The organism is Pseudarthrobacter polychromogenes (genome assembly GCF_014644495.1).
GTDB lineage: Bacteria > Actinomycetota > Actinomycetes > Actinomycetales > Micrococcaceae > Arthrobacter > Arthrobacter polychromogenes.
The window spans coordinates 113,023-170,693 of sequence record NZ_BMKU01000002.1; the positions used below are offsets into that span (position 1 = coordinate 113,023).

Consider the following 57,671-nt stretch of genomic DNA (forward strand, 5'->3'; position numbering starts at 1 on the left):
CAGGCGCCAGCCCAGCTGTTCCACCTCTGCCAGAAGGGTTTCATCCACTTTGAGCCGGGTCACGGCCGCGAAACCGTAGTCCGTCAGCTCCACCATCTTGGTGTCGAAGAGCCTGCGCCATTGGAGCAGCTCCCGGACCGGGCCATCGGCCATGGCGGTGGATGGTTCCGCGCGCACGCCCTGCACCACGCGGACCGGTCCTGGCCTGGTTCCGGAAACGCTCTGGGCCAGCAGGTCCTGGAGGCTGTTCAGCTCGCGGCTGTTGCTCCCGGACAGGCTCTCCGGGTGCAGCAGCAGGGCCGTGGCCAGCTGGCTGGGGGCCAGGGAGCCGCTGGTCCGCTGCCGGACCAGCAGCTCCAGCAGTCCCACCACCGAAGAAACCACGTTGTTCTGGGCCGGGGTGAGGGGCTTCTCCGTCCCAAGCACCAGGCTTCCAAGGGTGGCGTCCCGGGTGCTTCGCAGCGGGTGGCCGAACACCAGCACCGGCCCTCCGGCTGCTTCCAGGGTTTCCGTTTCCACGCGCGGGCCGCTGCCGCCGAGGAGCTTCTTCAGCAGCGGCTGGAGCTGGGAAAGTCCGACGGCGGCGCCCGCCCGGGCGCGTACCCTTCCGTCCGTGCCTACCAGCACAGCCCACACGGGAACGCGCTGGATCAGCGCCGCCAGCAGTTCATGTTCCGGGCGGGCCGAGAGGACCGCCCGCATCAGGTGGCGGTTGGTCTCCGCCAGTTGCCTGAAAACCCGTGCGTTGCCGGATTCGAGAAGCTTGGAAAACTCGAGCCCCAGCGCAGCGAAGGGAACGCTGGCCGGAACCTCCACCAGCGTGAGCCCGTGCCGCCTGCAGGCCTCCGCCAGGTGGTCCGGTACGGCGTTGTAATACGGTTCCAGGCCGAAGCCCAGGGCCGCGACCCCGGCCGCCACGAGCCGCCGGACGTACTCGTCCGCCTTCGCCGCGCTGCTGCCGCCGCCGCGGAAGGGCAGGCCGGCCGTCAGGACGAATTCGCCGTCCATCAGGTAGGGGGTGGGGTCCTCCAGCTCGCTGGGCTCCACCCAGCGCAGGGGGACCTCGGCGGCGCCGGCGTCGTTCACCACCGAAACTTCCGGAGGAAGCGCTCCGAGGAACTGCCCCAGCGTGACGGCGTCGAGCTGATCCTGGGTGCCATCCTTGACTGGTGCATTGCGTCTCATGGATGAACACTATAGGTCATTCTGCACACTGTGAGATGCCGCTCACACACCTACGCTGGGTGAGGGGAAAACCAGACCAACCAGCCAACGACATGAACGGACGTCAACGATGACTGTGCCTACACTTACCGGCCCGGCAACGGGCGGCCCAGGCGGAATCCCGGCCCGTCCCGCCCTGGGCACGCAACTTTTGCGCCGCAAGCCGATCGCCCAGATGGTCAGCGAGGCCGAAGACAACGGCGGCGGCCCCCGCCTGGTCCGGAGTTTCGGTGTCCTTCAGCTGACCATGATCTCCGTGGGCGCCACACTGGGCACTGGAATCCTGGTGATCCTGGGGGAGTCCGTTCCACTTGCCGGCCCGGCCATCTGGATCTCCTTCGCCATCGCCGGCCTTGCTGCCCTGCTGTCCGCCGTTTCCTATGCGGAGATGGCTGGCATGGTCCCTGCGGCCGGCTCAAGCTACTCCTACACCTACGCCACCATGGGCGAAGGCATGGCCTGGGTCTGCGGCTGGTGCCTGGTGCTGGAGTACGCCGTCTCTGTGGCCGCCGTCGCGGTGGGCGCGGGACAGTATGTCAATGAGACCCTGGCGGTGTTCGGTTCCGTTCTCCCGGACGCGGTGTCACAGCCCCCCGGCGCCGGCGGCGTGGTCAACATACCGGCTATGGTGATCGTGGTGCTGGCCACCATCCTCCTGGTCCGCGGAGCGAAAGAGAGCGCCTGGATCAACACCACGATCGTCGTCATCAAGGTGGGCATCCTCCTCTTCTTCTGCGCCGTGGCGTTCACCGCCTTCAACGCGGGCAACTTCGAGCCCTTGCTGCCGATGGGTGCCGCCGGCGTCTCGGCAGCCGCCTCCACCGTCTTCTTTTCGTACATCGGCTTCGACGCCGCCTCCACCGCCGGCGAGGAAGCCCGCAATCCCAAGCGGGACCTGCCGCGTGCCATCATGCTGTCCATGCTGATCGTCACCACCATTTACGTCCTGGTGGCAGTAGCGGCGATCGGCGCCCGCCCCTGGGGCTGGTTCGATGGAACCGATGCCGCGCTGGTCCGGATTCTCGAAGAAATCACCGGCCAGCCGTGGATTGTGCTGGTTTTCGCTGCCGCAGCAGTGCTGGCGATTGCGAGCATCGTGCTGATTGTCCTCTACGGGCAGACGCGTATCCTGATGTCGATGTCCCGCGACGGCCTCATCCCCAAGATCTTCGGCCGCGTTTCCCGCCGCACCGGCACTCCGGTGGCAGGCACGCTCCTGGTGGGAACCGCCGTCGCGCTCACCGCCGGGCTGGTGCCCCTCGGTGCCCTCGCCGACGCCACCAGCATTGGCACCCTGTTCGCGTTCGCCCTGGTCAACGTGGCCGTTATCTACCTGCGCCGCACCCGGCCGGAGCTGGAGCGGACCTTCCGGGTGCCGCTCTTCCCGCTCACGCCCATTCTGGGGGCCGCGATGTGCGCCTACCTGATGGCCAACCTCGGCGCTGACACCTGGGTGGTGTTCGCCGTCTGGATGCTGGTGGGCATGGCCGCCTACTTCGGCTACGGACGCCGGAACTCCAGGGTGGCTGCCATGAGCAATGAGGAATACCGTGAGCTGTCCGGTCCCCAACTTCCAACCACACAAGCCCCCGAAACGACGAAGGCAGAAATCTCATGACCATCGCCACCGAACTGCCGGCATCCGACCCGTCCAGCACCTCCGCAGGCCCGGCTGCTCCTTCCACCGCAGGCGGCGCCGCAGCCGGTCCCATCACCATGCTGAACCCGGATTTTCCGTTCAGCTACGACCATTACCTGGCCCACCCGGACGGACGGGGATCCGTGCCGGCCGAACTGCTGGGAACGGAAGTGGCGGTCATCGGAGCAGGGCTCTCCGGCCTGGTCACGGCGTACGAACTCATGAAGCTGGGCCTGCGGCCGGTGGTCTATGAGGCGGACCAGATCGGCGGACGCCTCCGCACGGCGGCGTTCCCCGCGGCGCCCGGAGTGGTGGCCGACCTTGGCGGCATGAGGTTCCCCGTGTCCGGCAAGGCGTTCTACCACTACATCGACCTGCTGGGACTGGACACCCAGGAGTTTCCCAACCCGCTGTCCCCGGCCACGTCCAGCACCGTGATCGAACTGGCGGGCAAGAAGCACTATGCGGAAAAGCCGGGGGATCTCCCGCCGTTCTTCCGGGAAGTGGCGGACGCTTGGAAAGCCGCTGTGAATGACGGCGCAAAATTTGTCGAGATGCAGGACGCCATCCGGTCCAGGGATACCGCCCGGATCAAGGAACTGTGGAACGAACTGCTGCCCCTGATGGACGAGCAGACCTTCTACGGCTTCATCGCGGCCAGCGACTCCTTTAAGAAGGCCGGGTTTGCGCACCGCGAGGCCTTCGGCCAGGTGGGCTTCGGCACGGGCGGCTGGGATACGGACTTCCCGAACTCGATCCTGGAGATCCTCCGCGTGGTGTACACGGACGCCGATGACCAGCACCGGCTCATCAGTGGGGGAGCGCAGCGGCTGCCCGAGGCACTCTGGCGGCACGCGCCGTCGGGCATGGTGCACTGGCCCGACGGAACGTCCCTGGCGTCACTGCACTCCGGTTCGCCCCGCGGTGCGGTGGGAAAGATCAGCCGCGACCCGGACGGCAACCTGCGCATCCGCGAACGCTGGGGGCGCGAGGCCAGCTATCCGGCAGTGGTCACAACGTGCCAGTCCTGGCTGCTCTCCACCCGGATCCACACGGAGGAGGCGCTGTTCCCCGCGGAGCTGTGGACCGCCATCGAGCGCTCGCACTACATGCAGTCGTCCAAGACCTTCGTGATGGTGGACCGGCCGTTCTGGAAGGACATCGATCCTGACACCGGGAACGAGGTGCTCTCCATGACGCTCACGGACCGGCTCAACCGTGCCACCTACCTGCTGGACAACGGGCCGGACCAGCCCGCCGTCATCCTGCTCTCCTACACCTGGAACGACGACGCGCTCAAGTGGCTGGCCCTGGACGCCGACGAACGGGTGGAACTGATGCTGCATTCCCTGGAACAGATCTACCCGGGAGTGGACATTGCCAGCCACATCGTGGGCCAGCCCATCACGGTGTCCTGGGAGGCCGATCCCAACTTTATGGGCGCCTTCAAGGCGAACCTGCCGGGGCACTACCGCTACCAGCAGCGGCTGTTCACGCACTTCAAGCAGGATGCCCTGCCCGAATCGCAGCGGGGCATCTTCCTGGCAGGCGACGACGTCTCCTTCACCGCCGGCTGGGCGGAGGGCGCCGTGACCACCGGGCTGAACGCGGTGTGGGGCGTGGTGAACCACCTGGGCGGTTCCTCCGCTCCGGGCAACCCCGGTCCGGGCGAACTGCTGGACGCCATCGGGCCGATAAGCCTGGACTAGGAGCGGGCCTGTCCTGGCCTGTCCCTAAGGGGCGTGCAGCTCCCGGTGGGCGGCGGCCAGCTCGCGGTAGCGGGCGGCGTTGGCCCGGACGCCGTCGTACTCCTCCTCGGTAAGTTCCCGGCGGACCTTGCCCGGAACTCCGGCCACCAGCGAGCGGGGCGGCACCACCGTGCCTTCCAGGACCACGGCGCCGGCCGCAACCAGCGAGCCGGCGCCGATCACCGCCCCGTTGAGGACGGTGGCGCCCATCCCGATCAGGCAGTCGTCCTCCACAGTGCAGCCATGCACGACGGCGGCATGCCCCACGCTGACGCGTTCGCCCACCGCGCAGGGGAAGCCGGGATCCGCGTGCAGCACCACGTTGTCCTGCAGGTTGCTGCCTTCACCCACAGTGATGGCAGCGGTATCGGCCCGGACGGAGACGCCGTAGAAGGCGCTCGAGTCCCTGGCGAGGGTTGCGTTGCCGATGATCGAGGCCGTCGGGGCAACAAAAACGGATTCGTGGACGGCCGGGGTGGTCCCGGCGAATGGGTACAGAGGAGCCATGGGCCAAGCCTAGGACATCGCCCCTTCCCATCTAAGTAGCGCTAAGTGTCGTTTTGGGGCCGCAAAACGACACTTAGCGCTACTCAGTTGGGTGTGAGTTAAATTGGGCGTCAGTTAAAGACCACGGTCCGGTTGCCGTCCAGCAGCACCCGGTGCTCCGCGTGCCACTGGACGGCCTGGACCAGGGTGCGGCCTTCCACGTCCCGGCCCATCTGGACGAACTGCTCCGGGGTGCGGGCGTGGTCCACGCGGATGACTTCCTGCTCGATGATGGGGCCTTCGTCCAGTGCCGCCGTCACGTAGTGCGCTGTGGCACCGATCAGCTTCACGCCGCGCGCGTGGGCCTGGTGGTACGGCTTGGCACCCTTGAAGGACGGCAGGAACGAGTGGTGGATGTTGATGGCCTTGCCGGTGAGTTCGGTGCAGAGCTCGTCGGAAAGGATCTGCATGTAGCGGGCCAGGACGGTCAGCTCGATGTCGTGCTCTGCGATGATGGCGCGGAGCTTGTCCTCAGCCTGGACCTTCGTGTCCTTGGTGACCGGGATGTGATGGAACGGAATGCCGTAAAACTCGGCCAGCCCGGCCAGGTCCTGGTGGTTGGAGACGATGGCCGGTATCTCGATGGGGAGCGTCCCGGACCGCTGCTGGAAGAGCAGGTCGTTCAGGCAGTGGGCGGAGGTGCTGGCCATCACCAGGGTGCGGACTTTCTGTCCCACCGCGTTCAGGCTCCACTGCATGCCAAAGGCTTCGGTGACCGGCTCCAAAGCTGCCCGGAGCCCTGACGCGGGGGCCGCCGTCGTCACCTCCACCCGCATAAAGAAGTTGCCGGTGGCGGGGCTGCCGTACTGCTGCGAATCCGTAATATTGCATCCCGCCACCAGCAGGGCGCCGGCCACCGCATGGACGATTCCCGGGCGGTCCGGGCAGGACAGGGTTACTACGTACGCTTGCTTCAGCTGCTCTTCACTCACGCCTCATAGCCTACCCGCGCAGCAGCCCTCGGTTTTGGTACGCTGGGAGGGTCGCAACTGGCGTTGGGTGGCATAACCACCAGGGAGCGGCAATCACGAAGACCACGGATCGTACGCCTGGGCCGAGGGTCATGTCTTGCCGGATTTGGGGCTGCACCTGCGTCAGTACTGCAGCGCCATGCCCGCAGCCTCCACGCGCTGTCATCAGTGCGGCGTGAAGGTGCGCCAGCCGGTAGCCTGACCTTAGCAGTGCCCGTACGCCTAGCCAGGAGTTCTTTCGTGACTACAGCCACCTCCACCACCGCCGTCAGCAACCAGCCGCTGGCCGAGCTTGACCCCGAAATCGCAGCAGTCCTTGACCAGGAGCTCGGCCGCCAGCGCGGCACCCTGGAAATGATTGCCTCCGAGAACTTCGCCCCCCGCGCCGTTATGGAAGCACAGGGCTCCGTCCTCACCAACAAGTACGCCGAGGGCTACCCGGGCCGCCGCTACTACGGCGGCTGCGAATACGTTGACGTGGCAGAGCAGCTGGCCATCGACAGGGTCAAGGCCCTCTTCGGCGCCGAGTACGCCAACGTCCAGCCGCACTCCGGTGCCCAGGCCAACGCCGCTGCACTCTCCGCCATGATCACCCCCGGCGACAAGATCCTGGGCCTGTCCCTGGCCCACGGCGGCCACCTGACCCACGGCATGAAGCTGAACTTCTCCGGCAAGCTCTACAACGTGGCTGCCTACCAGGTGGAGGAAGACAACTTCCGCGTGGACATGGACAAGCTCCGTGAGCAGGCCATCGCCGAAAAGCCGCAGGTCATCATCGCCGGCTGGTCCGCCTACCCGCGCCACCTGGACTTCGCCGCCTTCCGCTCCATCGCGGACGAGGTTGGCGCGCTGCTCTGGACCGACATGGCGCACTTCGCCGGACTGGTTGCCGCCGGCCTGCACCCCAGCCCGGTGCCGCACTCCGACGTCGTCACCTCCACCGTGCACAAGACCCTCGCCGGCCCGCGCTCCGGTGTGATCCTGGCCAAGCAGGAGTGGGCCAAGAAGCTGAACTCCAACGTCTTCCCGGGCCAGCAGGGCGGCCCGCTCATGCACGTCATCGCCGCCAAGGCCGTGGCCTTCAAGATCGCCGGCACCGAGGAGTTCAAGGAGCGCCAGGAGCGCGTCCTGGAGGGTGCGAAGATCATCGCCGACCGCCTCAACCAGGCCGATGTTGCCGAAGCCGGCGTCTCCGTCCTCACCGGCGGCACGGACGTCCACCTGGTCCTCGTTGACCTCCGCAACTCGCAGCTGGACGGCCAGCAGGCCGAGGACCTCCTGCACTCGGTGGGTATCACCGTGAACCGCAACGCCGTTCCGTTCGACCCCCGCCCGCCGATGGTCACCTCCGGCCTGCGCATCGGCACCCCGGCGCTGGCCACCCGCGGCTTCGGCGCCGCCGAGTTCACCGAGGTGGCGGAGATCATCGCCACCGCACTGAAGGCCGGCACCAGCGCCGACGTGGAGTCCCTACAGGCCCGCGTGGACAAGCTCGCCGCCGACTTCCCGCTGTACCCGCAGCACGAGCAGTGGTGATCACATGACTGAAATGACCAAGACCGCACGGATCCTGGACGGCAAGGCAGCCGCTGCCGCCATCAAGTCCGAGCTGGCTGAACGCGTGGCCGCGCTCAAGGCCAAGGGTGTCACTCCCGGCATTGCAACCGTGCTCGTGGGTGCAGATCCGGCCTCGCAGCTGTATGTGTCCATGAAGCACAAGCAGTCCGAGCAGATCGGGATGAAGTCGATCCAGCGGGAGCTGCCGGCGGACGCCACCCAGGCACAGGTTGAGGACCTCATTGACGCGCTCAATGTGGACCCCGCCTGCCACGGGTACATCGTGCAGCTGCCGCTGCCGAAGCACCTGGACACCGACGCCATCCTTGAGCGCATCGACCCCGCCAAGGATGCGGACGGTCTGCACCCCACCAACCTTGGCCGGCTGGTGCTGAACGTCAACGGTGAGATCACCTCGCCGCTGCCGTGCACGCCCCGCGGCGTCATCGAGCTCCTGGAGCGCAACGGCTTCAGCCTTGCCGGCAAGCACGTGGTGGTGGTGGGCCGCGGTGTCACGATCGGCCGTTCGATCGGACTGCTGCTGACGCGGCGGGCCGTGAACGCCACGGTGACCCTCACGCACACAGGCACCGAGAACCTTTCCGAACTGCTGCGGCAGGCTGACGTGATTGTGGGCGCCGCCGGCGTCAAGCACATCGTCAAGGCCGCGGACGTGAAGCCGGGTGCAGCCCTGCTGGACGTCGGTGTCACCCGCGAAACCGACCCCGAGACCGGCAAGAGCAAGGTCTATGGCGACATCGACCCCGCCGCTGCCGAGGTTGCCGGGTGGATTTCGCCGAACCCCGGAGGCGTCGGTCCCATGACCGTGGCGCTGCTGATGACCAACGTGGTGGAAGCCGCCGAACGCCAAGCGGCGCAGGCAAGCGGCCCGGCCACCGCCAGGTAGCCCCTTTTCATCGCCCGACGGCGGTACCGCACCTTGTTGAACAAAGGTGCGGTACCGCCGTCGTGCTTTAAGCGCAGAGCCAGAGCGCAGAAGTGGAAGTCCCCTTCCACCTGACTGCCGGCTCTACTAGTCTGCGGAGGGTGCACAACAAAGCCACCATGTCCTCCGGCGGCGCAACCGGCGCCGTCCAGCCAGCCAATGAGCCTTCCACCGATGCCCACCCGACCGTCATCACGGCAGAAAACCTGACCAAGACCTACGGTGACGTTGCCGCCGTGGACGGCATTTCGTTCAGCGTCCCCGCGGGGGAGTCCTTCGGCCTGTTGGGGCCCAACGGTGCCGGCAAGTCCACCACCATGAAGATGATCGGCGGCGTCACCCGGCGCACCTCCGGCGCCCTCCACATCATGGGCCTGGACCCCGACTCGCACGGGCCCGAGGTGCGGGCGCACCTGGGCGTGGTGCCGCAGCAGGACAACCTGGACGAGGAACTCCGGGTCCGCGACAACCTCCTGGTCTACGGCCGGTACTTCGGCCTCCCCATGAGCTACCTGAAGCCGAAAGCCGATGAGCTGCTGGAGTTCGCCCAGCTGACGGACAAGGCAAAGTCCAAGGTGGACGCGCTGTCCGGCGGCATGAAGCGGCGGCTGACCATTGCCCGTTCGCTCATCAACGAACCCCGGATCCTCTTGCTGGACGAACCCACTACCGGGCTCGACCCCCAGGCCCGGCACATCCTCTGGGACCGACTGTTCCGGCTCAAGGAACAGGGCGTCACCCTCATCCTGACAACCCACTACATGGACGAGGCCGAGCAGCTCTGCGACCGGCTGATCGTGGTGGACAAGGGCAGGATCATGGCTGAGGGATCGCCTGCGCAGCTGATCCGCGAGCACTCCACCCGCGAGGTGGTTGAGCTCCGGTTCGGATCCGAGCGGAACACCACCATCGCCTCGGAGCTGCAGGGCATCGGGGAGCGGCTGGAAGTCCTGCCGGACCGGGTGCTGATTTACGCGCACGACGGCGAGTCCGCCCTTGAGCAGGTGGCGTCCCGCGGCCTGCGGCCGCTGACATCCTTGGTGCGGAGGTCCTCGCTGGAGGACGTGTTCCTGCGGCTGACAGGCAGAAGCCTTGTTGACTGAAGGCACGGCAAGGGAGGCGTTGCGGGCCCACAGTCCGCAAATTGCGGCTGCCAGGGCACGGCGGTGGGGCGCGTTCTATTACGCCGAGCAGGTGCTGCGGGTGATGAAGGGCTACGGCTGGTCCATCATCATGTACAGCGTGGGCCACCCTGTGGCGTACCTGTTTGCCATGGGCGTGGGCCTGGCCACGCTTGTAGACGCGCAGGGGACGGAGGCCTTCGGGGGAGTGGGCTATGTGACCTTCGTGGCCCCGGCGCTGCTGGTTTCCGCGTCCGTCATGACGGCCACCAACGAGTTCACGTTCCCCGTGATGGACGGGTTCAAATGGCGCCGTACCTATTACGGGCCGCACGCCTCGCCTCTGACTCCCCAGCAGATTGCTGCGGGCCACATCATGGCGGTGACCCTGCGGCTCCTGTTGCAGTCCGCCGTCTATTTCGCGGCTATTCTCCTGTTCGGTGCCGCGCCGGGCGGCTGGGGCTGGGCCAGCATCCTGGTGGCAACGCTAGCTGGCCTTTCCTTTGGCCTTCCGCTGATGGCGTACTCGGCCTCTATCACCGAGGACAAGGGCCAGTTCGCCCTGGTGATGCGTTTTATCGTGATGCCGCTCTTCCTGTTCTCCGGGACCTTCTTTCCGCTGGACAGCCTCCCGCTGGCGGTGCGCTGGGTGGGCTGGATCTCTCCCATCTGGCATGGCACCGAACTGGGACGCGTCTTCAGCTACGGGTACCAGCAGCCGCCGTTGCTGACCGTCCTCCACGCGGTGGTGCTCGTGGCTCTTGCGGTGCTGGGCTGGTTCCTGACCCGGCGGCAGTTCGCGGCAAGGATGGGCCGATGAGCGCCGGCCTGCCAGTGAAAAGCGCACCGGACCAGGCCCGCAGCAGGACGTTCGGGCCGCTGTATTCGCGCAACGCCAGGGCCGTCATTTCGCGCGGCCTGCTGGCCACCCGGAGCACAAACTGGCTGGTGATGCTCTCCGGGTTCTTCGAGCCGGTCCTGTTCCTCATCTCCATGGGGGTGGGGCTCGGCGCAATCGTGGGCTCCGTCCAGGGCCCCGGCGGCGGGGAGATCAGCTACGCCGCATACATTGCCCCGGCCCTGCTGGCAGTCTCGGCAATGAACGGCGCGGTCTACGACTCCACCTGGAACGTGTTCTTCAAAATGAATTTCGCGAAGCTGTACCAGGGCATGCTGTATACCTCGCTGGGGCCGCTGGACGTTGCCCTCGGGGAGATCTTCCTGGCGCTCCTTCGCGGCCTGCTCTACGCCACGGGTTTCACGGCGGTGATGGGGCTCATGGGCTTGATCACCACACCCTGGGCGCTCCTGATGGTGCCTGCCTCCGTGCTGATCGCGTTCGGGTTCGCGAGTATCGGGATGGGGATCACCAGTTTCCTGAAGACCTTCCAGCAAATGGACTGGGTCAACTTCGTAATGCTGCCGATGTTCCTGTTCAGCGCCACCTTCTACCCGCTGAGCGTCTACCCGCAGGCCATTCAGTGGCTGATCCAGGCCATGCCGCTCTGGCACGGTGTCGAGCTGCTGCGCCAGATCAGCGTGGGCACCTTTACCGCTGCCACCCCCATCCACATCGGCTACTACCTGGTGATGACCGCCGTCGGCATGCTGCTCACGACTGTCCGGTTGCGGCAGCTCTTCCTGAAGTAGCCCCCCCAACTGGGTAGCGCAAAGTGTCGTTTTGAGGCTCCAGAACGACACTTAGCGCTACCTAGTTGGGATGGATGGGTTTTGTTCGCCGCGGGTGGAAGGCGGCGGGAGCATACTCCGGCATTTGAGAGAATGGGTGCATGCAATCTCTGGGCAGTTCCAAGTCATCCTCCAAACACGCCAGGGGCGGATTCTCCATGTTCCGCATCAGCGGGCCGGGACTGATGGTCCTCGTCACCGCCTTCGTTGTGGCCGTCATCTTCGCGGCCAACCAAAACGACGTCGTGGGCTGGGTTGTTGCCATCATCGCCGCCTTCTGGCTGGCCCTCGCCTGCTTTGTTGTCTTCAGCATCCAGAAGGCTGCCAAGAAGGCAGGAGCCAAGCTGACGGAAGCCCAGAACGCCTTCAGCACCGCTGCAGGGCGGGGCCCGTACGCCTCTGCCGACCAGGGCGGAACCCGGGTGGTCGCCGAGCGCAGCCAGGCGGACGAGGTCCGTGACCTTAAGCTGGACCACTCGTTCAAGATCGTCCAGGTGCAGATCCGCGTGGTGGAAGAGGAGCGCGCCAAGGGCGCCGCTGCCAACCAGGACACCATCAACCGGGCCCTGGAAACAATTGAGATCACAGCCACCAATGCACGGGACATGATCAAGTCCTCCGGCGGCAATGGAGAACCGGTCACCGGAACCATCATCGACTAGAGTGGAGCGGGTGATCTCGGCATTGAAGAAGGACCACCTTCGCATCGCGTCCGTTAATGTCAACGGCCTCCGGGCTGCCTACAAAAACGGAATGGCGGCGTGGCTGGAGCCGCGCGGAGTGGACATCCTCTGCCTGCAGGAAGTCCGCGCCCCTGACGCGATCGTCCGGCAGCTGCTGGGCGAAGGATGGCACATCCTGCACGCCGAGGCAGAAGCCAAAGGCCGCGCCGGCGTCGCAATCGCTTCCCGGGAGGAACCCCTGGCAACCCGTAACGGCATTGGCGACGATTACTTTGCCACGGCCGGACGCTGGGTGGAAGCCGATTTCCGTTTCGCCGATGCCGCTGGACACCCGGTCCAGCTCACTGTGGCGAGTGCCTATGTCCACTCCGGTGAGGTGGGCACGCCCAAGCAGGATGACAAGTTCCGGTTCCTGGATGTCATGACCAGACGGCTGCCGGAACTGACCAAACACAGCGACCACGCCCTGGTGGTTGGTGACCTCAACGTTGCCCACACACCGCTGGACATCCGCAACTCGAAGGCCAACCTCAAGAAAGCGGGCCACCTGCCGGAGGAACGCGCCTACTTTGACCGGTTCTTCGGCGAGGAAATCGGCTGGCAGGACGTCCACCGCAACCTGGCCGGCCCGGTGGACGGTCCCTACACGTGGTGGTCCCAGCGCGGGAAGGCGTTCGACAACGACACCGGCTGGCGCATCGATTACCACCTGGCCACCCCGGCCCTGGCGGCGGCCGCCATCTCGGCCGTGGTTGACCGGGCACCCTCGTGGGACACCCGCTTCTCCGACCATGCCCCGCTGGTAGTGGACTACCAGCTCTGAGCCCCGAAGGTTTCCTCCCCCATGACTAGCCAGATCTCCCCGGCAACCAAGAAGCGCATCCTCTCCGGCGCCAAGCCCACAGCCGACTCCCTGCACCTGGGCAACTACATCGGCGCCGTCCGCAACTGGGTTGACATGCAGGCGGAGTACGACGCCGTCTTCTTCATTCCGGACCTGCACGCCATCACGGTGGACTTCGATCCCGCTGAACTGGCCAAGCGCACCCGGATTGTGGCCGCCCAGTACATCGCCGCGGGCATCGACCCGGACAAGAGCATCTTCTTTGTCCAGTCCCATGTGCCGGAGCACGCGCAGCTCGCCTGGGCACTGAACTGCATCACCGGATTCGGCGAAGCCTCGCGGATGACCCAGTTCAAGGACAAGACCCAGAAGTTCGGCGCCGACGCCGCCACCCTGGGCCTGTTCGCCTACCCCACCCTGATGGCCGCGGACATCCTGCTGTACCAGACCGACCTGGTGCCCGTGGGAGAGGACCAGCGCCAGCACCTGGAGCTCACCCGCAACCTGGCCCAGCGCTTCAACACCCGGTTTGGCCACACGTTCACTGTTCCCGAGGCGACCATCGTCAAGGAAAGCGCCAAGATCTACGACCTTCAGAACCCCAGCGCCAAGATGTCCAAGACGGGGGAGTCGCCCAACGGAGCCATCCAGCTACTGGAGGACCCGAAGGTTGCGGCCAAGCGCATCAAGTCGGCAGTGACCGACGCCGGAACCGACATCCGCTTCGACGCTGAAGAAAAGCCGGGCATCTCAAACCTGCTGACCATCTACTCGTCCCTGACGGGCAAAACCATCCCTGAGCTCGAAGCCGAATACCAGGGCAAGATGTACGGCCACCTCAAGGTGGATCTTGCTGAGGTGATGGTTGAGTTCGTTACGCCGTTGCGGAACCGCACCAATGAGCTAATGTCCGATCCTGCGGAGCTGGACAGGCTGCTCGCACACGGCGCCGAGCGCGCCCGCGAGATCGCCTCGGCCACCCTCGCGCAGGTGTACGAGCGCATGGGCTTCCTTCCGTCCCTCAGCCTCGCCGGAGTCCGTTAGCGCCATGTCGTCCAGCAAAGTCGCGGCAAGGGAAGCTGCCCGTGCCACCCGCCGGGTGGCGGGGACCCCCGGCGGTTCCCACGCAGACCCTGCGGATCACCGTGCTGCGGCAGCCAGCCCCGTGTCCCGGCCGGAAGACATCAGCGTTGGCGTCATCCTGGGGTTCCCGGCCGACATTGCCGAAGAGCTGCAGCGCTGGCGGGCGTCCTTCGGCGATCCCCTGGCGGACGTAGTGCCGGCCCACATCACGTTGGTCACCACCACCACGACTCGGGACTGGGAGGGCACGCTGGAGCATGTCCGCGAGGTGGCCCGCCAGCAAAGCCCGTTCGAGGTCACCATCGCAGGCACGGGGACGTTCCGCCCTGTTTCCCCGGTGGTCTTCATCAATGTGGAGGACGGGTTCGAGGACTGCGTTGAACTCCACGAAAAGCTCCAGCAGGGCCCCCTCCACCGTGAGCTGCCGTTTGCGTACCACCCGCACGTCACCATCGCGCACGATGTGGCGCCGGAAAACCTTGATGAAGCCGAAACGGTGCTGAGGAACTACAGGGCCACCTTCCCCGTGGTTAGCATGGGACTTTACGAGCACGATGCCAACGGCATCTGGCAGCTACGGGAAGAGCTGGACTTTGGGACCCAAACTGACAACGACGGCACCAGACCCGCGGATTCCGCCCCGGGCCCAGCCGAAACAGGCGGGACAGCAACCGCTTCCCACTGACCATGCCCACCTGAAGCTGGCCGTCATCCAGAAACGGATGGAATGGAACAGGGCCCGCAGGGCCGGCGGTGGACCCGTGGCCGGCTTACTGGCCATGTCACAGTGGCTGCTTGCGCGCCTGAACGCGTTCCGCCCCATGCGTGCCTTCCGCCACTACAGCCTCCAGCACGGCCCGCTGATGAGTGCAGGCATCGGGTTCAATATGTTCTTCTCGATCACCGGCCTCCTCGCCACTGGCTTTTCCATCGCCGGGCTGGTCCTGAGGGGACAGCCCGTACTGCTTGAGACCATTATCGGCAGCGTTGCCCAGAGCGCCCCGGGCCTCTTGAAAGTCAACGGCAGTGAGGGATTGGTTGACCCGCAGGACCTTCTGAATCCGGACGGACTGGGCTGGACTGCGGCCATCGCGGCAGCCGTAACCGTCTATACGTCGCTGCGGTGGATTGCGAGCCTTCGGGACGGGCTCCGCGGCGTGCTGGAACTGCCCCCGTCACTGGTCAACCCCATCCTCCTGAAACTGCGCGACGCCGGAACCCTGCTGCTGCTGGGCGCAGCCCTGGTCATCAGTGCCGGCGCGTCCCTCGTCTTTGGCACGGCCGCGGGATGGGTCGCGGACTTCCTGCGGCTCGACGACGCCCTGGCCGGCCCGCTGAGCACCTCCATCAAAATTGGCGTACCCCTCGTTTTGAACTGGGTTACCGCGCTCGTTATGTTCCGGCTCGCAGCGAACTTGAAGCTCTCGCGCCGCGCACTTCTGGAAGGCACCATCCTGGCTGCGCTGGGCACTACGGTCCTGCAGATCTTCAGTACCGAGCTTCTCGCCGGTGCCGGCCGCAACCCCCTCCTGGCACCATTCGCCATCATCATCGGCCTGTTGATCTGGTTCAACCTGGTGAGCCAGGTGTACCTCGTTTCCGCTGGCTGGTCTGCGGTCCGCGAGGCCGACCACGGCATCTCATCCTCCGGCCACGAGAAGGGAACCTGGGGCGCCCGGCAGGTCCAGCCGGGAAAAGTGCCGGTACAGCCGGGCAAAGTGCCGGCACAAGCGGAGGCTGGCATGCAGAGCCCGGCCCGTGCCGCAGCTGCCCGGCGCCGGGGCAACGGGCGCACGCGGCAGCGCTGACCCGAACGGCCCCGCGCCGCCTCAAGCCCCGCGCCAGGAATTGCTGCCTGACCGCCGGGATGTTGCTACGGTGCAGCCACCAGTCCTTCCCAGGCCACGGTCCAGCCGGCGGGAAATCCGGGGGCATGCCGGTCCGGTCCGCCGTCCCAGCCCGCTGCCATCAGCGCGGCAGCGGCAAGCAGTCCGCCGTTGCCGGGGAGGTACAGCGGCAGCGAATCGGTCTGGCGGTTGTGCCCGTTGGGCAGCACTGTATTCTTCCCGACGTCCAGCAGGAGGGCGTTGACGGCGGCTTCCGGGTCCTCAAGGCGCGCGGCGGTCATGGCCATCACTGGATAGTCCCAACCCCAGGTGCTGTCCCAATCCCAGTCGGCAAGGACGCTGGCGAGCGTTGCCCGCATGGTGTCCTTGTCGATCAGGTCGGTTTCGGGCAGGACGCCCAGTGCGCACAGCATCGAGGGGTGGTCCGTCCGGATGGTGAAGGGGTCCACGTCAATGGCCGCGTAGACGCCGTCCAGTACCCGTGGCTTCACCAGGTGGCTGGCCACCTCCTGCCACGCCGGAACGGGCTCAAGCCCCAACCGGTCCCGCCAGGCAGCTGCAACCCGCAGGGCCCACTGCCAGTAGGCCAATTCGAAGGTGGGATTGGTGACGGACCCCCGGATGGAGCCGTAGCTCTCCTGCGCGGGAATCAGGGGCGGACCAAGCTCAAATCCCCGCGGCGTCGGGTGCGCGAAGCTTGCCATGAACGCGGCGGATTCGAACACGATCTCCGCAAACTCCTCGAGCACCTCCCGGCTGGGATTGGTGCGGTAGGCAAGCTCCGCCAGGTGGATGGGATGCGGCTGCTGCCAGACCAGGAAGGTGCCGATGGGGCTGGGGCTCTCCCTCCCGTCCGGACCTACCTGCTTGGGCCAGCGGACGCCGTCGAAACCCTGAGCCTTGGCGGTCTGCCGCGATGCCTCCATCACGGTGCAGTACCAGCGCAGCGACGGGAGCAGGTGTTCCACACGGTTCCAGTGGGCGAAGTGGGCGGCGTGCCACCAGTGCATTTCCAGGTGGAAGCGCCCCCGCCAGGAGTTGCACACCAGCCCGGTTTCCTGGGGAGGCAGGGACCCGGAGCAGTTGATGGCCGTCAGGTACTGCGAGAGGACGATCCTGCGTTCCAGCTCCTTCGCCCGGGGGTCGTCCGTCGCTGCAAGCTCGATGGCGCCGCCGGACTGCCAGAAGCCGGGCCAGTACGCCTCCGAGGCCGCTGCCACGCTGCTGCCCGCTGCAGGGCCGGACGTGCCGGAAAGCACGACGGCGGGCCCGGCTGGCGTGCCCGCGACCGGCTTGGCTGCGGCCAAGGTAGCACCGGTTTCACCGCGGGGGACACAGTCCCCGTCCCCGGCGGAGACGAAAGCAACAGCCAGGTCCATCACGCCGTGGCCCCTGCTGCCGCCCGGGTTGGGGCATATCCGGAGACGGTGCTGCCCGGTCTGCAGCACGGCGAGGTCGCGTCCACTGATCACAACCTGGTAGCGGGATTCATCCAGTTCACGGTGGGCGGTCCAGGAGGTGGATCCGGCATGCAGTCCAGAGGCGGCCGGTTCCCCGAGTGTGGTGGTATGGGAGTCCGGGCTGGTCCAGTCCGCGGCGTCGTGCCATGCCTCCGAGCCGTAGGGGAAGTCGATGGTGATGGCCAGGCGGTCCTGGAGGCCCGGGGACTCCACGCGAATGCCGAGCTCGTCGCGTTCGGGGTGGCACGCCGTCATGACCGTCACCTGGTGGCCGGCCAGCGTGAAGCGGCTCACGACTGTCCCCGTCCACAGGTCGAGCGTCTGCTCGGCGTCGGTGAGGTCCCCTTCGGAAAGGGCACGGTCTCGTCCTGCATCCACCAGCCTGAAGCCGATGCGTCCCAGATCCAGGCGGTGCGGGTTGGCCCGCAACCACGTTTCGGCGAGGGATGTGCCGGTTTCGCGGTCGTTGACGATGTCGCCCACCATGTCCACGTAGGGCACAGGTCCACGTGGTGAGTCATAGAGGACCGTGGAGCCTGAGAGTTCATAGGCCTGGGCGGGCGGTGTGGCGTGCCATCCCCACTGGGCCTGCGTGCCAAGGAGTGTTCCCGGCGGCAGTTCGTCCCTTGCCCCCACAGGATAGGAGCCAGGGAGTGACTGGAGGCCGGTGAGGTCCATCGTGAAGGCGAATCCACCGTTGCCTACGGACACAGGGCTCCGCGGGTCAAGGGCCTGCTGGCGGACGTTGTGGCGCCGCACGAGTGCGTTCCTGTCAATGGGGCCGCTTGGGGGTAACCCCGGGGACGGTGCCGCAGGCCGGGAGGTGCTGTTGGGGTTGCTCACTGTGTCCGTCTTCCTGGCGTTGACGCTTCGGCAGCATCTTGATACGTTTCACGAAACCGTTTTCTGATGCCAGAAGGAAGCATACCCAATGGAGCGTAGCCTTTTCCGGTCATTGCGTAAATCAGTTGCAGTCATCGCTGCGGTAAGTCTGGTGAGCCTTACCGCAGCCTGTTCCAGTGCGCCGTCCGACGAAGCGCAGGACGGGCCCGTTGAAATACGTTTCTCCTGGTGGGGCAATGAGGGGCGTGCGCAGCTGACCACCAGGGCCATCGCGGAATTCGAGGCCGCCAACCCGGACATCAAGGTTAAACCCGAATACGGCGATATCAGCGGCTACTTTGACAAACTGGCCACGCAGGTGGCCGCCAACGACGCTCCCGACGTCATCACCATGGGCGGGGCCTATCCCGCCGAGTATGCCAACCGCGGCGCACTGCTTGATCTGTCCAAGGTCGGCGGGTCGCTGGACCTGTCCACAATGGACCCGGGAGCCCTGGAAAACGGCCAGGTCCAGGGCACGCAATACGGGGTTTCCACCGGCGCCAACGCCCTCGCCATTGTTATCAATCCCGCTGTATTCGCCGCAGCCGGGGTGCCGCTTCCGGATGACAGTACGTGGGGCTGGGACGACTTCGCGAAGACCGCCGCGGACGTGACGGCCAAGAGCCCCAAGGGGACCTACGGAACGGCCACCGTCCTCACCCACGATTCGCTGGATGCCTTTGCCCGCCAGCGCGGTGAATCGCTCTACACACAGGACGGCCAGCTGGGCCTGGGCAAGGACACTGTGCAGGACTACTTCGACTACTCGTTGAAACTGAGCGAGTCCGGGGCGGCACCAAATGCGTCCGAAACGGTGGAGAAGTTGAACGTCAGCACCGAACAGACCCTGATGGGCATGGGCCAGGCGGGCATGATGCTCACCTGGAGCAATTCGCTGTCCGCGCTCAGCAAGGCTTCCGGCGCCGACCTGAAGCTGCTCAAACTCCCCGGCGAAACGCCCACCGCGGGCATCTGGCTCCAGTCATCGCAGTTCTACACCATCTCGGCCCGCAGCAAGCACACCGAGGCTGCGGCAAAGCTTGTGGACTTCCTGGTCAACGACGAGTCCGCCGCCAAAATCATCCAGAGCGACCGTGGCGTCCCCAGCAATTCCGGCATGCGCACCGCCATCCAGGACCTGTTGACGCCGCAGGGGAAGGTGGAGGCGGGGTACATCGACCAGATTGGCAAAATGGACTTCGCCCCTACCTACATCGGACCCACCGGATCAACGGCAGTCTCCGAGATCACCGCCCGCATGAACACCGACGTCCTCTTCAAGCGGCTCTCGCCCGAGAAGGCTGCCGAGCAGTGGATCAGCGAAAGCAATGCCGCAATCGGCAAGTAGGCACCGGAGCCGGGCAGGAGGCGGCACCCAGCAACCGATTACTGCCCGGCGTCGAGGTACTGGTCGGCCCAGGCGGCGATGATCCGGGCAGCCCGCGCCGCCTGGCCCTTTCCGGTGAGGAGGTGGTCGCTTCCCTCGAGGGAGACGAAGTTCCTGGGGTGGCGGGCTGCCTGGAAGATGGTGCTGGCATTCTCGATCCCCACGGTGTTGTCCGTGGGGGAGTGGAGCACCATCAGCGGCTTCTGCAGCTGCTTGATGCAATCCGTCAGGTCCGCGTTCTCCAGGTCTTCCACGAAGTGCTTGCGGATCTCCACCCGCTTCCCGCCAAGGTCCACTTCGGCGCTGCCCTCACTCAGGATCTTGTCCAGGGCTGCGTCAAAGACGTGTGCCACGTGCTTCGGCGAGAAGGGGGCGCCAACGGTAGCTACGGCGTCGAGCTCCGGGATCTCCCGCGCCGCAGCCAGGACGGCCGCGCCGCCGAAAGAATGGCCCACGAGCAGGGAAATCTGCTTCCCCTCGGCGCGCATGAACTCAGCAGCCTTGACGGTGTCCGCCACCTTGTGGCTGAACGATCCCGCGGACCACTCACCGGCGGATCCGCCCAGGCCCAGGTTGTCGAACCTCAGCATGCCCACGCCACTGTCCGCCAGCGCCTTGCACATCCGCGAGGCGGAGGGGCTGTCCTTGCCGAGCGTGAAGCCGTGCGAAAAAACGCCCCAGCCCTTGACCGGCCCTTCCGGGATATCGATGATGCCGGACAGCGTTTCGCCGGTGGAGCCTTCGAAGGTGACTTTTCGGAGCGGGACACGGCGTCCCCTTTCGTTTGGTACAAATGGCTGTGGGCCCACGCCCGCCGGGTTCCCTGGCCGAGCCTGCGAGGTCAGGGGGCGGGTGGGGAGAAACAACGACGGCGCCGCATCCCCGCAGTGGGGAGGGGCGCCGTCGTCCGCTGGATCCGTGTGGTCAGATCTTGCGGGAGAGAATTGCCTGCTTGACCTCGGCGATGGCCTGGGTCACCTGGATGCCGCGCGGGCATGCTTCGGAGCAGTTGAAGGTGGTGCGGCAGCGCCACACGCCTTCCTTGTCGTTGAGGATCTCCAGGCGCATGTCGCCGGCGTCATCACGCGAGTCGAAGATAAAGCGGTGGGCGTTGACGATCGCGGCAGGACCGAAGTACTGGCCGTCGGTCCAGAACACCGGGCAGGACGACGTGCACGCGGCGCAGAGGATGCACTTGGTGGTGTCATCGAAACGCTCACGATCCTCGGCGGACTGCAGGCGCTCCCGGGTGGGCTCGTGGCCCTTGTTGACCAGGAAGGGCATGACCTCGCGGAACGACTGGAAGAACGGTTCCATGTCCACGATCAGGTCTTTCTCCACCGGAAGGCCCTTGATCGGCTCGACCGTGATGGGCTTGGACGTGTCCAGGTCCTTCAGCAGGGTCTTGCAGGCGAGGCGGTTGCGGCCGTTGATGCGCATGGCATCGGAGCCACAGACGCCGTGCGCACAGGACCGGCGGAAGGAGAGGGTGCCGTCCGTTTCCCACTTGACCTTGTGCAGGGCATCCAGGACGCGGTCCGTGCCGTACATGGTCAGGTGGAAGTCGTCCCAGGTGGCTTCCTCGGAAACCTCCGGGTTGTACCGGCGGACGCGCAGGTGCACATCGAACGTGGGGATCTCACCGCCACCGCCGACGCCGGCAGGCAGTTCAATCTTTGAGGCTGGCTCAGCAAGTTCAGCTGACATCTTAGTACTTCCTCACCATCGGCTCGTAGCGGGTAAAGACGACCGGTTTGGTGGCCAGGCGGATGCCGGCGATTGACTCTGCCGATCCGTCTGCCGGCGCGTGGTCATCCTTGTACGCCATGGAGTGCTTCATGAATTTTTCGTCGTTGCGGTCCGGGAAATCCTCACGGAAGTGTCCGCCGCGGGATTCCTCACGGTAGAGGGCTGCAACGGTCATCACCTTGGCCAGTTCCAGCAGGAAGCCGAGCTCAACGGCTTCGAGCAGGTCAAGGTTGAAGCGCTTGCCCTTGTCCTGGACGTTGATCCGCCTGTACCGCTCCTCGAAGGAGGCGATGTCGCGCAGGACCTGGTTCAAGGTTTCCGCCGTGCGGAACACCTGCATGTTGGCGTCCATGGTGTCCTGGAGTTCCTTGCGGATCACGGCCACCTTTTCGTCGCCGGTGCCGTTGCGGGCAATGTCCAGCAGTTCGGTGGTGTAGGCCAGCGGGTTCTCCGGCAGTTCCACGAAGTCGGCCGTCTTGGCGTACTCGGCCGCCGCGATGCCGGCGCGCTTGCCGAACACGTTGATGTCCAGCAGCGAGTTGGTGCCCAGGCGGTTTGAGCCGTGCACCGATACGCAGGCCACTTCGCCGGCTGCATACAGTCCGGGAACCACGGTGTCGTTGTCCTGCAGGACCTCGGTGGTGATGTTGGTGGGGATGCCGCCCATGGCGTAGTGGGCAGTCGGGAACACGGGAACCGGCTCCGTGTACGGCTCGACGCCGAGGTAGGTGCGGGCGAACTCGGTGATGTCCGGCAGCTTGGCATCGATGTGCGCCGGCTCCAGGTGCGTCAGGTCCAGGAGGACGTAGTCCTTGTTGGGGCCGCAGCCGCGGCCTTCACGGACCTCGTTGGCCATGGAACGGGCAACGATGTCGCGGGGCGCCAGGTCCTTGATGGTGGGGGCGTAGCGCTCCATGAAGCGCTCACCCTCCGAGTTGCGGAGGATGGCACCCTCGCCACGGGCAGCTTCGGACAGCAGGATGCCGAGGCCCGCGAGGCCTGTCGGGTGGAACTGGAAGAATTCCATGTCCTCCAGGGGGATGCCGCGGCGGAAGGCGATGCCCATGCCGTCACCGGTGAGGGTGTGGGCATTGGAAGTGGTCTTGAAGACCTTGCCTGCGCCGCCGGAGGCGAACACCACGGACTTGGCCTGGAAGACGTGAAGTTCCCCGGAGGCGAGGTCGTAGGACACGACGCCGGCAACACGCTTCTGCTTGTAGGTCGTGCCGTCCTCGCGGACAGCATCCTCCTCAACCGTCAGCAGGTCCAGGACGTAGTACTCGTTGTAGAACTCGACGTTGTGCTTGACGCAGTTCTGGTACAGGGTCTGCAGGATCATGTGGCCGGTGCGGTCCGCGGCGTAGCAGGCACGGCGCACGGGGGCCTTGCCGTGGTCGCGGGTGTGTCCGCCGAAGCGGCGCTGGTCAATCCGGCCCTCGGGCGTGCGGTTGAACGGCAGGCCCATCTTCTCGAGGTCCAGCACGGCGTCGATGGCTTCCTTTGCCATGACCTCCGCGGCGTCCTGGTCAACCAGGTAGTCGCCGCCCTTGACGGTGTCGAACGTGTGCCACTCCCAGTTGTCTTCCTCGACGTTGGCGAGTGCTGCACACATGCCACCCTGCGCGGCACCTGTGTGCGAGCGGGTGGGGTAGAGCTTGGTCAGTACTGCTGTGCGCGCGCGCTGACCGGATTCGATCGCGGCGCGCATGCCAGCGCCACCGGCACCGACGATGACGACGTCGTACTTATGGACCTGCATACCAGACGCTCTTTCTCTCAAAATTCGCTATAAAACAACGGGCGGGCGTTGCCTGCTCCGCAAAACAGGGCCCGCGGAGATGCCCGCGGGCCCGAGGTGGTGCCGGTGCTAGGCAGGGCAGAAACCGCCAGGCAGGGGCACACCGTCAACGACGGGGCAGGGATCGAAGGTGAAGATCACCAGGGTGCCCAGGACGATGATGACGGCGGTGGCCGAGTAGAGGACCGTCTTCAGCCAGCGGCGGGTTGAGTCCTTTTCGGCGTAGTCGTTGATGATGGTGCGCACACCGTTGGTTCCGTGGAGCATGGCCAGCCACAGCATTGCAAGGTCCCAGAACTGCCAGAACGGATCGGCCCACTTGCCGGCCACAAAGCCGAAGTCGATGGCCTTGATGCCTTCACCTACCAGGAGGTTCACGAAGAGGTGCCCGAAGATGAGCACCACCAGGACCACACCGGAGAGGCGCATGAAGAGCCATGCGATCATCTCGAAGTTGCCCTTGCTGCCGCCGTGGCGGCGGTACTCGGGTGCGATCCGCCCACTGCTGTTTTGTCCACTGCGTGGGTTTTCGATGGTTGCACTCATGGATTAGTGACCTCCCAGGGCGAGGGACAGGTGGCGGATGGAGAAGGCGACCATGGTGACCAGCCAGAGGCCCAGGACTGCCCAGAGCATCTGCCGCTGGTACTTGGCGCCCTTCTTCCAGAAGTCAACCGCGATGATGCGCAGGCCGTTGAACGCGTGGAAAACAATGGCGGCAACAAGGCCGGTCTCGCCCAGGGCCATAAGGGGGTTCTTGTACGCACCGATCACGGCGGTGTAAGCCTCGGGAGACACCCGCACCAAGGAGGTGTCCAAAACGTGGACCAACAAGAAGAAAAAGATCACTACACCGGTAATGCGGTGTCCTACCCAAGACCACATGCCTTCACGGCCGCGGTACAAGGTGCCAGCTGGTTTTGTCGGCACTGATAAACCTCCCTGCAACACAGCGGCGCTGGCATGAGATCCACGCGGGGGGAACGCCTGCTGCGAGAGCACTCGTAGCTCAGGCCTAAATTTAGGCTCCGCTCACAGCTTATTCAATTTAGGAGCTCCTTGGTGACCAGCAGTGGCGCGGATCTTCCTAATTTATGAGACAAAGGACACACTGCCCGCCAGCGGGTGCGGCGTGCAGGGCTGCTGTCCTGCCGGTGTTCGTGCGGACCCAGGGGCGGAAACTGCCTCCGAAGGCGGCGCGCCGGGGTTCCGCTAAAGTAGGCGGTGATGAGTACAGACAAAGTGACAAGCCCGGCATCACCCCTTGACCGCTTCATTGCGGTGATCCCGGCCGGCGGTGTGGGGACCCGCCTCTGGCCCCTGTCACGCGCCGCAGCTCCCAAATTCCTTCACGACCTCACCGGATCGGGCAGTACACTCCTGCGCGCCACCTATGACCGGCTGCAGCCGCTGGCCGGAAGCAAGGTGCTGGTGGTAACCGGAAAGGCCCACCGGGACGCCGTGTGCCGGCAGCTTCCCGAAGTCCAGGATTCGGACCTCGTCCTCGAATCCGAGCCTAAGGACTCCGCGGCCGCGATCGGCCTTGCCGCTGCAATCCTGCACGAACGCGACCCGGACACCATCATGGGTTCTTTCGCGGCCGACCAGGTGATCAGCCCGGACAACCTCTTCCAGCAGGCCGTCCGGGAGGCCATCCACACGGCCGCGGCCGGCAAGATCGTGACCATCGGCATCAAGCCCACCCACCCCTCCACCGGGTTCGGCTACATCCGGTCCGGCCAGGAACTGCACATCGATGGCGCACCCAGTGCCCTTGACGTGGTGGAGTTCGTGGAAAAGCCGGACGAGGAAGTGGCCCAGCAGTACGTGGACAGCGGCAACTACGTCTGGAACGCCGGGATGTTCGTGGCGCCGGTGGCGCTGCTGCTCAAGCACCTGGAAGCCAACCAGCCCGAACTGTTCCGGGGCCTGCAGGAGATCGCCCAGGCCTGGGACACCCCCGCCCGCGACGAGGTCACCGCCCGGGTGTGGCCCACCCTGCCCAAGATCGCCATCGACTACGCGGTGGCCGAGCCTGCCGCCGAAGCCGGGGACGTCGCCGTCGTGCCCGGTTCCTTCCGCTGGGACGACGTCGGGGACTTCGCCTCCGTGGGCCGGCTCAACAGTGCCAAGGAAGTGGATGACGTCACGGTGCTGGGCGAAGGCGCACGCGTTTTCACGGAAAATTCCAGCGGTGTGGTGGTTACCGACACCAAGCGCGTCATTGCCCTGATCGGAATCCAGGACGTCGTCATCGTTGACACGCCGGACGCGCTCCTGGTGACCACCATGGCAAACTCGCAGCGGGTCAAGGCCGCAGTGGACGCCCTCAAGGCCAGCGGAGACACCGACGTCCTTTGATGTAATCCTGCGACCGTGATGGCCGGTAATCAGCTGACCCTCGCTAGAGTGAAACAGTGCGCAATTACACTACTGAAGCCGAGCCCACCGACCTGGTGGCTCCCTGGCTCGAGCCCCTCCTGCCGGAACTGATCGACTTCCGGCGGGACCTGCACGCGCATCCGGAACTGTCCTTCAAGGAGTTCCGCACCACGGACAAGCTGGCGGAGCGGCTCGAGGCTGCCGGACTCGCGCCCCGCCGCCTTGAGGGAACCGGCCTCACGGTGGACGTGGGGGAGGGGCCTATCGCCACGGCTCTCCGCGGTGACATCGACGCCCTGCCCATCATTGAGGAAACAGGCCTGCCCTTCGCCTCGAAGAATCATGGTGTCACCCACGCCTGCGGCCATGATGTCCATACCACCACCATGCTGGGCATCGCCCTGGTGCTGCACCGGATGCACCAGGAAGAGCCGCTGGGCGCCACGGTCCGCATCATCTTCCAGCCCGCCGAGGAAACCATGCCCGGCGGCGCCCACGCCTGCATCGAACAGGGCGTGCTGGAGGGCGTTCCCCGGATCCTGGCACTGCACTGCGATCCACGGATCGAGGTGGGCAAGATCGGCACCCGCATCGGCGCCATTACCTCAGCGTCCGACACCATCCGCATCGAACTGTCCGGGCGCGGCGGGCACACCTCCCGTCCGCACCTGACCGAAGAGCTGGTGTTCGCACTGGCGCAGATCGCGGTCAACGTGCCAGCAGTCCTCTCGCGCCGGGTGGATGTCCGCAGCGGAGTCTCCGTGGTCTGGGGGCAGATCTCCGCAGGATCCGCACCCAACGCAATTCCCGGCACCGGCTACATGGCCGGAACCATGCGCTGCCTGGACCGCGATGCCTGGCACGAGGCCGGCGAACTGCTGGACGAGGTGGTCCACCAGGTCGCGGCACCCTACGGCGTTGACGTCCGGCTCGAGCACACCAGGGGAGTTCCCCCGGTAGTCAACTCTGAACACGAAACCGCCATCATTGAGGCCGCCGCCCGCGCCGAAATCGGCGAAAGCGCCGTGGTCCTGACGCCGCAGTCCATGGGCGGGGAGGACTTCGCCTGGTTCCTCGCCGAACTTCCCGGCGCCATGATGCGGCTGGGCACCAAGACGCCCGGCGGCGAGGAGTACGACCTGCACCGCGGCGACTACATCGTGGACGAGCAGGCCCTCGGCCTGGGGATCCGGGTCCTGACCGCAGCGGCGCTGCGCACCATCCGCCACCGGTAGGCCCGCGCCGCCCGCCGTCGTCGGGCTTTCACCCCACGCCAAACTGTTCGCATCCCCATCTAAGTTGTGCACAACTTACTTGTGTACTATCGTTTTCTCCATGACCGATGCACCCAGGCTGGACCACCAGGTCTGCTTCGCGCTCTACTCCGCCTCCCGGGCCGCCACCGCGGTGTACCGCCCGGTCCTCGAGGAGCTGGGCCTGACCTATCCCCAATACCTCGTGATGCTGGTGCTGTGGGAAAACGAACCCCGCGGCGTCAAGGAGATCGGCGAAGAGCTCGGCCTGGACTCCGGCACCCTGTCGCCGCTGCTGAAGCGGCTGGAGGCCCTGGGGCTGTGTGAGCGCCGCCGTTCAGGCGAGGACGAGCGCCGCGTCGCCATCCACCTCACCCCCGCGGGGCGGGAGCTGAGCAGCAAGGCAGGTGCCCTGCCGCAGCGGCTCGCGCAGGCGGCGGGGCTCACCGCGGAGGAGCTTGACCAGCTGCGCCACACGCTTGGGCGCCTGACCGCCGCGCTGCACGACGCGCACTGATGGCACCGGTCCGAAACTTTTCATCCCACCAACAGGACGGATACAACCCGTGAAAACTCTTTACACTGCCGAGGCCCTCGCCTCGGGCGAAGGACGCGACGGCACCGCGCGGACCAATGACGGCAAGCTGGACGTCACCCTGTCCAGTCCCGTCGAACTTGGCGGAAACGGCCAGGGAACCAACCCTGAGCAGCTCTTCGCCGCCGGATATGCGGCCTGCTTCCACTCGGCCCTCCGGCTGGTAGGCCGCAAGGAACGGGCCGACCTGACCGACTCCGCCGTAGCCGCGAAGGTCCACCTGGGCCAGCTGGACGGCGCCGGCTTTGGGCTTGCCGCGGAGCTGGAGATTGCGCTGCCCGCCCTGGACCTGGCCACCGCGGAGGCGCTGGTCGCCAAAGCCCACCAGATCTGCCCGTACTCCAACGCCACCCGAGGCAACATTCCCGTAGACATCAAGATCCTGGAGTTCGCCGCATGAGCCTCCCATCCGTAACCCGCGAAATCCAGCTGGCTTCCCGGCCCGTGGGCCGCCCCGTTCCCGAGAATTTCCGGCTGGCCGAGTCCTCGCTGCCGGAACTTGGCGACGGCCAGATCCTGGTCCGGAACCTGTTCATCTCCGTCGATCCCTACATGCGCGGCCGCATGAATGACGTGAAGTCCTACTCCGCCCCGTTCGCCCTGGATAAAGCGCTCGACGGCGGCGCGGTGGGCGAGGTGCTGGCGTCCCGCTCCGGGCAGCACAAGGAAGGGGACGTCGTCGTGCACGCCCTTGGCTGGCGGGAGCACGCTGTGGTTGAGGGGGCTGCGGCCACCACCGCCGACACCGGGCTGGCGCCGGCGTCCGCATTCCTGGGCGCCCTGGGCATGACCGGGCTCACGGCCTATGCAGGACTGCTGAAAGTTGCGGACTTCGCGCCGGGAGATGCGGTATTCGTCTCCGGGGCGGCCGGAGCCGTTGGCTCCCTGGTGGGCCAGATTGCCAAGGCCATGGGCGCTTCGCGCGTCATCGGCTCGGCAGGCTCGCCCGCCAAGGTGGCCCGGCTGCTGGAGCTCGGCTTTGACGCAGCCTTCGACTATCACGACGGCCCCGTGCGGGAGCAGCTGGAAAAGGCCGCGGGCCCAGGCGGAATCGACGTGTACTTCGACAACGTGGGCGGGGAACACCTTGAAGCCGCCCTGGCCGTCCTCAACGTGGGCGGACGCGTGGCCATGTGCGGCGCCATCGCCCAGTACAACTCCACCGAGCCGACCCCGGCGCCCCGCAACCTGATGCTCGCCATCGGCAAGCAGCTCACCCTTAAGGGGTTCCTGGTGGGCGGCCAGCGGCAGCACGCCGCGGAGTTCGCCGGGAAGATGGCGGGCTGGCTGGCCGACGGCATTGTCCGCTACGACGAGACCATCGTGGAGGGCCTGGACAACGCTCCGCAGGCCTTCATGGACCTCCTCGACGGTGCCAACACCGGAAAAATGCTGGTCCGGCTCTAAGCCTGACCGGCCCGCACAACCAGGAGGGGCACCGCTTTCACGCGGCGCCCCCTACTGGTTGGTAACAACTTGTAAACAATCTTCGGGATACCCTGCCGCCGTGCTACGGGCACGTGGCGCAGGCCACTAAAGTTGGTGCCATCAGTGCGCTCCGGCGCAGTGCTGCGTGCCCTCAGTGAAAACAGAATTTCAGTGCAGAAACGGACACTCATTGAATTCGAGCCGTAGCGCCTCTCTCTTCATCCTGGAGGAAAATTGAAGAACTCACTGCGTGCAAGTTTCAAGCGGGGTTCAATGGCCGGCGTGGCTACCCTCGGTGCTTCGGCGCTTCTGTTGACCGCCTGCGGCGCAGCACCCGAAGCCGGAAGCACCTCAACGGCGGAAGCCAGCGACTACACCGGCTGCATCGTCTCCGACTCCGGCGGGTTCGATGACCAGTCCTTCAACCAGTCCTCCTACGAAGGGCTGAAGAAGGCCGAGACCGACCTGGGCATCAAGGTCAACCAGGTCGAATCCAAAACTAACAACGACTTCGAGCCGAACCTGCGCGCCATGGTCAGCGCCGGCTGCGACCTCACCGTCACGGTGGGGTTCCTGCTGGGCGACGCCACCAAGGCCCAGGCCGAGGCCAACCCGGACAGCCACTTCGCGATTGTCGACTTCGGTTACGAGACGCCGATCGCCAACGTCAAGCCGATCATCTACGACACCGCCCAGGCCGCGTTCCTCGCCGGGTACCTCGCAGCCGGCACCACCAAGACCGGCACGGTTGCCACTTTCGGCGGCATCAAGCTTCCCACTGTCACGATCTTCATGGACGGCTACGCGGACGGCGTCAAGTACTACAACGAGCAGAAGGGCAAGGACGTCAAACTCCTTGGCTGGAACAAGGAAGCCCAGGACGGCAGCTTCACCGGCGACTTCGAGAAGCAGGACGTCGGCAAGCAGCTCACCCAGAACTTCCTGGACCAGGGCGCAGACATCGTGATGCCCGTAGCAGGTCCGGTGGGCAAGGGTGCCGGTTCCGCGCTCAAGGAAGCCAAGGCTGCCGGCAAGGACGTCAAGCTGATCTGGGTTGACTCCGATGGCTACCTCACTGCCCCCGACTACAAGGACATCATGCTGTCCTCCGTCATGAAGACCATGGGCGACGCCGTGGAGGCCGTGGTGAAGGATGACAAGGAAGGCAACTTCGACAACACCCCGTACGTGGGCACCCTGGAGAACGACGGCGTCCAGCTGGCACCGTTCCACGACCTCGACTCCCAGGTCCCCGCAGAACTGAAGTCCGAGCTTGAGCAGATCAAGAAGGACATCATCGACGGGAAACTGAAGGTCGAATCCGAGGCAAGCCCGAAGGCCTGATCCCTGCCTGAGCGCCACCCCCGGCCGGTTACCGACTGGCCGGGCGGTGGCGCTTTTTGCTGGCTGCCCCGCACCGGACCGTAGCCCGCCTATACCAGGACTGCACCCACTAGGCTGGTGCTGCAGCCACATATCCCGTCCGGTCGATCACTGGACGCATCGAGATTGGTCAGAGTTTTGAAACTTGAACTCAGAGGGATCACTAAACGCTTCGGCACCCTGCTTGCCAACGACCACATCGACGTGGTGGTTGAGCCCGGACAGATCCACTGTCTCCTGGGTGAAAACGGGGCCGGCAAATCCACCCTCATGAACGTGCTGTACGGCCTTTATGAACCGTCCGAGGGCGAGATCCTCGTCGACGGCAAGCCCGTCTCCTTCCGAGGGCCCGGTGACGCCATGGAGGCGGGCATCGGCATGGTCCACCAGCACTTCATGCTGGTCCCCGTCTTCACCGTCGCGGAGAACGTGGCCCTCGGCGCGGAGCCCACCAAGGCCGCCGGCTTCCTCAACCTGGACGAGACGCGCCGCCGGATCAAGGAAATTTCCGATCAGTACGGCTTCGACGTTGAGCCGGACGCCCTGGTGGAGGACCTGCCCGTGGGCGTCCAGCAGCGGGTGGAAATCATCAAGGCACTGGTCCGCAACGCCAAAGTCCTCATCCTCGACGAACCCACGGCCGTCCTGACACCCCAGGAAACCGACGAACTGCTGGACATCATGCGGCAGCTCAAGTCCGGCGGGACGTCCATCGTCTTCATCTCGCACAAGCTGCGGGAAGTCAAGGCAGTTTCGGACACCATTACCGTGATCCGGCGCGGCAAGGTGGTGGGGACGGCTGACCCGGCTGCTTCCACCACCGAACTGGCGTCCATGATGGTTGGCCGCGCCGTCAGCCTCACCCTGGACAAGGCCCCGGCACAGCCCAAGGAGAAGACGTTCGAGGTCCGGGACCTCACCGTCATCGCCCCCAACGGCCAGCACGTCGTGGACGGTCTCAGCTTTGACATTGCCCGCGGGGAAATCCTTGCGGTAGCCGGCGTGCAGGGCAACGGCCAGACGGAACTGACGGAGGCGATCCTCGGCCTCCAGGAACGCGTCCACGGTTCCATCCTGCTGGACGGGCAGGAGCTCCTGGGCCGCACCGTCAAAGAGGTACTGAATGCCGGCGTCGGATTCGTCCCCGAAGACCGCTCCGTGGACGGCCTGATCGGCACCTTCTCCATCGCGGAGAACCTGATCCTGGACCGGTACGACCAACCTCCCTTCGCCAAGGGCATCAGCATGAGTCCTGCCAGGGTGCTGGAGAACGCCAAGACCCGGATTGAAGAGTTCGATGTCCGGACCCCGTCGGGTGCACTTGCCGCCGGAACACTGTCCGGCGGCAACCAGCAGAAAGTGGTGATGGCCCGCGAGCTGTCCCGCCCGCTGCGCCTGTTCATTGCCTCCCAGCCCACCCGCGGCGTGGATGTGGGATCCATCGAGTTCCTGCACAAACGGATTGTGGCAGAACGGGACCAGGGCACGCCGGTGATGATCATCTCCACCGAACTGGACGAGGTTATGGAACTGGCTGACCGGATCGCCGTGCTCTACAAGGGCAAACTCGTGGGTGTGGTCCCGGCCGGAACCAGCCGCGACGTCCTGGGCCTCATGATGGCCGGCATCCCGCCGGAGGAACATGTCCACACCACCCAGGCCGGAAAGGCCGCGGACACCACCACCATCAGCACCTCCGACGCCGAAGGAGGCGACCATGTCTGAAAAGCACCCACCCAAACACGCCGGAGGCGAGCCCGCCGGCCGGGCGCAGGAGCCCACCCCCGCGTCCGAGGAAACCGCCGCGCTCGTATCCGTTGATACCGCCGGCGGCGCCATGGAACCGTCGGCGGTCCCTGCAACGGCCCAGAGCGGCCAGCTCCCGGGCGGTCCCGACACCCTGCTCCGGAAAATCTTTACCGGCAGCGGCATGGTCTCGGTCCTTGCGGTCCTGCTGGCCCTCATCATCGGCGGGCTGCTGATCGCCAGCACGGACAGGCAGGTTGCCACCACGGCCACCTACTTCTTCGCCCGGCCCACCGATTTCCTGGCGGCCGTCTGGAACGCGGCCACACGGTCCTATATTGCCCTGTTCCAGGGCTCGGTCTTCAATCCGCGGGGCAACGGTGTGGCAGCCCAGTTCGCGCCCTTCATGGAAACCCTCACCATCGCCACGCCACTCATCACGGCCGGCCTGGGCGTTGCCCTGGCCTTCCGCGCGGGTCTTTTCAACATCGGTGCACAGGGCCAGATCATCGTGGCCGGCATCCTGGCCGCCTGGGTGGGGTTCGCGCTCGACCTGCCGATGGGCCTGCACCTGCTCCTGGTCCTGGTGGCCGGCATCATCGGCGGTGCCTTCTGGGGCGGACTCGTCGGCGTCCTCAAAGCCCGCACCGGCGCGCACGAGGTCATCCTGACCATTATGTTCAACTACATCGCGCTGTATTTCCTGCGGTACCTCCTGAACACTCCCGCCTTCCAGCGGCCGGGGGAGTCGAACCCCATCTCGCCCATCCTGGACCCCACCGCCGTCTATCCGCAGATCTTCGGCAGCCAGTACCGGCTCCACCTTGGCTTCCTCCTGGCCATAGCGGCCACCGTCCTGGTGTGGTGGCTCCTCAACCGCTCCACGGTGGGCTTCGAGTTCCGTGCCGTGGGGGCAAACCCCAAGGCAGCGCAGACTGCGGGCATCAACGTGTCCCGCTCCACCATCCTGGTCATGGCCCTTGCCGGCGGCCTCGCCGGCATGTCCGGCGTGGCACAGGTGGCGGGTACGGAGAAAGTCCTCACCGACGGTGTGGCCGCTACGTACGGCTTTGACGCCATCACGGTTGCCCTGCTGGGGCGCTCGACGCCGTGGGGCACTTTCGCGGCGGGCCTGCTGTTCGGTGCCTTCCGCGCCGGAGCGGTCCAGATGCAGATCCAGACCGGAACCCCTATCGACATTGTCCTGGTGGTCCAGTCCCTGATTGTCCTGTTTATTGCGGCTCCGCCGCTGGTCCGGGCCATCTTTGGCCTGAACCCCCGCCGCCGGAAGCCCGCCCGCCCGGCCAAGTCCCGCGAGGCAGCAACCACCGGAGGTGCAGCATGAGCACGACAGTATCCTCATCAAGGCCCGGCAACCCGCAGCCCGGAAACGCCGGCAAGGATGCTGCCGCCGCCACTGTCTCCGCCAAGCCGGTGGGTTGGAAGACGCCGGTTTTCCTGGCTGCCTTCGCGCTGATCGCCCTCGTGTTCTTCGGGCTGCTCGCACCCAACCAGACCGCAAGCTTCGGGATCTCCACGGGCAGCGACTTCTTCCAGCTGCCGGCCATCCAGGTGAACGCCTTCGCGGGCGGCCTGGTGCTGTCCATCCTCCTGCTGGGACTGGCGGCCTACGCCATCTACCTCAAGACCAGGGACAATCCCGTCCCGGGCTGGCTCACCGTGGCGTTTATCGTCCTGTTTGTGGCCGCGTTCCTCATCTGGGTGGTGGGCGGCGCCCGGACCCCCAGCATCTCCCTGGCCGGGCTCATCGCCGGTTCGGTCACCCTGGCCGTTCCGCTGGTGTTCGGATCACTGTCCGGCGTCCTCTGCGAACGGGTGGGCGTGGTGAACATCGCCATCGAGGGCCAGCTGCTGGGCGGAGCGTTCACCGCCGCGATCGTGGCCAGCATCACGCAGAACCCCTTCGTCGGGCTGCTCGCCGCCGCCGTGGCAGGTGCCGTGGTTTCCATGGTGCTGGCACTGTTCAGCATCAAGTACCTGGTCAACCAGATCATCGTCGGCGTGGTCCTGAACGTGCTGGTCTCCGGCGTGACAGGCTTCCTGTTCAGCACCGTGATGCAGGCCAACAAGGCGCAGTTCAACTCCCCGCCGGGGCTGGACATCATCGAGGTTCCCGTCTTGTCCAGCATCCCGGTCATCGGTCCCATCCTGTTCCGCCAGTCCCTGGTGGGCTACCTGATGTACATTGCCGTCCTGGTGGTCTGGGTGGGCCTCTTCAAGACCCGGTGGGGACTGCGCGTCCGGGCTGTCGGCGAGCATCCGCAGGCCGCGGACACCCTGGGCATCAACGTCAACGCCACCCGGTTCTGGAACGTCACCCTGGGCGGGGCAGTGGCCGGCATCGGCGGGTCCTTCTTCACACTGGTGGCCATCGACAGCTTCACCAAGGAGATTTCCGGCGGCCGCGGCTTTATTGCCCTGGCGGCCCTGATCTTTGGCCGGTGGAACCCGATCGGAGCCTTCTTCGCGGCGCTGCTGTTCGGATTCGCTGACAACCTGCAGAGCATCGTCACCATTATCGGCACGCCGGTTCCCAGCCAGTTCATGGCCATGCTCCCGTACCTGGTGACGGTCCTGGCGGTGGCGGGGCTGGTGGGCAAATCCAGGGGACCCGCGGCCAGCGGCATTCCGTATGTCAAGGGCTGACGGCGTGGACGGACCTGCAGAAGTGCGCGGCGCTACAGGCACTGACGAGGTGCAGCCGGTTGACTGGGAAGCATTGGAGGCAGCCGCCGTCGCGGCGATGCAGCACGCCTACGTTCCCTACTCGAAGTTCCCGGTGGGGGCCGCGGCCCTCACCGGCGACGGCCGGCTGGTCAGCGGCTGCAACGTGGAGAACGCCAGCTACGGCCTCACCCTCTGCGCCGAATGCGCGCTGGTGGGCAACCTGCACATGACCGGCGGCGGACTGCTCCGCGCGTTCTATTGCGTGGACGGGGACGGCAACATCCTGATGCCCTGCGGGCGCTGCCGGCAGCTGCTGTACGAGTTCCGCGCTCCGGACATGGAGCTCATGACCACCCAAGGCATCAAGACGATGGACCAGGTGTTGCCCGACGCCTTTGGTCCCCAACACCTGGAGGAAACACCGTGACTGACAAGGTGGCACAGACCCACGCAGTGGACAACATTGCCGAACCGTTCGACGCCGTCGACATCATCCGCGTAAAGCGGGACAAAGGTGCCCTGAGCCCGGAACAGATCGACTGGACCATCGACGCCTACACCCGCGGTGCGATCGCCGACGAGCAGATGGCGGCCCTGAACATGGCCATCCTGCTCAACGGCATGAACCGCACGGAGATTGCCCGCTGGACGGCGGCGATGATCGCCTCCGGCGAGCGGATGGACTTCTCCAGCCTGCGCAGGCCCGACGGCGGCCTGAAGTACACGTCGGACAAGCATTCAACGGGCGGTGTGGGGGACAAGATCACCCTGCCGCTCGCGCCCCTTGTGGCGGTCTTCGGGGTGGCTGTTCCGCAGCTCTCGGGCCGGGGGCTTGGCCACACCGGCGGCACGCTGGACAAGCTCGAGTCCATCCCGGGGTGGCGTGCTTCCCTCAGCAATGAAGAGATCCTGGCGCAGCTCCAGGACGTGGGCGCCGTGATCTGCGCCGCCGGTGCAGGCCTGGCGCCCGCTGACAAGAAGCTTTACGCGCTGCGGGATGTCACCGGCACCGTGGAGGCCATCCCCCTGATCGCCTCGTCCATCATGAGCAAGAAAATCGCTGAAGGGACCGGTTCGCTGGTCCTGGACGTCAAGGTGGGCAGCGGCGCGTTCATGAAGGATGAAGCCAGGGCACGCGAGCTTGCCGAGACCATGGTGGCGCTGGGCAAGGACGCGGGCGTGAACACCGTGGCGTTGCTCACCAACATGGACACCCCGCTGGGACTGACGGCGGGCAACGCCATCGAGGTTGAGGAGTCCGTGGAGGTGCTGGCCGGCGGCGGTCCCGACGACGTCGTGGAGCTGACCGTGCGGCTCGCCGAGGAGATGCTCGCCTGTGCGGGAGTTACCGACGCCGATCCCGCCGCCGCGCTCAAGGACGGCCGTGCCATGGACGTCTGGAACCGCATGATCGAAGCCCAGGGCGGCGACCCCCGGGCCAAGCTGCCCGTTGCCCGCGAGTCCGAGGTGGTGTACGCCCCGGCGGACGGGGTGCTCGTGGAACTGGACGCCCTCGCCGTCGGTGTCGCAGCCTGGCGCCTCGGGGCCGGACGTGCCCGGAAGGAGGACGCGGTCCAGGCAGGCGCCGGTGTCCGGATGCATGCCAAGCCCGGTGCCCTGGTCCGGGCGGGGGAGCCGCTGATGACCCTCCTCACGGACACCCCGGAGCGGTTTGCGCGGGCCAAGGAAGCGCTGGAACATGCAGTCGTCATTGCACCGGAGGGATCCAGGCCGGCACAGCGGTTGATCATCGACCGAATAGCATAGGGATCCATGCAGGCCATCAATGACTTCATCCTCGCCGCAGCCGGACAGCCCTGGGTGCTGTTCGTCGTCCTTGCGTGCTGCATCATTGACGGCTTCTTTCCGCCCATTCCCAGCGAATCGGTGGTGGTGGGCCTGTCCGCAGTCGCCGCCACCGCCGACGTTCCCAACCCCTGGCTGCTGATGCTGGTGGCCGCGCTTGGTGCCTTCTCGGGTGACAACATCGCCTACCTGATTGGCCGCCGGGTGGGTACCCGGCGCTGGTCGTGGATGCGCGGGCCACGGATGCAGAGCGCCTTCCGGTGGGCCGGCAGGGAACTGCGCAAGCGGCCGGCGTCGCTGATCCTGGTGGCGCGGTTCGTCCCGATCGGCAGGGTGGCGGTCAACCTCACCGCCGGCGTAACGCACTATCCGCACCTGCGTTTCGTGGGCCTGACACTTCTTTCAGCAACCCTCTGGGCCGGGTACTCGGTGGGGATCGGGCTGTTCTTCGGCCAATGGTTCGAGGACAACCACCTGCTGGGGGCGGTCATCGCCATTGTGTGCGCGGTGGCACTGGGGATCGTGGTGGACCTGGTCATCAACCGCGTTCGGCGGCGGCCGCCAATGGTGGAGCGGATGAAGGAACCCGAAGCGTAGGTGAAGCGTTGTTCCAGCAGGTGGGGGCGTAGCGAAGGCGCCCTGGCCATGGGACACTTAGACACGATTTCCGCCTGGCTGGGCCACCGACGGCCACGCCAAATTGCATAGGAGCAAGACCCGCGTGGAGTTTATTAATGAGGCCGTGCTCCATGCAGCGGGTCAGTGGTGGATCTACCCGCTCCTGCTGGTGTTCTTCTTCGTTGACGGCTTCGCCATGGTGGTCCCCAGCGAAACCCTGATCGTGGCACTGGCGGCCTTTTCCCGGCACAGTGGTGAACCGAACCTCTGGATCCTGGGCTTCACCGCCCTGGTTGGAGCCATCGCCGGGGACAACATGGCCTTCATGCTGGGCAGGCGCATCGGCCTGAAGCGGTGGAAATGGATGCGGCGCCCCAAAGTCCAGAAGGCCTTCAGTTGGGCCCGCTACGAGCTGGACAAGCGCGGCGCCGTGCTGATCTTCACCGCCCGCTACATTCCCTGGGGCCGGGTGGCCGTCAACTACGTTGCGGGCAGCACAGGATTCCCGCACCGCCGCTTCTTCCTGCTCGACGCTTTCGCCTGCATCACCTGGGTGGGCTACTCCATCGGCATTGGGCTCCTGGCCAGTTCATTTCCGTGGCTGCACCACAATCCGCTCCTCAGCGCCGGCATCGCGGTGGTCTTCGCTATCGTGCTGGGAGTCCTCCTGGACCATGTGCTCCGGCTGTGGCACAAGCACCTCGCCCGCAACGACGCCCAGGAGGTTGACGGGTGGCTCGACGGCGGCCCGGCCGGCGCCCGCGGCCCACAGAACGGCAGCGCGGCGCACTTTGCTTCCGCGGCCGGGGACGGCGAACCGGCAGCCAAGTAGCGGCTGGCTTTGGGCTCCTGCCCACCCTAAGGTGGGAACGTGACTGAGCCCATTGTTGACGCTGCCCCTGCCATCGATTTCGACCTGAAGAACTTGCCCAAGGTCTCCCTCCACGACCACCTGGACGGAGGACTGCGCCCGGCCACCATCATCGAGCTGGCGGAAGCCGTTGGGCACACGCTGCCTTCCACCGATCCCGTTGCGCTGGGCGAGTGGTTCCGCGAGTCCGCAAACTCGGGTTCGCTGGTCCGCTACCTGGAAACCTTTGACCACACCGTCGCCGTGATGCAGACCCACGAGGGGCTGTTCCGCGTGGCCAAGGAGTTCGTTGAGGACCTCGCTGACGACGGCGTGGTGTACGGCGAGGTGCGGTGGGCGCCCGAGCAGCATCTCCAGAAGGGCCTCTCACTGGATGAAGCCGTCGAGGCCGTGCAGGAAGGCCTTGAAGCCGGCGTCGAGGCCGTGGGGGAGGGCGGGCGCGAAATCCAGGTGGGCCAGCTCATCACCGCCATGCGCCACGCGGACCGCGGCCAGGAGATCGCCGAACTCGCCGTCCGCCACCGCAACAAGGGTGCCGTGGGCTTCGATATCGCCGGAGCCGAGGACGGCTTCCTTCCCTCCCGCTTCCGGGATGCCTTCACCTACCTTGCGCAGCACAACTTCCCCGCCACCGTCCACGCCGGCGAGGCCGCAGGGCTGGAGAGCATCCAGTCCGCGCTGGTGGACGGCCGCGCCCTCCGCCTGGGCCACGGCGTCCGGATCGCCGAGGACATCATGGTGGAGTTCGAGGACGACGCCGAGGACACGGTCGGCCTGGTGACGCTGGGGGACCTCTCCAGCTGGATCCGGGACCGCGGCATCGCCCTGGAAATCTGCCCGTCCTCCAACCTGCAGACCGGCGCTATTGCCGGCTTCGGCGAGGGTATCGAGAGCCACCCCCTGGACATGCTGTACCAGCTCGGCTTCAACGTCACCATCAACACCGACAACCGGCTGATGAGCGGCGTTACGCTGACGGACGAGTTCGACCTCCTGGTGGAAACCTTCGACTACGACCTCGACGACCTGCTGGAGCTGACCCTCAACGCGGCCGAAGCATCCTTCCTGCCGCTTGAGGAAAAGGAAGCCCTGGTGGAGTACATCAACGACGCCTACGCCAACCTTGGCTAGCCAGCCGGACGCGGGCAGCATCCCGGCAGGGGAGGTGCAGGAGCTTCTCTATGTGATTGCTGCCCTGCGGGAGCACTGCCCCTGGATGGGGGCGCTCACCCACGCATCCCTGGTGGAGTACCTTCTCGAAGAGGCCTTTGAAGTGGCCGAAACGATCGAGGCCGCCGCGCCCGCCGAAGAGCGGGACGCGGCCGGACCGGTGAATGCCCAGGGAATCGACGATGCCGAACTGCTGGGTGAGCTGGGCGACGTCCTGCTGCAGGTGGTGCTGCACGCCCGGCTCGCCGAGGAACGCGGCGCTTTCACGTTCGACGACGTCGCACGCGGCCTGAGTGCCAAAATGGTCCGCCGGAATCCCCACGTCTTCCGTCGCGACGGTTCCCTGCAGGACACGTTCCCCGCAACCGTGGAGGAAATCGTGCAGAAGTGGGACGCCGTGAAGCGCACCGAGCGCCCGGAACGGCAGGATCCGTTCGCGGGGATTCCCCAGGCGCTTCCGGCACTCGCCCGGGCACAAAAATCCATCGACCGGGCAGCACGGGCCGGAGTTGCCCTGCCGCCTGCCGTTCCCGTCCCCGGAACGGAAGAAGAGCTCGGGGAGCTGCTGCTCGCCGTCGTGCATTCCGCCCGGGCCAGCGGATTCGATGCGGAGCGTGCCCTGCGCGGCGCCGTCCGGCGCTACCAGCAGCGCGTCCCCCAGCAGCACCACCAGGGATAGCCGCGCCATCATGACGTCCGGGCGCTGGATAGGTTTCCGTAACCCGGACCACTCTCGACTACGCTGGTCTGTGACGAGTACGTCGAGTCTTTCTGTTAGATCCCCCCGTTAATCGCCCATAAGGAGCAAATTCATGGCGCTTATCGATGCCATCCACGCCCGCGAGATCCTCGATTCCCGCGGCAACCCGACCGTAGAAGTTGAGGTCCTGCTCTCCGACGGCCAGATCGGCCGCGCAGCAGTTCCCTCCGGTGCCTCCACCGGCGAGCACGAGGCCGTTGAACTGCGCGACGGCGACAAGGGTCGTTACCTCGGCAAGGGTGTCCAGAAGGCCGTTGACGCGATCATCGACCAGATCGCCCCGGCCCTGACCGGCTTCGACGCCACCGACCAGCGCAGCATCGACCAGGCCATGCTGGACCTGGACGGCACCCCGAACAAGGGCAAGCTGGGCGCCAACGCCATCCTGGGCGTGTCCCTGGCCGTTGCCAACGCAGCCGCCGCCTCCGCCGACCTGCCGCTGTACAAGTACCTCGGCGGCCCGAACGCCCACGTGCTGCCCGTCCCGCTGATGAACATCCTCAACGGTGGCAGCCACGCCGATTCCGACGTCGACATCCAGGAATTCATGGTTGTCCCGCTGGGTGCCGAGACCTTCTCCGAGGGCCTCCGCTGGGGCGTTGAGGTCTACCACGCCCTCAAGTCCGTCCTCAAGGAAAAGGGCCTCGCCACCGGCCTGGGCGACGAAGGCGGCTTCGCACCGAACCTGCCGTCCAACCGTGCGGCACTGGACCTCATCCAGGAAGCCATCAAGAACGCCGGCTACACCCCGGGCAAGGACATTGCCCTGGCACTGGACGTTGCCTCCTCCGAGTTCTTCACCGACGGTGCCTACCAGTTCGAAGGCAAGTCCCTGACTTCGGCCGAGATGAGCGCTTACTACGCCGAGCTCGTGGCCGACTACCCGCTGGTGTCCATCGAGGACCCGCTGGACGAGAACGACTGGGACGGCTGGAAGACCCTCACCGATTCCATCGGCGACAAGGTCCAGCTCGTTGGCGACGACCTGTTCGTCACCAACCCCGCCATCCTGCAGCGCGGCATCGATACCAAGACCGCCAACTCGCTGCTGGTCAAGGTCAACCAGATCGGCTCGCTGACCGAGACCCTGGACGCCGTCAGCCTGGCCCAGCGTGCCGGCTACACCACCATCACCTCGCACCGCTCCGGCGAAACCGAGGACACCACCATCGCCGACATCTCGGTGGCCACCAACGCCGGCCAGATCAAGACCGGCGCTCCGGCCCGCTCCGAGCGCGTCGCCAAGTACAACCAGCTGCTGCGCATCGAAGAGGAACTCGACGACGCCGCACGCTACGCCGGCCGCGCCGCCTTCCCGCGTTTCAAGGGCTAGTAGCCGCGCAAAACAATCAGCGGTGGCTATGGTTGAAAGACCATAGCCACCGTTGCTGTTTCAGCAGCACGTGTCATAGCAGTACGTGTTCCAGCCCCGATAGTGGCGGCCCAGGCAGGCTGCGCGTTTCAGGAGTGTCATGGCTACCCGCCGTCCCAAAGTCCCCAAGGTTGCCCCAGCCCGTTCCGCGCAGGAAGCTTCCGGCGACGCGGACGTCATCCGCGCAGACTTCGGCCCGGGCAAGGACGCCGGCTCCGGCGGGACACTCCGGGGATCCGCCGGTGCGCCGTCCGCCGCATCACCGGCGGGACGCCGGGAGCCGCACGGCCGCAAGGACGCCGGGCAGGCAACCCGCCGCAAGGGGAGCAGCCCCACCCCAGGCACGGCACAACGTGCCGGCACCGGAGCCGCAGACGAAACAGCAGAAGACCAGCAGCCCGTTCCGGCCAAGGCGTTCTCCGGACGGATGCTCGCACTGGCCGTGGTGATGGTTGCCATCACCATCATGCTCGCGCCCACAGTCAAGATCTTCTTCGACAAGAAGGCTGAGATCGACGCGCTGAACGCTGACATCGCTGCCCGCCAGGCCGAGGGCGACGCCCTCCGGCAGCAGGTCTCGCGCTGGCAGGACCCCAACTACGTGAAACAGCAGGCACGCGACCGCATTAACATGGTTATGCCGGGAGAAACCGGCTACTGGGTTTTCGGCAGCGACCTGCCGGCCGGAGAAGCCAGCAGCCAGCCCGGTACAGCAGCACAAGACCCCGCCGATCTGCCGTGGGTGGATTCCCTGTGGGAGTCCATCACGCGCGCGGCTACAGACTGAACCGCAACAGGAAGGACGGCCCGCCACAGTGGAACACAACACGGCAGCCGCCCGGGACGAATCCCGCCAGCCATCAGCACACGACCTTGAAGTACTGAGCCGCCAGCTGGGACGGCCGGTCCGTGACGTGGTGGAGATTCCTGCACGCTGCATCTGCGGCAATCCGCTGGTGGCCGCCACCGCTCCGCGCCTCAGTAACGGAACACCGTTCCCCACCACGTTCTACCTGACGCATCCGGTCATCACCTCAGCGGTCTCGCGGCTCGAAGCCGCGGGCGTCATGAACGAGATGAATGACCAGCTGGCCGCCGACGACAACTTGTCTGCCGCCTACCGCTCGGCCCACGACGCCTACCTGGAAGCCCGCAACGCCATCGGCGAACGCTCGGGGATCGGGGCCGTCCCGGAGATCGACGGCATCTCTGCCGGGGGCATGCCCACCCGCGTCAAATGCCTGCACGTACTGGTGGGCCATTCGCTGGCCGCCGGGCCGGGGGTCAACCCCCTGGGGGACGAAAGCCTGGACCGGATCAAGGAATGGTGGACCGCTGACAGGTGCTACTGCGAGGGAGCCTGGGACACCTCAGGTGAAGCCCCCTCGCGGGACCTCAGCCGCCATGGACCCCAGGGCCTGCCGGACATCGTCGGCCGGCCCGCGCCGGTCCGGAAATCCGCAGCCACTGAGGAGGCCCCGGAATGACGCGCGTGGCAGCCATCGACTGCGGCACCAACTCCATCCGCCTCCTGATCGCAGACATCGAACGCAGCAACGGGACCACAGCCCTGCATGACGTGGTGCGCGAGATGCGCGTGGTCCGGCTGGGCCAGGGAGTGGACGCCACCGGGGAACTTGCGCCGGAGGCCCTGGAACGCACCTTCGCCGCCACCGCGGATTATGCGCGGCTGATCCGGGACCATGGAGCAACAAAGGTCCGCTTCGTGGCAACCTCAGCCAGCCGGGATGCACGGAACCGGCACGTTTTTGTGGACGGCATCCGGAACCTGCTCGGCGTGGAACCGGAGGTGATTTCCGGCGACGAGGAAGCTGCCCTGTCCTTCGCCGGCGCCAGCAGCGTCCTCCCCATCCTGGATGGCCAGGAAGTGCTGGTGGTGGACCTGGGCGGCGGCAGCACCGAATTCGTGCTGGGCACGGCCAGCGGGGTCACAGCCGCAAAGTCCGTGGACATCGGATGCGTCCGCCTTACCGAACGGCACCTCCGGGACGATCCGCCCACTGCCCAGCAGATAGCAGCCGCGGAAGCCGACGTCGACGCAGCCATCACCCGCGTCCGCCAGGACGTTCCGCTGGAACGCGCCACCGCCGTCGTCGGTGTTGCCGGCTCCATCACCACCATTACCGCGCATGCGCTCGGACTGGCCGAATACTCGCCCGACGCGATCCACGGCGCCGAACTGCCCCTGGACACCGTGCGCGCCGCCTCCACGGGCCTGCTGGAAATGCCCCGGTCCCGGCGGGCCGCCCTGCCCTACATGCACCCCGGCCGGGTGGACGTCATCGGCGCCGGCGGGCTCGTGTGGCGGCGCATCCTTGAACACATGGGTGAGCTCACCGGCGGCCGCATTACCACCGCCACAGCCAGCGAGCACGACATCCTCGACGGCATCGCCCTGAGCATCGGCTGACCTGATGCACCTCGCTCTTCTCCGGACAGCCCGCCTGCCCCGCGCCGCAGCCTCAGCCCTCCTGGCACTGGTCCTTGCGGCGTCCTGCCTGGGCTTCGGCCTCTACTCCGCGCCCGCAGCGCAGGCGGATGAGTGGCGGGACAAACAGTACTGGCTAGCCGAGTCCGGCATCACCAAGGCCTGGGAGGTTTCCAAGGGCGCGGGCGTCAAGGTGGCCGTCATCGACAGCGGTGTGGACGCGGAGCACCCGGACCTGTTGGGCGCAGTGGCCGGGGGCTATGACGCGTCCGGTGCGGGCCGGCCGGACGGACAACAGGGCGTGGGCATCAAGCCGGAACACGGCACCCTCGTGGCCACCATGCTGGCAGGACGCGGCCACCAGCCGGCCAGCCCCAGCCCGAGTCCCAGCGCCAGCCCCACAGCTGCCCCCTCCAATCAGGCGCCCGATGGCATCGTGGGTGTTGCCCCGGAAGCCCAGATCCTCTCCGTCTCCACGTGGCTGGGTTCGGCCAATCCCTCGGGCAAGAGCGACCAGGACCAGATTCCCGAAGCCGTCCGCTGGGCTGTGGACAACGGCGCCAGGGTCATCAACATTTCATTGGGCAGCACCACTCCGCAGTGGCCGCAAAGCTGGGACGCGGCGTTCCTGTACGCGGAGCAGAAGGATGTGGTCATCGTTGCCGCTGCCGGAAACCGGGTGGGCGGCAATATCCAGGTGGGGGCTCCGGCCACCATCCCAGGAGTCCTCACCGTTGCAGGACTGGACCGGCAGGGCGCAGCAAGCGTTGACGCGTCCTCGCAAGGCATCAGCATCGGCGTGGCCGCGCCGGCAGAAAATTTGCTCGGCGGCCTTCCGGGCGGCGGCTACGCCGAATGGGCCGGAACTTCCGGCAGCGCTCCGATTGTTTCCGGCGTTGCTGCGCTCATCCGCTCCAAGTGGCCGTCCATGAGCGCGGAGCAGGTCATCAACCGCATTGTTTCAACCGCCAAGGATGCCGGTGCCCCCGGCAAGGACCCGCTGTACGGCTTTGGCGTGCTGAACGCCGAGGCAGCCCTGAAGGACACCGTCCCGGAGACTGCCGGCAACCCGCTGGGCTCCATCGCGGAATGGATCCGGGTACACCGCAGGGGAAACCTCGCTACTCCCGCCCCGCTCCCCACCACGGACGTCCCCAGCGCCGTCCCCACGCTGCCCGAAGCAACGGTGCCGGCAGCGGAGCCGCCGTCCCAGCGTGACAGCGCCATTGGCGCCTCCGTCGTCATCGGTTTTGGTGTGCTGTTCGTCGCCATTGTCGGGGCGGCAGCGGTCCAGCTGCGGCGAGCCGCCAGGAACCCTGCACTGCCCGGGGAGGATGCTGAGACCGGTGCCACGGAGACGGTGGAAACCGGCAACAAAACCTAGGTTGCAGGCCTCCCAGGCAGTTAGTGAAGATTTTCACAAAGTGTTGTATCCTTAAACCCATGGCAACCACCCCAGAGCTCCAGGACCGTCCCAGGGTACTCGTCGTCGGCGGCGGGTACGTCGGCCTGTACGTAGCACTCAAACTGCAGAAGAAGATCGCGAATGCCGGTGGCATCGTCACCCTCGTGGATCCACTGCCCTACATGACGTACCAGCCCTTCCTCCCCGAGGTGGCAGGCGGTAACATCGAGGCCCGCCACGCCGTGGTATCCCACCGCCAGCACCTCAAGCAGACCGAACTGATCCAGGGCCGCGTCACCTCGATCGACCACGCCAACCGGACCGCCGTCGTGGCGCCCGCTGACGGCGGCGCTCACTTTGAGGTTCCCTACTTCGACGTCGTGATGGCCGCGGGTGCCATCACCCGCACCTTCCCCATCAAGGGACTCGCGGACAAGGGCATCGGCCTGAAGACCATCGAGGAAGCCGTTGCGCTGCGCAACAAGGTCCTCGAGCGCATCGAGGTCGCCTCCACCATGACCGATCCTGCAGCCCGTGCACGTGCCCTCACCTTCGTGGTGGTGGGCGGCGGCTTCGCCGGCATCGAGTGCATCACCGAAATGGAAGACCTCGCCCGGGCCGCCGTCCGGAACAACCCGCGCATCAAGCAGGAGGAAGTCCGCTTCGTCCTGGTCGAGGCCATGGGCCGGATCATGCCGGAAGTTACCGCAAAGCAGGCGGAATGGGTTGTGGAGCACCTCCGCAGCCGCGGCATTGAGGTCCTCCTCAACACGTCCCTGGACAACGCCGAGGGCAGCCTGAAGCTCATCAACCTTCCGGACAAGACCCCCGCGCAGGAGTTCGAAACGGACACCCTCGTGTGGACCGCCGGCGTGCAGGCCAACCCCATGGTCCGCTCCACCGACTTCCCGCTGGAGCCGCGCGGCCGCGTCCGCGTCCTGCCGGACCTCCGCGTTGCCGGCGACGAAGGCATCATCGACAACGCCTGGGCAGCCGGCGACGTCGCCGCTGTGCCCGACCTGACCGGCAAGGGCCTCCCGGACGGCACCTGCGTTCCCAACGCCCAGCACGCGCTCCGCCAGGCCAAGCGCCTCGCCAAGAACCTGTGGGCCTCCCGCTGGGACAAGCCGCTGAAGGACTACAAGCACAAGAACCTGGGTGCTGTGGCTGGCTTCGGCCAGTGGAAGGGCGTTGCCAACATCAACCTGGTGGGCAGCATCGGACTCAAGGGCGCACTCGCCTGGCTGGCACACCGCGGCTACCACGGCATGGCGATGCCTACCTTCGAGCGCAAGTTCCGCGTGATCTTCAACTGGATCATCAGCTTCTTCACCGGCCGCGACACCACGCAGCTGATGGACCTGGACAACCCCCGCGGTGCGTTCGTAGCAGCAGCCACCCCGGCCCCCAAGCCGGCTGCCGCTCCGGCGCCGGCCCCGGTGGGCAGCGGTTCCGGTTCCTCTGTGACCTCCCCGGCCGCTGCTGAGGCCAAGGAAACGGTCTCGGCGAAGGCCAAGTAAAGGGCTGTACCGCCCCTGCGCTGCAATATACGACGGCGGCTGTCCCCTCTGCGGGGCGGCCGCCGTTTGCGTTCCTCGGCGTTTGCTCTTCAGCAGGGTGGCGTCCTGCTGCAGCGCTGCCGGCCGAGGCCTACCGGCGCCTTCTAGACTGGCACCATGACTGGCGAAAAGAACCTCGAGGCGCTGCTGGCCGCGATGCATCCGGTGCAGCGCGGCGGCGAGTACGTCTATGCCATGTGGCCTGACGGAAGGCCGCTGGTGCAGGGCGTCGAGGCGGCGGTCCGCGAAGCCGAAGGCCTGACGGTGGTGCTGCCCCGGGCGGTGGCTGACAGGGAAGGCCTTGCCTACGACTTCGTGGGCGCCTGGATCACCCTGGAGGTCCACTCCGCACTGGAGGCGGTGGGCCTGACGGCCGCCGTCAGCAAGGCGCTTGCCGAGGCCAGGATCAGCTGCAACGTGCTCGCCGGATTCCACCACGACCATCTGCTGGTTCCCGTCGCTGAAGCGCCCCGGGCACTGGAGGTCCTGGCCGGGCTGTCAGCAGACAGCAGGCAGGTGCCGCGGCCCGAGTTGCTGGTTCGCAGCGAGGCGCCGGAGGACCGCAAGGCCATCCTGGCCCTGACGGCCGACGCCTTCGCGGTCTCCCCGGCCACCGGCCTGAAGGTGGAGGGCGAACCTGTGGAGGCGAGGGTGCTCCGCGGTCTCTTCGAGTCCAAGGACTACCTGCCGGAATTCAGCGTTGTGGCTGTCTTGGACGGCGAAGTGGTGGGCCACGTCATCAGTACCCGCGGCTGGGTGGGCGGCCATGGACTGCTGGGGCTGGGTCCCCTCGGCGTCACGCCCAGGCACCAGCGGCACGGTATCGGGTCGGCACTGATGAAGGAGACCATCCATCGGGCAAACGCGGCGGGGGAGAGCGGCATTGCCCTCCTGGGCAGCCCCGGGTACTACTCGCGTTTTGGTTTTGTGCCTGCCACTTCGCTGGGGGTACTTCCGCCTGACGACGCGTGGGGCGACTACTTCCAACTGCTGCCCCTGGCCCTCTGGCCCGGCGGCGTCCACGGCACATTCCGGTATGCCGAACCCTTCGCACTCGCCTGACGGGATACCATTGACCGGGCGCCCCAGTAGCCCAATTGGCAGAGGCAGCGGACTTAAAATCCGCGTGTTGTGGGTTCGAGTCCCACCTGGGGTACTAGGCATCGTGAACAAGGCCAGGATCGGAAGCCGTCCGCACAGCGGGCGGCTTCGTCCATTTAATTCCACATATGCAACTACTGTTATAAGGATGTGACCTCAGTCACTTATCTTCGGCTCCGATTTGCATTAGCTTGAAGCTAAATCAGGAACACCTGATTTTTCGCGTCAAAGGCCGTTCGCACCTTTAGATCGAGGAGCTCGTAAATGACTTTATTCCCCCAGGCGGGAACCCGTGTTGCCAAGCTGACAGCGCTTGGCATCGGCGTCGCCTTTATGGCAACGGCTTGCGGCGGTTCGTCCACACCCACGGCAACCGAATCCTCTGCCACCGCAGAAGCGGCAGGAATTGCTTGCCCAGCAACCGAGGGCAGTGGAGGCGCTGCCGCCAGCCAGCCTGCGGAGACCCCCTCGGTGCCGCCGTCAACCGGCGCTACTGAAACGCCGCTGCGGATTGGTTCGCTCCTTCCCACCACCGGTTCCCTGGCGTTCCTCGGCCCGCCCGAAATCGCCGGCGTCAACCTTGGCATCGACGAAGTCAACAAGGCAGGCGGCGTCCTGGGCAAGCCGGTCGAAGTGATCCACCGCGACTCCGGTGACACGAAGACGGATATCGCCACCCAGTCAACGTCCGCGTTGCTGGGCCAGGGGGTCAGCGCCATCATCGGTGCGGCGTCTTCAGGCGTTTCCAAGACGGTCATCAACCAGATCACCGGCGCCGGCGTCATCCAGTTCTCACCCGCCAACACGTCCCCGGACTTCACCACCTGGGACGACAATGGCCTGTACTGGCGTACAGCACCCTCCGATGTCCTCCAGGGCAAGGTGCTCGGCAACTACATGGCCACCTGCGGCGCGCAGACCGTGGGCATGATCGTCCTGAATGACGCCTACGGTACCGGCCTTGCATCCAACATTAAGTCGGCCTTCGAGGCGGCCGGCGGCCAGGTTGTGGCGGAGGAACTTTTCAACGAGGGCGACAGCCAGTTCAGCAGCCAGGTGGACAAGGTCATTGCTGCCCAGCCGGATGCCATTGCGCTGATCACCTTTGACCAGGCGAAGAGCATCGTTCCGCTGATGACCGGCAAGGGGGTAAAGCCCACCCAAATGTTCCTGGTGGACGGCAACACCTCCGACTACAGCAAGGACTTCCAGCCGGGCACCCTGAAGGGCGCACGCGGCACCATCCCGGGCACGTTTGCGCAGGACGACTTCAAGAAGAAGCTGCTGGCCATCGACCCGGCACTCAAGGACTACAGCTACGCCGGCGAGTCCTACGACGCCGTGAACCTCATCGCGCTGGCCGCAGAGGCGGCACAGAGCACCAAGGGCGTGGACATCGCAGCCAAGCTCAAGGAAGTCTCTGAGGGCGGCGAGAAGTGCACGTCCTACGCTGCCTGCGTCACGTTGATCAGGGAAGGCAAGGATGCCGACTACGACGGTCAGTCCGGCCCCGTGACCTTCTCCGACGCCGGTGACCCGACCGAGGCCTACATTGGCATCTACGAGTACCAGGATGACAACAAGTACACCGCAGTGAAGGAAGAGTTCGGCCAGCTGTAACCGCCGTACCTGAAACACAAGGAAGCCCCCGTCCGGCCGGACGGGGGCTTCCTTGTGTTTGCCCTGGCCTTACTCGGCGGTGTCCGCCAGGGTGCCCAGGTAGAGCTGGATGACCTTGGGGTCCTTCATCAGTTCACGGCCCGTGCCGGTGTACGCGTCCCGTCCCTGGTCCAGGACGTAGGCGCGGTCACAGATCTGCAGGCAGCGGCGGGCGTTCTGCTCCACCATGATGACGGAGACGCCAGCACGGTTGATTTCGTGGACTCGCAGGAAGGTCTCATCCTGCTTGACGGGGGAGAGCCCGGCGGACGGCTCGTCGAGGAGCAGTACGGCAGGATCCATCATCAGCGCCCGGCCCATGGCCACCATCTGGCGTTCGCCGCCGGAGAGCGAGCCGGCTCGCTGCGCGCGCCGCTTGCCCAGTTCCGGGAACAGGCCGGCCACGAAGTCGAACCGTTCGGCGAAATCCTTGGGCCGCTGGAACATGCCCATCTGCAGGTTTTCCTCGATGGTCAGCGTGGCGAACACGTTGTTCGTTTGCGGGACGAAACCCACTCCCCGGGACACCAGCTTGTTCGCTTTCAGTCCGGTGATGTCCTGGCCGCGGACCACCACCGTCCCGGAATGGACTTTGACCAAACCGAACATGGCCTTCAGGAGGGTCGACTTACCGGCACCGTTGGGGCCGATGATGCCAATCAGCTCGCCCTTGCGGGCCTCGATGCTGCAGCCATTGAGGATGTTCACTCCCGGCAGGTAGCCCGCCACGAGGTCGGTGACCTTGACCACCGAGTCACCGTCGGTGACTGGCTGTGCGGCCGGTGCCGCGCTGGTGCTGCTCATTGCCTGTCCTTGTCTGTGGTGCCTGTGTCCGTGCTACCGTGGCGGCCATGCGGGCTCTCGCCCTGGTGCCGGCCGCCGCTCCGGCGTTCCGGTTCCGCCTCTCCCGCCACAACGTCCAGCGAGATGATTCCGGCGTTCTCGGTGCCCACAATCGATTCCTCGTCCGCCACGAGTTCGGCCGCGAGCTCCTTCAGGCCCTCGGAGTCTCCCAGGTCGACGTCGTGGTGGGCGCCGAGGTAGGCGTCGATGACCGCAGGGTTCTTCATGACCTCGCCCGGCGGGCCTTCCGCCACCACCTTGCCTTCAGCCATGACCACCACCCAGTCGGCGATATGCCGGACCATGTGCATGTCGTGCTCGACGAACAGCACCGTCATGCCCTCGGCCTTAAGGTTTTTGATGTGGTCCAGGAGGGACTGGGTCAACGCGGGGTTGACGCCTGCCATGGGTTCGTCCAGCATGACGAGTTTGGGCCGGACCATCAGGGACCGGGCCATCTCCAGGAGCTTGCGCTGGCCTCCTGAGAGGGACGCCGCATAGTCGTCCTTTTTGGCGTCAAGCTTGAACTTTTCCAGCAGGACGTTGGCCTCGTCGGTGATCTGTTTTTCCCGGCCGCCCCACATGCCCTTGAAGAGCGCTTTGGACAGCCGCTCGCCGGGCTGGTTCGAAGCGCCGAGGCGCATGTTCTCCATGACGGTCAGCTTGCCCATGACCTTGGTGAGCTGGAAGGTGCGCACCATTCCCATCCGCGCCACCTTGTAGGGGGACACGCCTGCGAGGCTCTTGCCTTCGAACTGCCACTTGCCCGTGTTCGGTGTGTCAAAACCGGTCAGCAGGTTGAAGAGGGTGGTCTTCCCCGCACCGTTGGGGCCGATCAGTGCCGTGATTTTGTGCCGGGGGATCTCGAGGTACTCCACGTCCACGGCGTTGATGCCGCCAAAGCTGCGCGTCACGTTCTCCGCCACGACAATAGGGTCGCGCTTCTTGCAGCCGGGTGCTGCCTCGCCCGCTGCTATGGGCCGGGTGTCGGTCATGTAGTCCAGGCCAACCTCGCCTGGGGTTGCGGGTACTTCGCTGTGCATGCTCATGCGAACGCCAGCTCCTTCTTGTTTCCAAAGACGCCCTGGGGCCTGAAGATCATCAGCAGCATCAGGGCGACGCCAACCAGGATGTAGCGCAACTGACCGGCCTGGACCGTGTTCAGCCACGTGATGGCTCCTGACTCGATCAGGCCGTACAGGATTCCCTGGGTCAGGGACAGGACAACCCAGAAGATCATGGCGCCGATGACCGGACCAAGCACGGTGCCCAGGCCGCCCAGGAGGAGGCAGGTGTACAGGAAGAACGTCAGTTCCGTACCGTAGTTGGCCGGCTGGACCGCTCCACGTGGAAGCGTGAAGACCATGCCGGCGAGTGCTCCGAGAACGCCGCCGATAATGAGGGCCTGCATCTTGTAGGCGTAGACGTTCTTCCCCAGGGACCGGACGGCGTTCTCATCCTCACGGATGCCTTTGAGGACACGCCCCCACGGGCTGCGCATCAGCAGCCATATCAGGGTGCAGCAGAGGGCGACCAGCGCCCAGCCCACCACGCGGATGAAGAAATCGCGGTTGTTCATGCCGAAGTAGGAGCCTTCAGGGAAGGGGTTCATGCTGTAGAACCCGCCCTCGAAGGCTGCCAGGCCGTTTGCCGATCCCGTCACGGAGGTGAGCTGGTTGGTGGTCACGATGTAGCGGACAATTTCCGCTGCGGCGATGGTCACGATGGCCAGGTAGTCCGCACGGAGCCGCAGGGTGGGTATGCCCAGCAGCAGGGCGAAGACGGCTGAGGCAAGGATGGCGATCAGCAGCCCCACGAAGAAGGGGACACCAAAGGTAAGGGTGGAGATGGCGAAGCCGTAGGCCCCCACCGCCATGAAGCCGGCCTGTCCGAAGTTCAGCAGGCCGGAGTAGCCAAAGTGCACGGCGAGGCCAAGCGCAGCCAGGGCGTACGCCGCCGTGGTCGGGCTGAAAATTTCACTGGCAGCGCTGGAAAGAATGAATCCAAAGTCCATGGCTGTCTCCTAACCCACGCGCTCGCGCCGGCCCAGGATTCCCTGGGGCCGAAACAGAAGGACAACGATCATGATGAAGAGGGCGCCCACGTACTTCAGGTCCGCGGCGAGGCCGAACACTGTGGTCAGCTCCACGAAGATGCCCACGATGATGGAACCGATCAGGGCGCCGAAGACTGTGCCGAGGCCGCCCAGGGTAACGCCGGCGAAGATGAGCAGCAGGATGGCGGAGCCCATGTCGAACGTTACGCCGGGACGGTAGTAGGCCCACAGGATGCCGCCGAGGGAGGCCAGCATGCCGCCCGTGATCCACACAATCCGGATGACGGAGTCAACGTCGATGCCCGAGGCCGCCGCCAGGGCGGGGTTGTCGGCTACCGCGCGGGTGGCCTTGCCCAGCCTGGTCTTCAGCAGCACGATGCCGATCAGGGCGATCACCACGGCGCTGATGCCCAGGGACCAGAGGTTGTTCGGTGAGATGGAGACAGGTCCCAGCTGGATTTCTGGGCTCTGCGCGTACGGCAGCTGCTGGGTGGCGCCCCCGAAGTAGAACTGGATGACGTAGCGGACTGCCAGTGCCAGGCCGATGCTGACGATCATCATGGGGACCAGCCCCGTGCCGCGGCGGCGCAGCGGCCGCCATAGCCCCCTGTCCTGGGCGTACCCAAAGAGGCCGCCGCCAAGCAGTGCCAGCAGGATGGCGAGCCAGAAGGGAAGGCCCAGGGCGTTGAAGGCGAACACCAGGACCGCGCCCAGCGTCACCATCTCGCCATGGGCGAAGTTGGTGAGCCCGGTGGTGCCAAAGATCAGGGACAGCCCTACCGAGGCCAACGCCAGGAGGAGTCCGAAGCTCAGTCCTGCGACGAGCCGGTTAAGCAGGTTTTGCCCGAAGTCCTGCTGCTGCACCACGATGCCTTCGCCGAACGCGAAGATGACCGAGAGGTTCGAGGTCTGGCTGAAGGTGACGTCGCGGGGGTTTTCCTGGCCCTCAGCCAGGGCAATGCCCTCAGGCAGGGTGGACTCGTCCAACTCCACGGTGTAGGTGCCTTGTTCGGGCACCCCGATGTTCCAGGCTCCGTTCGCGGAGGACGTGGCCGTGCCGGTGAAGTCATCCTTCGTGGCCGTGATGGTCACACCCGCCAAGGGTGCGCGGCTGTCATCACGAAGGAATCCGCTGATGTTGTTTTGGAAGGTCTGGTTCGACGGGGATGGTGTCGGAGATGGGGAAGTGGCCTGGGAAGCCGGTGCTGCCACGAGGAGGATTGCCAGGATGGAAGCGCTGATGGCTCCCAGTAATCTCAGCAACCCTCGCCGTGCGCCGGCCGGCGGGCCTTGGGGTGTACTTCTCAAATTGGTAAACCTCCACTTGGGGGCGGTCTCGGCTGCGCCATTGCAGCCGCTGCGAACGGATGCAGGGGTAGGATGGTGCCATCAGGCCGGCCCCGCCACATGTGTGAGTTCCGTCACCCTGCTTGGCTTATGCTACAGCGCGGACGTACCGGTAAATGCCGAGGTCCAGGCGCCGATGGTAGCGATCGGATAACAACTCCGGGCTCCTGTTTCCACCGGGGAACTATTGCGGGTGCATTTACGTGAGAATTGGTAGCGTAAACCTTAAGGTTCACAACACATCCCATATGGAGGAATCCCGCAATGGCACTTGGCGGCAACCCGATCTTCAACGGAAAGAGCTTCCGTGGAGCCACCCAGGCACCGCCTGTTCCGCAGGCTCCCTACGGACACCAGGCCTACGGCCAGCAGCCGTATGGCCAGGCACCTTACGGCCAGGCCCCGTATGGCCAGCAGGCGTACGGCCAGCCGCAGAACATGACCGACGAGCAGTTGCGGCAGATGTACAACCAGCCCGCTGCAGGTCCCGCTGACACAGGCCGGATGACCTACGACGACGTCATCGTCAAGACTGCCGCCTGCCTGGGCGTGCTGCTCGTCGGCGCCGGCGTGACAATGTTTGTTGGCCTGGGGCTCGCCTCCATGCTGATGATTGTCGGTGCGCTGGGCGGCTTTGTGCTGGCGCTCGTGAACACGTTCAAGAAGCAGCCGTCGCCGGCGCTGATTCTTGCTTACGCAGGCCTCGAGGGCCTCTTCCTCGGTGGCCTCACCCGCGTTCTGGACACCATGTACCCGGGCGTAGGGCTTCAGGCCGTCATTGGCACGCTGTCCGTCTTCACCGTGACGCTGCTCCTGTTCAAGAGCGGTAAGGTACGCGCCACCCCCAAGGCCATGAAGTTCTTCATGATCGCTTTGGTCGGCTATGCGCTCTTCTCCGTCGTGAACCTCGTCATGATGCTGACCGGCCTGACCTCGGAACCCTTCGGGCTGCGCAGCGGCATCATCGGTGTTGTCATCGGCATCCTTGCAATCGGCCTGGCCGCATTCTCCCTGGTGATGGACTTCACCAGCATTGAGGCGGGCGTCCAGAGCGGCGCCCCGCAGCGTTTCTCCTGGACGGCAGCCTTCGGCCTGACGGTAACGCTGGTATGGCTCTATGTGGAAATCATCCGCCTGCTGGCCATCCTGCGCGGGGACGAATAACACCCACGCCGGCCCCCGCCGTCGGACCTTCTTAACAGCTAAGGGCCCCACCTCGCGGTGGGGCCCTTAGCTGTTAAGGCCGCAACTCAGGAGCGTGCTATGCGATCCGGCGGGCTCCTGCAGCCGGGGACACCGTGAAGATGTCCGGCGCCTTGTAGCCGGCATCTGCGAATGCCTTGACGACGGCGTCACGCACCGCCTGTTCCTGCCCCACCGGCGTCAGCGCGATGGCTGCACCGCCAAAACCGCCGCCGGTCATGCGGGCCCCGATGGCGCCGCTGCCGCGGGCAGTGTCGACCGCCAGGTCCAGTTCGGGGCAGGAGATCTCGAAGTCGTCGCGCATGGAAGCGTGGCTGGCGTCCAGCAGGGCGCCGATGGCGGCCGGTCCCTCGCTTGCCAGGAGCTCCACGGTCTGGAGCACGCGGTCGTTCTCGGTCACCACGTGCCGGACGCGCCGGAAGGTGACTTCATCCAGGAGGCCGCTGGCTTCCTCCAGGTCACCCACCTGAACGTCCCGAAGCGCTTTGACCCCAAGCACCTCGGCGCCCAGTTCGCAGGATGCCCGCCGGGACGCGTAGCCGCCGTCGGCATGTGAATGCGAGACCTTGGTGTCAATCACCAGCATCACCAGGTCCGCCGGCTGGGTCTCAAACGGAACAAGGCGGGCGTTCTGGTCCCGGCAGTCCAGGAAGACAGCGTGCCCTTCAGAGCCCCGGAGCGAGGCGGACTGGTCCATGATGCCTGTGGGGGCACCGACAAACTCGTTCTCCGCCCGCTGCGTGGCCAGCACCATTTCCTCCGCCTCCAGCCCGGCGCCCGTCAGTTCGTTCAGCGCGGAGATGACAGCACACTCAATGGCATGCGATGACGAAAGCCCGGCTCCGAGGGGAACGTTCGAGTCGAGCAGGAGGTCCACGCCCGGAACCTCGATGCCGCGCTGCTTCAGCGCCCACATCACGCCGAGGGGGTACTTGGTCCAGCCTTTGGCGGAGCCCGGCCGCAGGGAATCCAGTGTTGTGCTGACGACGCCCTGATCCCCGTAGGTGGAGAGCAGCCGGACAGCGGAATCAGGGCGGACCCGGACGGCCACCCGGGCAGTCCGGTCAATGGCGAAAGGCAGGACGAAACCCTCGTTATAGTCCGTGTGCTCGCCAATGAGGTTCACCCGTCCCGGCGCCTGCCAGATACCGTCCGGGGCGCCGCCGAACTCCTTCGCGAACCGGGCGGCAAGGTCCTCTGTCCCCGCCGGCGCACGGGTGGCCAGGGGGTCGGGTGCGGCGTTCAAGCGTGGGCTCCTTCGGGTGTGGCCGCCAGGGCGGCGGCGTGAGCGACGGGGGATGGAGGGGCGACTTCCCGGAGGCGCTCCGCCACGCTCTCCGGGGTTGTGTCGTTGATGAAAGCGCCCATGGCTGCCTCCGATCCTGCCAGGTACTTGAGCTTATCGGCAGCCCGCCGCGGCGATGTCAGCTGGAGGTGGAGGTATCCGGAGGGCCGCAGGACCGGGTCCAGGGGAGCCTGGTGCCAGGCCGAGATATAGGGCGTGGGCGTGGGGTAAAGGGCGTCAACCCGCTGGAGAAGGTTGAGGTAGACGGACGCGAGCTCATCCTTCTCCTCGCCGCTCAGCGCCGCCAGGTCCGGGACCTGGCGGTGGGGCACCAGGTGGATTTCCAGCGGCCATCGGGCAGCAAAGGGAACGTAGGCGCTGAAGTTTTCGCCTTCCAGGACCATCCTGCTGCCGTCTTCCCTTTCAGAGCGCAACAAGGACCCGGTGAGTGTTTCCCGGCCCTCGTGGGCGTCATGGAACTTGCGGGCCGCGGCCCCCAAAACTCCCGCGCGGGGCGTGACGTAGGGGTAGGCGTAAATTTGCCCGTGGGGGTGGTGGAGCGTGACGCCGATGTCGGCACCGCGGTTCTCGAACGGAAAGACCTGCTTGATTCCGGGGAGGGCACTCAAAGCCTCCGTGCGGTGCGCCCACGCCTCGATGACGGTCCGAGCACGGGCTTCCCCCAGTTCACTGAAGGAACCGGTGTGGGACGGGGTGAACGCCACTACCTCGCAGCGGCCGTATGCGGGCCCCTTTGTTCCCCATGTTGTTTCCTCCGGAACCGGGCCCAGCGCCGGCCCCAGCGACGGGAACCGGTTCTCGAACACCACCACGTCATAGTCCGACGCAGGAATCTCGGAAGGATTACCGGCGGTGGTGGGGCATATCGGGCACTGGTCCGCCGGAGGAAGGTGGGTGCGGGTCTGGCGGTGCGCGGCCACGGCAACCCACTCGTCGGTCAGCGCGTCATAGCGGACCTCGCCGGGTTCACCCCTCGGGGGAAGGCCCCGCTGGTCCGTGGTGAGTTCGGCGATGCGCGACTTGGGCGCTGCAGCGTCGTCGAAATAGATCAGCTCCCTGCCGTCGGAGAGTCTGGTGCTCGTGATACCTGTCATGAAAAAAGTGTGGCACATTCGATCAAAAAAGAATAGTTAACAACAAAAAGTCACAAGGTGGTGCTGCGTGCCAGGACCGCCGCGGGGTACGGTATTGCTCATGACTTCACGTTCACCCCAGGAACCCGTGCCGGCGATGCAGGGCTATGCCACCGGCAGGCAGTATGAACTCCGCCGCGGCGACGCCTCGGCTGTGGTTACGGAGCTGGCCGCAGGCCTTCGTTCCTTCAGCAGGGGAGGAACCCTCCTGACGGAGACATACGGCGACGACGAGATTGCACCCGGTGCCGCCGGCATCACCCTGGCGCCCTGGGCCAACCGCGTGGAGGACGGAATCTGGTTCCTGAACGGCAAGAAACAGCAGCTGGACATCACCGAGGTTGCCCGGAATAACGCCAGC

Annotated in this window: 53 protein-coding genes, 1 tRNA gene and 1 riboswitch (2 of these 55 only partly in view); of the genes, 39 read left to right on the forward strand and 15 right to left on the reverse strand. The window is 65.9% G+C overall.

Features of this window, described 5'->3' with window-relative positions:
- On the reverse strand, positions 1–1,185 hold the 5' portion of the coding sequence (locus tag IEX43_RS03805) for a PucR family transcriptional regulator (RefSeq protein WP_188809158.1). The gene continues 423 nt to the left of window position 1, outside the view; the window shows 1,185 of its 1,608 coding nt (coding positions 1–1,185); its start codon is at positions 1,183–1,185; its stop codon lies beyond the left edge, outside the window.
- Between the two features lie 109 nt (positions 1,186–1,294).
- On the opposite strand from IEX43_RS03805, the gene IEX43_RS03810 reads away from it, so the two are divergent.
- Both IEX43_RS03810 and IEX43_RS03815 read left to right on the forward strand, forming a co-directional pair.
- Complete coding sequence (locus tag IEX43_RS03810) at positions 1,295–2,842, forward strand: APC family permease (protein WP_188809159.1); 1,548 nt, start codon at positions 1,295–1,297, stop codon at positions 2,840–2,842.
- Positions 2,839–4,572 carry a flavin monoamine oxidase family protein gene (locus IEX43_RS03815; protein ID WP_188809160.1) on the forward strand — a complete coding sequence of 578 codons (1,734 nt, stop codon included), beginning with the start codon at positions 2,839–2,841 and terminating at the stop codon, positions 4,570–4,572. Before IEX43_RS03810 ends, IEX43_RS03815 begins: the two co-directional genes overlap by 4 nt.
- 24 nt (positions 4,573–4,596) lie before the next feature.
- Here the strand turns inward: IEX43_RS03815 and IEX43_RS03820 are convergent, their stop codons facing one another.
- A complete protein-coding gene (locus tag IEX43_RS03820) occupies positions 4,597–5,118 on the reverse strand; it encodes a gamma carbonic anhydrase family protein (protein WP_188809161.1) in 522 nt (173 codons plus the stop codon).
- A gap of 110 nt (positions 5,119–5,228) precedes the next feature.
- Positions 5,229–6,089 (reverse strand): formyltetrahydrofolate deformylase, encoded by an 861-nt coding sequence (gene purU, locus IEX43_RS03825; protein ID WP_188809162.1) that lies wholly within the window; start codon positions 6,087–6,089, stop codon positions 5,229–5,231.
- A 43-nt stretch (positions 6,090–6,132) separates the two neighbouring features.
- Positions 6,133–6,219: riboswitch (ZMP/ZTP riboswitch) on the forward strand.
- 149 nt (positions 6,220–6,368) lie between these two features.
- On the opposite strand from purU, the gene glyA reads away from it, so the two are divergent.
- The 10 genes from glyA (at position 6,369) to IEX43_RS03875 (ending at position 15,859) form a co-directional block, all read left to right on the forward strand.
- On the forward strand, positions 6,369–7,664 hold the full coding sequence (glyA, locus tag IEX43_RS03830) for a serine hydroxymethyltransferase (protein WP_188809163.1): 1,296 nt from the start codon (positions 6,369–6,371) through the stop codon (positions 7,662–7,664).
- Between the two features lie 4 nt (positions 7,665–7,668).
- On the forward strand, positions 7,669–8,592 hold the full coding sequence (locus IEX43_RS03835; protein ID WP_188809164.1) for a bifunctional methylenetetrahydrofolate dehydrogenase/methenyltetrahydrofolate cyclohydrolase: 924 nt from the start codon (positions 7,669–7,671) through the stop codon (positions 8,590–8,592).
- Between the two features lie 140 nt (positions 8,593–8,732).
- Positions 8,733–9,734, forward strand: coding sequence for an ABC transporter ATP-binding protein (locus IEX43_RS03840; RefSeq protein ID WP_377102726.1), 1,002 nt, complete (start codon positions 8,733–8,735; stop codon positions 9,732–9,734).
- Positions 9,727–10,572, forward strand: a complete 846-nt coding sequence (locus IEX43_RS03845) for an ABC transporter permease (protein ID WP_188809165.1) — start codon at positions 9,727–9,729, stop codon at positions 10,570–10,572. The genes IEX43_RS03840 and IEX43_RS03845 overlap by 8 nt, the downstream gene beginning before the upstream one ends.
- Complete coding sequence (locus tag IEX43_RS03850) at positions 10,569–11,402, forward strand: ABC transporter permease (protein WP_188809166.1); 834 nt, start codon at positions 10,569–10,571, stop codon at positions 11,400–11,402. Before IEX43_RS03845 ends, IEX43_RS03850 begins: the two co-directional genes overlap by 4 nt.
- A gap of 140 nt (positions 11,403–11,542) precedes the next feature.
- Complete coding sequence (locus IEX43_RS03855; RefSeq protein WP_188809167.1) at positions 11,543–12,103, forward strand: hypothetical protein; 561 nt, start codon at positions 11,543–11,545, stop codon at positions 12,101–12,103.
- A gap of 10 nt (positions 12,104–12,113) precedes the next feature.
- Positions 12,114–12,947, forward strand: a complete 834-nt coding sequence (locus tag IEX43_RS03860; protein WP_188809168.1) for an exodeoxyribonuclease III — start codon at positions 12,114–12,116, stop codon at positions 12,945–12,947.
- A 21-nt stretch (positions 12,948–12,968) separates the two neighbouring features.
- Positions 12,969–14,012 (forward strand): tryptophan--tRNA ligase, encoded by a 1,044-nt coding sequence (gene trpS, locus IEX43_RS03865; protein WP_188809169.1) that lies wholly within the window; start codon positions 12,969–12,971, stop codon positions 14,010–14,012.
- 4 nt (positions 14,013–14,016) lie between these two features.
- Positions 14,017–14,736: a 2'-5' RNA ligase family protein gene (locus tag IEX43_RS03870; protein WP_229666306.1), complete on the forward strand. Its 720-nt coding sequence runs from the start codon at positions 14,017–14,019 to the stop codon at positions 14,734–14,736.
- A gap of 37 nt (positions 14,737–14,773) precedes the next feature.
- A complete protein-coding gene (locus IEX43_RS03875; RefSeq protein ID WP_188809170.1) occupies positions 14,774–15,859 on the forward strand; it encodes a YihY/virulence factor BrkB family protein in 1,086 nt (361 codons plus the stop codon).
- 65 nt (positions 15,860–15,924) lie between these two features.
- Here IEX43_RS03875 and IEX43_RS03880 read toward each other — a convergent pair whose 3' ends face one another.
- On the reverse strand, positions 15,925–18,036 hold the full coding sequence (locus IEX43_RS03880; RefSeq protein WP_229666319.1) for a hypothetical protein: 2,112 nt from the start codon (positions 18,034–18,036) through the stop codon (positions 15,925–15,927).
- 253 nt (positions 18,037–18,289) lie between these two features.
- On the opposite strand from IEX43_RS03880, the gene IEX43_RS03885 reads away from it, so the two are divergent.
- Complete coding sequence (locus tag IEX43_RS03885) at positions 18,290–19,591, forward strand: ABC transporter substrate-binding protein (protein ID WP_188809171.1); 1,302 nt, start codon at positions 18,290–18,292, stop codon at positions 19,589–19,591.
- Positions 19,592–19,629: 38 nt separating this feature from the next.
- On the opposite strand, the gene IEX43_RS03890 is transcribed toward IEX43_RS03885, so the two are convergent.
- From IEX43_RS03890 to sdhC, 5 genes are all read right to left on the reverse strand, one after another.
- Positions 19,630–20,439 (reverse strand): alpha/beta hydrolase family protein, encoded by an 810-nt coding sequence (locus IEX43_RS03890; protein ID WP_188809172.1) that lies wholly within the window; start codon positions 20,437–20,439, stop codon positions 19,630–19,632.
- A 115-nt stretch (positions 20,440–20,554) separates the two neighbouring features.
- A complete protein-coding gene (locus IEX43_RS03895) occupies positions 20,555–21,337 on the reverse strand; it encodes a succinate dehydrogenase iron-sulfur subunit (protein ID WP_066274343.1) in 783 nt (260 codons plus the stop codon).
- Position 21,338: 1 nt separating this feature from the next.
- Entirely contained in the window at positions 21,339–23,138 is a 1,800-nt protein-coding gene (sdhA, locus tag IEX43_RS03900; RefSeq protein ID WP_188809173.1) for a succinate dehydrogenase flavoprotein subunit, read from the reverse strand.
- 108 nt (positions 23,139–23,246) lie between these two features.
- Positions 23,247–23,723: a succinate dehydrogenase hydrophobic membrane anchor subunit gene (locus IEX43_RS03905; RefSeq protein WP_188809174.1), complete on the reverse strand. Its 477-nt coding sequence runs from the start codon at positions 23,721–23,723 to the stop codon at positions 23,247–23,249.
- A 3-nt stretch (positions 23,724–23,726) separates the two neighbouring features.
- Positions 23,727–24,107 (reverse strand): succinate dehydrogenase, cytochrome b556 subunit, encoded by a 381-nt coding sequence (gene sdhC / locus IEX43_RS03910; RefSeq protein WP_074446982.1) that lies wholly within the window; start codon positions 24,105–24,107, stop codon positions 23,727–23,729.
- Positions 24,108–24,404: 297 nt separating this feature from the next.
- Between sdhC and IEX43_RS03915 the strand changes: the two genes are divergently transcribed.
- The 24 genes from IEX43_RS03915 to IEX43_RS04030 all read left to right on the forward strand — a co-directional run bounded on the left by IEX43_RS03915 (position 24,405) and on the right by IEX43_RS04030 (position 49,383).
- A complete protein-coding gene (locus tag IEX43_RS03915) occupies positions 24,405–25,538 on the forward strand; it encodes a mannose-1-phosphate guanylyltransferase (RefSeq protein ID WP_188809175.1) in 1,134 nt (377 codons plus the stop codon).
- Between the two features lie 56 nt (positions 25,539–25,594).
- On the forward strand, positions 25,595–26,794 hold the full coding sequence (locus tag IEX43_RS03920) for an amidohydrolase (RefSeq protein WP_104185409.1): 1,200 nt from the start codon (positions 25,595–25,597) through the stop codon (positions 26,792–26,794).
- Between the two features lie 100 nt (positions 26,795–26,894).
- Entirely contained in the window at positions 26,895–27,329 is a 435-nt protein-coding gene (locus IEX43_RS03925; protein ID WP_188809176.1) for a MarR family winged helix-turn-helix transcriptional regulator, read from the forward strand.
- 49 nt (positions 27,330–27,378) lie between these two features.
- Positions 27,379–27,807, forward strand: coding sequence for an organic hydroperoxide resistance protein (locus IEX43_RS03930; protein WP_188809177.1), 429 nt, complete (start codon positions 27,379–27,381; stop codon positions 27,805–27,807).
- Complete coding sequence (locus IEX43_RS03935; RefSeq protein ID WP_188809178.1) at positions 27,804–28,814, forward strand: NADP-dependent oxidoreductase; 1,011 nt, start codon at positions 27,804–27,806, stop codon at positions 28,812–28,814. Before IEX43_RS03930 ends, IEX43_RS03935 begins: the two co-directional genes overlap by 4 nt.
- A 255-nt stretch (positions 28,815–29,069) precedes the next feature.
- Positions 29,070–30,179, forward strand: coding sequence for a BMP family lipoprotein (locus tag IEX43_RS03940; RefSeq protein ID WP_425566370.1), 1,110 nt, complete (start codon positions 29,070–29,072; stop codon positions 30,177–30,179).
- Positions 30,180–30,356: 177 nt separating this feature from the next.
- Positions 30,357–31,943 carry an ABC transporter ATP-binding protein gene (locus IEX43_RS03945; RefSeq protein WP_188809179.1) on the forward strand — a complete coding sequence of 529 codons (1,587 nt, stop codon included), beginning with the start codon at positions 30,357–30,359 and terminating at the stop codon, positions 31,941–31,943.
- On the forward strand, positions 31,936–33,309 hold the full coding sequence (locus IEX43_RS03950; RefSeq protein WP_188809180.1) for an ABC transporter permease: 1,374 nt from the start codon (positions 31,936–31,938) through the stop codon (positions 33,307–33,309). Before IEX43_RS03945 ends, IEX43_RS03950 begins: the two co-directional genes overlap by 8 nt.
- Complete coding sequence (locus IEX43_RS03955) at positions 33,306–34,631, forward strand: ABC transporter permease (protein WP_188809181.1); 1,326 nt, start codon at positions 33,306–33,308, stop codon at positions 34,629–34,631. The genes IEX43_RS03950 and IEX43_RS03955 overlap by 4 nt, the downstream gene beginning before the upstream one ends.
- Positions 34,632–34,635: 4 nt before the next feature.
- A complete protein-coding gene (locus tag IEX43_RS03960; protein ID WP_268238346.1) occupies positions 34,636–35,079 on the forward strand; it encodes a cytidine deaminase in 444 nt (147 codons plus the stop codon).
- A complete protein-coding gene (locus IEX43_RS03965) occupies positions 35,076–36,419 on the forward strand; it encodes a thymidine phosphorylase (protein ID WP_229666307.1) in 1,344 nt (447 codons plus the stop codon). The genes IEX43_RS03960 and IEX43_RS03965 overlap by 4 nt, the downstream gene beginning before the upstream one ends.
- Positions 36,420–36,425: 6 nt before the next feature.
- Positions 36,426–37,055 carry a DedA family protein gene (locus IEX43_RS03970; RefSeq protein ID WP_188809182.1) on the forward strand — a complete coding sequence of 210 codons (630 nt, stop codon included), beginning with the start codon at positions 36,426–36,428 and terminating at the stop codon, positions 37,053–37,055.
- 124 nt (positions 37,056–37,179) lie between these two features.
- A complete protein-coding gene (locus tag IEX43_RS03975) occupies positions 37,180–37,908 on the forward strand; it encodes a DedA family protein (RefSeq protein ID WP_104185400.1) in 729 nt (242 codons plus the stop codon).
- 39 nt (positions 37,909–37,947) lie between these two features.
- On the forward strand, positions 37,948–39,078 hold the full coding sequence (locus tag IEX43_RS03980) for an adenosine deaminase (protein WP_188809183.1): 1,131 nt from the start codon (positions 37,948–37,950) through the stop codon (positions 39,076–39,078).
- Positions 39,071–39,796: a MazG nucleotide pyrophosphohydrolase domain-containing protein gene (locus tag IEX43_RS03985; protein WP_377102729.1), complete on the forward strand. Its 726-nt coding sequence runs from the start codon at positions 39,071–39,073 to the stop codon at positions 39,794–39,796. The genes IEX43_RS03980 and IEX43_RS03985 overlap by 8 nt, the downstream gene beginning before the upstream one ends.
- Positions 39,797–39,929: 133 nt before the next feature.
- Positions 39,930–41,210: a phosphopyruvate hydratase gene (gene eno / locus IEX43_RS03990; RefSeq protein ID WP_188809184.1), complete on the forward strand. Its 1,281-nt coding sequence runs from the start codon at positions 39,930–39,932 to the stop codon at positions 41,208–41,210.
- A 139-nt stretch (positions 41,211–41,349) separates the two neighbouring features.
- A complete protein-coding gene (locus IEX43_RS03995) occupies positions 41,350–42,036 on the forward strand; it encodes an FtsB family cell division protein (RefSeq protein WP_188809185.1) in 687 nt (228 codons plus the stop codon).
- A 28-nt stretch (positions 42,037–42,064) separates the two neighbouring features.
- Positions 42,065–42,736, forward strand: coding sequence for a DUF501 domain-containing protein (locus tag IEX43_RS04000; protein WP_188809186.1), 672 nt, complete (start codon positions 42,065–42,067; stop codon positions 42,734–42,736).
- Positions 42,733–43,680, forward strand: coding sequence for a Ppx/GppA phosphatase family protein (locus IEX43_RS04005; protein WP_188809187.1), 948 nt, complete (start codon positions 42,733–42,735; stop codon positions 43,678–43,680). Before IEX43_RS04000 ends, IEX43_RS04005 begins: the two co-directional genes overlap by 4 nt.
- A gap of 4 nt (positions 43,681–43,684) precedes the next feature.
- Positions 43,685–45,082 (forward strand): S8 family serine peptidase, encoded by a 1,398-nt coding sequence (locus tag IEX43_RS04010; RefSeq protein ID WP_188809188.1) that lies wholly within the window; start codon positions 43,685–43,687, stop codon positions 45,080–45,082.
- Positions 45,083–45,141: 59 nt separating this feature from the next.
- Positions 45,142–46,623 (forward strand): NAD(P)/FAD-dependent oxidoreductase, encoded by a 1,482-nt coding sequence (locus IEX43_RS04015; protein WP_188809189.1) that lies wholly within the window; start codon positions 45,142–45,144, stop codon positions 46,621–46,623.
- A gap of 156 nt (positions 46,624–46,779) precedes the next feature.
- A complete protein-coding gene (locus IEX43_RS04020; protein ID WP_188809190.1) occupies positions 46,780–47,724 on the forward strand; it encodes an N-acetyltransferase in 945 nt (314 codons plus the stop codon).
- Positions 47,725–47,744: 20 nt separating this feature from the next.
- Positions 47,745–47,818, forward strand: a tRNA-Leu gene (locus tag IEX43_RS04025).
- Positions 47,819–48,027: 209 nt separating this feature from the next.
- The gene (locus tag IEX43_RS04030) at positions 48,028–49,383 is read left to right on the forward strand and encodes an ABC transporter substrate-binding protein (protein ID WP_188809191.1); all 1,356 of its coding nucleotides are present in this window, start codon (positions 48,028–48,030) and stop codon (positions 49,381–49,383) included.
- Positions 49,384–49,452: 69 nt separating this feature from the next.
- Here IEX43_RS04030 and IEX43_RS04035 read toward each other — a convergent pair whose 3' ends face one another.
- Genes IEX43_RS04035 through IEX43_RS04050 form a run of 4 tightly spaced genes read right to left on the reverse strand, consistent with a single transcriptional unit; the run spans position 49,453 to position 53,584 of the window.
- A complete protein-coding gene (locus IEX43_RS04035; protein ID WP_188809192.1) occupies positions 49,453–50,226 on the reverse strand; it encodes an ABC transporter ATP-binding protein in 774 nt (257 codons plus the stop codon).
- Positions 50,223–51,314, reverse strand: coding sequence for an ABC transporter ATP-binding protein (locus IEX43_RS04040; protein ID WP_188809193.1), 1,092 nt, complete (start codon positions 51,312–51,314; stop codon positions 50,223–50,225). The genes IEX43_RS04035 and IEX43_RS04040 overlap by 4 nt, the downstream gene beginning before the upstream one ends.
- Entirely contained in the window at positions 51,311–52,279 is a 969-nt protein-coding gene (locus IEX43_RS04045; protein ID WP_188809194.1) for a branched-chain amino acid ABC transporter permease, read from the reverse strand. The genes IEX43_RS04040 and IEX43_RS04045 overlap by 4 nt, the downstream gene beginning before the upstream one ends.
- 9 nt (positions 52,280–52,288) lie before the next feature.
- Entirely contained in the window at positions 52,289–53,584 is a 1,296-nt protein-coding gene (locus tag IEX43_RS04050) for a branched-chain amino acid ABC transporter permease (RefSeq protein ID WP_238340449.1), read from the reverse strand.
- A gap of 348 nt (positions 53,585–53,932) precedes the next feature.
- On the opposite strand from IEX43_RS04050, the gene IEX43_RS04055 reads away from it, so the two are divergent.
- Positions 53,933–54,832, forward strand: coding sequence for a Bax inhibitor-1/YccA family protein (locus IEX43_RS04055; protein WP_188809195.1), 900 nt, complete (start codon positions 53,933–53,935; stop codon positions 54,830–54,832).
- A gap of 97 nt (positions 54,833–54,929) precedes the next feature.
- Here the strand turns inward: IEX43_RS04055 and galK are convergent, their stop codons facing one another.
- Together galK and galT are read right to left on the reverse strand one after the other, a co-directional pair.
- A complete protein-coding gene (gene galK, locus IEX43_RS04060; protein WP_188809196.1) occupies positions 54,930–56,117 on the reverse strand; it encodes a galactokinase in 1,188 nt (395 codons plus the stop codon).
- Positions 56,114–57,271, reverse strand: coding sequence for a galactose-1-phosphate uridylyltransferase (galT, locus tag IEX43_RS04065; RefSeq protein ID WP_188809197.1), 1,158 nt, complete (start codon positions 57,269–57,271; stop codon positions 56,114–56,116). The genes galK and galT overlap by 4 nt, the downstream gene beginning before the upstream one ends.
- Before the next feature lie 100 nt (positions 57,272–57,371).
- Here galT and IEX43_RS04070 point away from each other — a divergent pair, with 100 nt between their 5' ends.
- A protein-coding gene (locus IEX43_RS04070) for an aldose 1-epimerase family protein (RefSeq protein ID WP_188809198.1) crosses the window boundary here: on the forward strand, positions 57,372–57,671 show its beginning. 654 nt of this gene lie beyond the right edge of the window; 300 of the gene's 954 nt are visible here — the first part of the coding sequence; the start codon lies at positions 57,372–57,374; its stop codon lies off the right edge, out of view.

Bases quoted from the DNA above. Each gene is read 5' to 3' on its own strand.
- IEX43_RS03810 (WP_188809159.1), top strand. From the start codon at position 1,295: ATGACTGTGCCTACACTTACCGGCCCGGCAACGGGCGGCCCAGGCGGA.
- IEX43_RS03815 (WP_188809160.1), top strand. From the start codon at position 2,839: ATGACCATCGCCACCGAACTGCCGGCATCCGACCCGTCCAGCACCTCC.
- IEX43_RS03820 (WP_188809161.1), bottom strand. From the start codon at position 5,118: ATGGCTCCTCTGTACCCATTCGCCGGGACCACCCCGGCCGTCCACGAA.
- IEX43_RS03835 (WP_188809164.1), top strand. From the start codon at position 7,669: ATGACTGAAATGACCAAGACCGCACGGATCCTGGACGGCAAGGCAGCC.
- IEX43_RS03850 (WP_188809166.1), top strand. From the start codon at position 10,569: ATGAGCGCCGGCCTGCCAGTGAAAAGCGCACCGGACCAGGCCCGCAGC.
- IEX43_RS03855 (WP_188809167.1), top strand. From the start codon at position 11,543: ATGCAATCTCTGGGCAGTTCCAAGTCATCCTCCAAACACGCCAGGGGC.
- trpS (WP_188809169.1), top strand. From the start codon at position 12,969: ATGACTAGCCAGATCTCCCCGGCAACCAAGAAGCGCATCCTCTCCGGC.
- IEX43_RS03870 (WP_229666306.1), top strand. From the start codon at position 14,017: ATGTCGTCCAGCAAAGTCGCGGCAAGGGAAGCTGCCCGTGCCACCCGC.
- IEX43_RS03875 (WP_188809170.1), top strand. From the start codon at position 14,774: ATGGAATGGAACAGGGCCCGCAGGGCCGGCGGTGGACCCGTGGCCGGC.
- IEX43_RS03880 (WP_229666319.1), bottom strand. From the start codon at position 18,036: ATGGACCTCACCGGCCTCCAGTCACTCCCTGGCTCCTATCCTGTGGGG.
- IEX43_RS03885 (WP_188809171.1), top strand. From the start codon at position 18,290: ATGGAGCGTAGCCTTTTCCGGTCATTGCGTAAATCAGTTGCAGTCATC.
- IEX43_RS03895 (WP_066274343.1), bottom strand. From the start codon at position 21,337: ATGTCAGCTGAACTTGCTGAGCCAGCCTCAAAGATTGAACTGCCTGCC.
- sdhA (WP_188809173.1), bottom strand. From the start codon at position 23,138: ATGCAGGTCCATAAGTACGACGTCGTCATCGTCGGTGCCGGTGGCGCT.
- IEX43_RS03905 (WP_188809174.1), bottom strand. From the start codon at position 23,723: ATGAGTGCAACCATCGAAAACCCACGCAGTGGACAAAACAGCAGTGGG.
- IEX43_RS03915 (WP_188809175.1), top strand. From the start codon at position 24,405: ATGAGTACAGACAAAGTGACAAGCCCGGCATCACCCCTTGACCGCTTC.
- IEX43_RS03925 (WP_188809176.1), top strand. From the start codon at position 26,895: ATGACCGATGCACCCAGGCTGGACCACCAGGTCTGCTTCGCGCTCTAC.
- IEX43_RS03935 (WP_188809178.1), top strand. From the start codon at position 27,804: ATGAGCCTCCCATCCGTAACCCGCGAAATCCAGCTGGCTTCCCGGCCC.
- IEX43_RS03950 (WP_188809180.1), top strand. From the start codon at position 31,936: ATGTCTGAAAAGCACCCACCCAAACACGCCGGAGGCGAGCCCGCCGGC.
- IEX43_RS03955 (WP_188809181.1), top strand. From the start codon at position 33,306: ATGAGCACGACAGTATCCTCATCAAGGCCCGGCAACCCGCAGCCCGGA.
- IEX43_RS03970 (WP_188809182.1), top strand. From the start codon at position 36,426: ATGCAGGCCATCAATGACTTCATCCTCGCCGCAGCCGGACAGCCCTGG.
- eno (WP_188809184.1), top strand. From the start codon at position 39,930: ATGGCGCTTATCGATGCCATCCACGCCCGCGAGATCCTCGATTCCCGC.
- IEX43_RS03995 (WP_188809185.1), top strand. From the start codon at position 41,350: ATGGCTACCCGCCGTCCCAAAGTCCCCAAGGTTGCCCCAGCCCGTTCC.
- IEX43_RS04005 (WP_188809187.1), top strand. From the start codon at position 42,733: ATGACGCGCGTGGCAGCCATCGACTGCGGCACCAACTCCATCCGCCTC.
- IEX43_RS04010 (WP_188809188.1), top strand. From the start codon at position 43,685: ATGCACCTCGCTCTTCTCCGGACAGCCCGCCTGCCCCGCGCCGCAGCC.
- IEX43_RS04015 (WP_188809189.1), top strand. From the start codon at position 45,142: ATGGCAACCACCCCAGAGCTCCAGGACCGTCCCAGGGTACTCGTCGTC.
- IEX43_RS04020 (WP_188809190.1), top strand. From the start codon at position 46,780: ATGACTGGCGAAAAGAACCTCGAGGCGCTGCTGGCCGCGATGCATCCG.
- IEX43_RS04030 (WP_188809191.1), top strand. From the start codon at position 48,028: ATGACTTTATTCCCCCAGGCGGGAACCCGTGTTGCCAAGCTGACAGCG.
- IEX43_RS04035 (WP_188809192.1), bottom strand. From the start codon at position 50,226: ATGAGCAGCACCAGCGCGGCACCGGCCGCACAGCCAGTCACCGACGGT.
- IEX43_RS04040 (WP_188809193.1), bottom strand. From the start codon at position 51,314: ATGAGCATGCACAGCGAAGTACCCGCAACCCCAGGCGAGGTTGGCCTG.
- IEX43_RS04045 (WP_188809194.1), bottom strand. From the start codon at position 52,279: ATGGACTTTGGATTCATTCTTTCCAGCGCTGCCAGTGAAATTTTCAGC.
- IEX43_RS04055 (WP_188809195.1), top strand. From the start codon at position 53,933: ATGGCACTTGGCGGCAACCCGATCTTCAACGGAAAGAGCTTCCGTGGA.
- galT (WP_188809197.1), bottom strand. From the start codon at position 57,271: ATGACAGGTATCACGAGCACCAGACTCTCCGACGGCAGGGAGCTGATC.